Origin of the sequence: Mesorhizobium sp. WSM4884 (genome assembly GCF_029625675.1) — a bacterium.
GTDB lineage: Bacteria > Pseudomonadota > Alphaproteobacteria > Rhizobiales > Rhizobiaceae > Mesorhizobium.
In genome coordinates this window covers 1-41,384 of record NZ_JARTVO010000026.1, presented here as the reverse complement: position 1 = coordinate 41,384, position 41,384 = coordinate 1, and the positions used below count along the sequence as shown (strand labels likewise).

Here is a 41,384-nt window from a genome sequence, read left to right as displayed (position 1 = left end):
GGCGAGGACGCGCTAACGAGGAAACCGTCGGGCTAGTTCATCGTCGGAATGACGAATTCAGCGCCATCCTTGATGCCTTGCCGCGCGCCCGCAGCCGCAACGCGGCGAGGACGCGCTAACGAGGAAACCGTCGGGCTAGTTCATCGTCGGAATGACGAATTCAGCGCCATCCTTGATGCCCGACGGCCAGCGCGAGGTGACCGTCTTGGTCTTGGTATAGAAGCGGAACGCGTCAGGCCCGTGCTGGTTGAGGTCGCCGAAGGACGAGGCCTTCCAGCCGCCGAAGGTGTAATAGGCGATCGGCACCGGGATCGGCACGTTGACGCCGACCATGCCGACCTGGACCCTGGAAGCGAAGTCACGCGCGGCGTCACCGTCGCGGGTGAAGATGGCGACGCCGTTGCCCATCTCGTGGTCGTTGGCGAGCTTGATGGCGTTCTCGTAGGTCGGCGCGCGCACCACGGACAGCACCGGCCCGAAAATCTCTTCCTTGTAGATGCGCATGTCCGGTGTCACGTTGTCGAACAGGCAGCCGCCCATATAGTAGCCGCTCTCGTAGCCCTGCATCTTGAAGCCGCGGCCGTCGACGACGAGCTTGGCGCCTTCCTTGACCCCGAGGTCGACGTAACCCTTCACGCGCTCCAGTGCCTGCGCCGTTACCAGCGGGCCGAAATCGGCGGAAGAATCCGTCGACGGACCGACTTTCAGGCTTTCGACGCGCGGCACCAGCTTCTCCATCAGCCGGTTGGCGGTGTCGTTGCCGACCGGCACGGCCACCGAGATCGCCATGCAGCGCTCGCCGGCCGAGCCGTAGCCGGCGCCGATGAGGGCGTCGACGGTCTGGTCCATGTCGGCGTCGGGCATGATGATCATGTGGTTCTTGGCGCCGCCGAAACATTGCACGCGTTTTCCCGCCGCGCAGCCGCGCGCATAGATGTACTGGGCGATCGGCGTCGAGCCGACGAAGCCGATGGCCTTGATGTCCGGATCGTCGAGGATGGCGTCGACCACTTCCTTGTCGCCGTTGACGACGTTCAGCACGCCTTCCGGCAGGCCGGCCTCGATGAACAGCTCGGCGATGCGGATCGGCACGCCCGGATCGCGCTCCGACGGCTTCAGAATGAAGGCGTTGCCGCAGGCGATCGCCGGCGCGATCTTCCACAGCGGGATCATCGCCGGGAAGTTGAACGGCGTGATGCCGGCGACGACGCCGAGCGGCTGACGCATCGAATAGGTGTCGATGCCGGGGCCGGCGCCGTCGGTGAACTCGCCCTTCATCATGTGCGGCGCGCCGATGCAGACCTCGACCACCTCGAGGCCGCGCTGGATGTCGCCGCGCGCGTCGGCGATCGTCTTGCCGTGCTCGCGCGCCAGGATGTCGGCCAGCTCTTCATAGTCGCGCTGGACCAGCTCGAGAAACTTCATCAGCACGCGCACGCGGCGCTGCGGATTGGTGGCGCCCCACTTGACCTGCGCGGCCTTGGCGTTCTCGACCGCGGCGCGCAGTTCCTGCGCAGAGGCCAGCGCCACCGTGGCGCGCACGGAGCCGTCCATCGGCTGCATGACATCCTGCTTGCGGCCGCTGGTGCCGGCGACGCGCTTGCCGCCGATGAAATGACCGTATTCGATCATGGTTTCTCTCCCTGTTTGGTGATGAGGCATTGTCCGCCTTTGCGGCGGCAATGGCAACGCGAGGAAGATCGCAACCGTTGTGCGCTAAATAGACAGCGACGGGAAGCCGTGCATTAATTGTCGCAAATGGCGGTACGGCCTGGACGCTCAAAGGAGTAAAGGCTTGCGTTCCTTCACACCCCCCTCTGTCCTGCCGGACATCTCCCCCGCGGGGGAGATCGGACGTCACGTCCGCTTTCGCCAATCACCAACGCTCGACGAGAGGCGCCGTCAGGGAAGCTGCCAATCTCCCCCCTTGCGGGGGAGATGTCCGGCAGGACAGAGGGGGGTTGGCGGGAACACGGCGCTCACGACTACCGTGGAGCATCCCGATGAACTGGGATGACGTGCGCATCTTCCTCGCCGTGGCCCGCGCCGGGCAAATCCTCGGCGCGGCAAAACGCCTGGAGCTCAACCATGCCACCGTCTCGCGTCGCATCGCGGCGCTTGAGGAAGCGCTGCGCACGAAGCTTTTCCGCCGCCTGACCACCGGCAGCGAGCTGACACCGGCCGGCGAGCGCTTCCTCGACATTGCCGAACGCATAGAGGGCGACATGATCGCCGCCCGCTCAACCATCGCCGGCGAGGGCGACGACGTCTCCGGCACGGTGCGCATCGGCGCGCCCGACGGTTTCGGTGTCGCTTTCCTCGCCAAGCGCCTGGGCGAGATCACGGCGCTTCATCGCGAGCTTACCATCCAGCTGGTGCCGGTGCCGCGTTCCTTCTCGCTGTCGCGGCGCGAGGCCGATATCGCCATCACCGTCGAGCGGCCGACCGAAGGGCGACTGGTGGCCGGCAAGCTGGTCGACTACACGCTCGGCCTGTTTGCCTCCCGCGCCTATGCCGAGGCGAACGGCCTGCCGAGGACGGCGGCCGATCTCGGCCGGCACACGCTGATTGGCTACGTGCCCGACCTCATCGTCAGCCCTTCTCTCGACTACGCCGCCGAGTTCAGCCCGGACTGGCGCTCGAGCTTCGCCATCTCCTCGGCGCTCGGCCAGGCGGAAGCGGTGCGATCCGGCGCCGGCATCGGCATCCTGCATACCTTCGTCGCCCGCTCGATGCCGGAGCTGGTGCCGGTCGACATCGTCGCGCCCATCCGCCGCGCCTACTGGTTGGTCTATCACGAATCGGTGAGGCCACTGCGCCGGGTCCAGCTCGTCGCCAATTTCATCACCAAGGCCGTGGAGCGGGAAAAGGGACTGTTCGTGTAGTTCCTCGACACGGGGATTTTGAAAGTTGCAGGCTTGTTGGCGGCAAGATTTTCATCGTTCGGTTTCCATAAAAATCAGCGCGAGCGCTGGGGGTTAGCCGAAGCCTCCCCAACCTCGTCATCCCAGGGCGAAGCAGGAGCGCAGCTCCGTCGCGGAGACCTGGGATCCATTCCGTGACCTTGATCGAAGCGTGCAGCGGAGCAGAATTCTGGGTTGCAACGCGTCGAAGTCACGGAATGGATCCTCGGGTCTGCGCTGCGTCGCTACGCTCCTTGCTCCGCCCGTAGATGACGAGGCGACGGACATTCCAACCAATCTCCAAGGCATGCTACCCACCGACGTCCGGAATTGCGCCAAAACAAAGAGATCGAGCGTTTCGCCGTTTCCGTGAAATGGTGAACGCTCTACGCCTTGACGTACCGGTCCGGGCTGAGGTCGAGCGCGTTGATCTCCGGCACCCGGTTGGACATGATGTCGGAAAGCACCTTGGCCGAGCCGCAGGCCATGGTCCAGCCCAGCGTGCCGTGGCCGGTGTTGAGATAGAGGTTGGACAGCTCGCTCTGGCCGACCAGCGGCGGCCCGTCCGGCGTCATCGGCCGCAAGCCGCACCAGAAGGTCGCGGCCTTGAGGTCGCCACTGCCTGGAAACAGGTCTCCCACCGAGTGCTCCAACGTACGGCGGCGCGATTCATGCAGGCGCAGGTCGAAGCCCGAAATCTCCGCCGTGCCGCCTACGCGGATGCGGTCGCCGAGCCTGGTGATCGCCACCTTGTAGGTCTCGTCCATGACGGTCGACACCGGCGCTGCTTCCGCATTCGCGATCGGCACCGTGATCGAATAGCCTTTGACCGGATAGACCGGGATCGGCCGCTTCATCTTGCGCATGAAGGGGGCCGAATAGCTGCCCAGTGCCATCACATAAGCGTCCGCCTGGCGCCAGCCCTTGTCGGTGCTGACGCTGGCAACGCGGTTGCGGTTTCGCACCACGCGCTTGATCGTCGTACCGTAGTCGAAAGTGACGCCGCGCGCGACGCAGAGCTCGGCGAGCTTCTCGGTGAACATCTTGCAGTCGCCGGTTTCGTCGCCGGGCAATCTCAGCCCGCCGACGAATTTTTCCCGCACGCCAGCCAGCGCCGGCTCGGCCGCGATGCAGCCGTCCCGATCGAGGATCTCGTAGGGCACGCCGTATTTCTTCAGCACCTCGACGTCGCCGCCGGTGCCGTCGAGCTGCTTCTGCTTGCGGAACAGCTGCAGCGTGCCCTTGGACCGCTCGTCATAGGTGATGCCGGTCGCGGCGCGCAGCGTCTTCAGCGTGTCGCGGCTGTATTCGGCGACCGGCACCATACGCGACTTGTTGAGCGCATAGCGCTCGGCCGTGCAGTTGCGCAGCATCTTGATGAGCCACGACCACATATGCGGATCGAAGGCCGGCCGCACCACCAGCGGACCGTATTTCATCAGGAGCCATTTGATGGCCTTGACCGGGATGCCGGGCCCGGCCCATGGCGAGGCATAGCCGGGCGACACCTCGCCGGCATTGGCGAAGCTTGTTTCCAGCGCCGGACCGTGCTGCCGGTCGATCACCGTGACTTCGTGGCCGGCCTCGTTAAGGAAGTAGGCGGTGGTGACCCCGATCACGCCGCCGCCCATCACCAGGACTTTCATTCTATGCTCCCTCAAAGCCGACCGAATGCCTGACGGCGTTGGCCCTTTCATCTGTCTGCCGGATTTTGCTGCGTCCGCCAAGTAGCGCGGTCACGCGCCGATGTAGCGGCGGTGAAAGCGCGTCCCCAGGCTGGTCAGCACCTCGTAGCCGATGGTGCCGGCATGTGCGGCCGCGTCGTCGACGCTTTGCGACGGGCCGATGAGCTCGACGAGGTCGCCCTCGCCCAGCCGACCGGCGGGAAGCGCCGAAATGTCAAGGATGATCGAATCCATCGACACCCGTCCGACGAAAGGCAGCCGCACGTCCTCGAACCAGGCGGCCGAAGCGGCACGCCGGTGCCAGCCATCGGCATAGCCGAGCGAGATCGTCGCCAGCCTGAGCGGTCCGCGCGCATGGTAAGTATGGCCGTAGCCGATGCCGGCGCCGTCTTCGACGCTGCGCGTCTGCGCCACCTTCGCCTGCAGCCGCACCACCGGCAGCATCGGGTTGGCCTCGCCCGGCGTCGGGTTGATGCCGTAGAGCGCGGCGCCCGGACGAGCGAGATCGTAGTGGTAGGAGGCCCCGAGGAAAATGCCGGACGAATTGGCGAGCGAGGCGGGCGCCTCGGGCAACATCCCGCGCAGCCGCTCGAACGCCAGCCGTTGCGCTTCGTTGGCCGGATTGCGCGGCTCATCGGCGCAGGCGAGATGGCTCATCACGAACCGGATATCGATGCCGTCGAAAGCATCCTTGGCGAGCGCGGCGACTTCGGCCGGAGGCATGCCGAGCCGCGACATGCCGCTGTCGACCTGGATCGCGGCCGCCAGCTTTCGGCCGGTGGCGCGCGTCGCTTCGCGCCACACCTTCAACTGAGCGGCGCTGTTGATGACGGGATGAAGTCCGGCCGCGAGTGCTTCCGATTCCGAGTCCGGCGGCAGGCCATTCAGGACAAAGATGTCATGTCCTGGCCCAAGCGCCTTGCGCAAGGCGATGCCTTCGCCGAGCAGCGCGACGAAGAAGATGTCGCAGCCTTCCTTCATCAGCGCCGACGCCACCTGCGCGGCGCCGAGACCATAGCCGTCGGCCTTGAGCACACCGGCGCAGCGCACGCCCGCCAGCCGCGCCTTGAGCCGCCGGTAGTTCTCGCGGACGGCGCTGAGATCGATGGTCAGGATCGCGCCGGCGGCTGCCTCGCTTACCATAGAACCGCTAGCGTCATTTGCTGTCGCTAGAATACCGCGCCTGGTGTCGTCGTTCATGGCGACCCCCTCATTGCATCCAGGCAATCATTAGGACGCCGGTATCAGCGCGGCAACAGTAGCCTGTTCTAGCGGACTAGATGCTCGAAAGCCCCTACCACCTGCTCGTAGACCTTGCGCTTGAACGGCACGATGAGGTCCGGCAGCTCCTGCATCGGCCGCCATGCCCATTGATCGAATTCGGCCTTGTGGTCGCCCGGCGGCGGATTGATCCGGATCTCGCTCTCGTCCCCCTCGAAGCGGTAGGCGAACCATTTCTGCGTCTGGCCGCGGTAGCGCCCCTTGAAGGCGACGCCGACCAGATGCGGCGGCAGGTCGTAATTGATCCAGTGCGGCGCCTCGGCCAGCAGCGACACGCTGCGCATGCCGGTTTCCTCGTAGAGCTCCCGCTCCGCCGCGTTGAGCGGCTCCTCGCCATCGTCGATGCCGCCCTGCGGCATCTGCCACAGTTTCGTCGTGCCGGAAAACTCGCTGTCCGGCTCGGCGATGCGATGCCCGACCCAGACCAGCCCGGCGCGGTTGAGGATCATCAGTCCGACGCAGGGACGATAGGGCAACGTCTCGGGATCGATCATTTTCTTGGACATTTCCGGATTCCAGTATCGGCGAGAAGCCGATGACTAGCCTTTTTGCGGGTCTATGGCGACGGCCGAGATCGGCACGATCTCGATGCCGCGCTTCTTTGCCTCGGTGACCCAGGACGTCACCGTGTCGACGGTGACATCGAAGGCCGAGCCGATGCCGACGGCGCTGCCCTTGGCCCGCGCGGTCGCCTCGAGGCTGTCCAGCTTCTTGAGGATCTCGCCGCGGTCCTGCACCGCGTCGATCGCCATGTCGCCTGCCACGAACGGCACGCCGTCCTTCAGCGCCAGGTCGGGCGCCAGGCTCCGCGAGGACGAGCCGTCGTCGACATAGGCAAGGCCGCGCTTGCCGAGCTCGGTCATGAAGGGTCCCATCGCGTTTGCGTCGGCGGAAAACCGCGCGCCCATATAGTTCATGACGCCGGTGTAGTTGGTCGTCCTGGACAGCGCCCAGTGCAGACTCTTCAGGTTCTCGTCCTGGCTTGCCGAGACCGTCAGCGTGTTGCGCCCCGGATTGACGTTAGGATAGTCGAATGGCTCGAGCGGTATCTGCATGACGATCTCATGTCCGCTCTGCCGCGCCGCCTTCATCCAGCGGTCGATGCTGTTGCCCTGCGGCGCGAAGGCCAGCGTCACCTCGGCCGGCAATTTGGCGATCGCCGCCTGCGTTCCCGTCTGCGAGACGGCGAGCCCGCCGATGACGATCGCCACGCGCGCACCGCGCGCGCCGGACCACGGCCGCGCATAGACGTCGAACGGCCGCTTGCCGTCGGCGGAACGGATCGGCAGCGGACCGCTGTCGCTGGCCTCGATCAGCGCCCTGTCCGGGATGTGCGCGACCTTGAGATTCTGCCCGAGCGCCGACGGATCGCGGATGACGATGCCCGCTTTGGGCGGGCCGTCGCCCTCTTCGGTCTGGACGTGGATGATCTGTGGGCCGCCGCTCTTCATCGGCGTGCTCGTGCCGGGGTGCGCCGTCGCCACGTCGGCCGGAGCCGGAGCCGGCTTCGGCGCCGGTGCCGGCGCGGGCGTTGGCGCCGCGGTCACCTTCGGCGTCGAAACGGCCATCTCGTCCGGCTTGCGGAAAGGTTTCTCACGCAATGCGATCGCAGCGGAAATGCCGATCACTCCGAGGACGGCGACCGCCACGCCGAGCATGCCGGCGCTGATGCGGCGCGAAGCAGGGCGCTGAGCCCGGAGCGTCTGTCCGAGCGGGCGTTCGATGTCCTTGCCGATGTCAGCCAAGCCGCATCCCCAAGCTCGTGATCCAGCCGATCGGATCGTCAGCGGTCACGTGCGAAATTCAAAATCCTCGGCGCCCCCGGCGCCCGTTGGCGAACCGACTTGTCCCCGAATCAAACTGCCGGAACCTCGCGGGTCCCGGCAGCATTGCATCGCTTCGGTCGGTCGGCCAGAGGCTTGCCCCGGCCGACACGCCTTTACTGGTTCAAAACGGCCTTGTCCGGGTTCGGCGGGAACGACGGATCGGTCTTCTGGCCGCGCAGCAGCTGCTCGGCATAGATCAGCTGCAGGTCGTCCTTCGGTTCCGGCGGCACATAGGCGGCCGAACCCGAACCGGTGGCGCTCTCGTCGGCGCCCTTGATGTGGCCCTTGAGGTCGGATTCGCCGCGGGTCAGATCCCTGCCCTGCAGGTCCGGCGGCAGCGGCTGCTCGACCTTGACGTCCGGCGTGATGCCCTTGCCCTGGATCGACTTGCCGGACGGCGTGTAATAGAGCGCCGTTGTGAGCCTCAGCGCGCCGTTCTCGCCGAGCGGAATGATGGTCTGCACCGAGCCCTTGCCGAAGGACTGGGTGCCGACGACGGTGGCGCGGCGCAGATCCTGCAGCGCGCCGGCGACGATCTCGGACGCGCTCGCCGAGCCGCCATTGACCAGCACGATCAGCGGCTTGCCGTTGATGTCGTCGTTCTGCTTCGGCTTGGCGTCGAAGCGGGTGACGTCCTTCGGGTCGCGCCCGCGGGTCGAAACGATCTCGCCGCGCTTCAGGAAGGCATCCGACACGCTCACCGCCTGGTCGAGCAGGCCGCCCGGATTGAGGCGCAGGTCGAGCACATAGCCCTTCAGCTTGTCGTTCGGCACCTGCTTCTTGATGTTCTCGATGGCGTTCTCGAGATCGTCATAGGTCTTCTCGGTGAAGGAGGTGATCTTCATGTAGCCGACGTCGTTCTCGACCCGGTACTTCACCGCCTTGACCTTGATGATGTCGCGCACCACCGTCAGCTCGATCGGCTTGTCCGCGCCCTGGCGCAGGATCGTGAGCTTGATCGGCGTGTTGACCGGGCCGCGCATCTTTTCGACGGCGTCATTGAGGGTCAGGCCGCGCACCTCCTCGCCGTCGATCTTGGCGATGTAGTCGCCGGCAAGCACGCCCGCCTTGGCGGCCGGCGTGTCGTCGATCGGCGTGATCACCTTGACGAGATCGTTCTCCATGGTGACCTCGATGCCGAGGCCGCCGAATTCGCCCTTGGTCTGCACGCGCATATCCTGCGCCTGCTCCGCATTCATGTAGGAGGAGTGCGGGTCGAGCGAGGCAAGCATGCCGTTGATGGCGTTCTCGACCAGCGACTTGTCATCCGGCGGCGTAACATATTGCGCGCGCACGCGCTCGAAGATGTCGCCGAAGATCGCCAGTTGCTTATAGGTCTCGGAGCCCGCAGCGTTCGCCGCCGAGCCGGGTGCGCCGTAGACCAGGCTCATTGCCGATGCGCCCATCAGCGCGCCGGCAAACAGAAGCGACAATTTCCGCATCATTTCACGTCCTTCCAGAAAATCGCTCCGCCCACCAAGGGTTCGGATCGACGGGTTTTCCATCCTTGCGGAACTCCACATAGAGCTCCGGCGTCGCATTTCCATTCTGCGAGGCCGAGGTGCTTGCCACCCGGGCCTCTCCCATCGCGCCGATCGGCTCCCCTGCGAGCACCGACTGTCCGGTCGCGACGCTGATTCTGCTCATCCCCGCCAGGACGACATGATACCCATCGCCCGCATTGAGGATCAAGAGTTGACCATAGGAGCGAAACGGCCCCGCATAAAGCACGTTTCCATCCGCCGGCGCGGTGACGATGGCTCCCGATTGTGTCGCAACCATGTCGCCCTGCATCATTGCGCCATTGCCGTCGTCGGCCCCGAAGCGCCTTTTGATCTTGCCGATGACCGGCAGCGCGATCTGGCCCTGCAGCGCCGCGAATGGGGCGGAAGCGGTCAAGCGGTTGCCCTCCGGCACCGGCGGCGTGGCGGGCTCCGTCGTGGACGCCGTCGTGTCGCCATCTGCCGATTTCTGCTCGCCCGCCTTGGCCTGGTCTGCCGCCTTTCGCGCCTTGTCGGCTTCGAGCGAGGCGATGAGGTCCTTGAGGCTGCTGGCCTTGGCTGCCAGCTGCTGCGAGCGCTGCTGCTCGGCGGTCAAAGCCGCTTCGGTATCGGCCTGCAGCCTCTGCTTGGCTTCGAGCAGCATGGTGAGCCGCTTCTTCTCCGCCGTCTGTTCGGTGACCGCGGCGGTGAGCCGCGCCCGCTCGGCCTCGATCGACGCCGTCACCCGGGTCTGCTCCTTGAGGTCGGCCGTCAGCCTGTCGGTCTGCTGGCGCAGTTCCGGCACCACGGCGCCGAGCAGGATGGCGCTGCGCACCGACGACAGCGCGTCCTCCGGCTTGACCAGGATCGCCGGCGGCGGGTTGAGCCCCATGCGCTGCAGCGCGCCAAGCACTTCGGCAAGCACGTCGCGGCGCGCCACCAACGAGTTGTGCAGCTTCTCTTCCTCGGTCTTCAGCCCTTCGAGCTTGGCGCCGATATCCTCGATATCCTGGCCGAGCTTCTGCTCGGTCATGGCCGATTGGATGAGCGCCGCGCTGATCGAGGCATGATCCTTCTTGACCGTCGCGACGTCGGCGGCAAGCTTGGCCAGCCGCTCGGACGACAAGGTGATTTCCTTGGAGACCTGCTCGTATTCGGCTCGGCTCTGGTCGGGATCGGGCGCGACGTCGAGCGTGTTTTCCGCGGCCATGGCCTGCCCGAACGCGATCAGCGCGGCGACAAGTGTCAAGCCGCAGCGGCTGCGCCAGGCGCGCGTTCTCGAATTCCAGCCTTCAGACATCAGGCCTCGAGTCTATCCGCCGCTTCGTTAACGAACCATCAACCATGTTGGAAGCACCCGTATCAACCGTGATGTCGGGTCATTGAGGCGGAAATCCGGAGAACCAAAGCATCATTCCGAAAAGTGGCAACCGGTTTTCGGAAAAGATCATGCTCCAGAAAAAAGGAGTTGGATCAGGATGACGATTCAACGAAACCTCATCCTGATCTAGCTGTCTCCCGATCGCGCTTCCAAGGTCCGTAGATCCTCGGCCAAGCGTACAGGCACGTCCATCCGATCATGCAGGATGCTTATGACGCCGATCCGGTCGCCGGAAAGCTTGCGAAAGAACACGTAGTGACGTCCGTAGTGACTGAAATAGGCGTCCATCTTCAAATCGGCCGGAATCGCCAGATTGCCTGGAAGCTTTCGCCAGAGGGCAGGTACTTCGGAAAGGGTTTGCAAGTGCTGATGCAAGTCAGCGATATAGCGAATAGCCTGGGCTTCGCCCCATTTCTCAACGGTATCGCTCCAGATGTGGTCCTGCGCTGCGTCCGCTGGCGGGTAGAACAGGTACCCTGCCATGCTTAGGGGCGTCGGCCTTGATTGCGCCGAACAACATCCTGGGCCGATACGGCCCGGAATTCGCTCTCCTCGGCCCTCAGACCCGGCTCAAGCTGCCTTTTCAGCCAGTCCCACGCTTCGTTGCGCGTCTGCAGATCACGGCGGATCAGGGCACGGATATATTCGCTGGCGTTTTCATAAAGACCATTCTCGCCAATCTGCTGTTGCAGATGAGCCTGGAGTTGACCACCGACGCGGACATGAATGCTGTTATCTGCGGCCATGAACCGATCCTTTGCTTCCCTCCAAAATTATGGAAGGCGTCGCAAATATTGTCAATGTTTGCTACACCAGCCGAGATTATTCCTGGCAATCCCTCGTCCAGCCCCTCCTCCAGCCCTTTGACCACGACTCACGAGCGGTGATAGGGATGTCCGGACAGGATCGTGGCGATCCGGTAGAGCTGCTCGCCCAGCATGACGCGCACCAGCTGATGCGGCCAGGTCAGCGCTCCGAACGACACCACCAGATCGGCCTCTTCGCGCAAGGATTTGTCATGGCCGTCGGCGCCGCCGATCGCGATGACCAGCGCCTTGCGCCCCGCGTCCCGCAACTGGCCGATGCGCGCCGCCAGATCCCCGGAGGAAAGCGCCTTGCCGCGTTCGTCGAGCAGGATGAGCACGGTGCCCTGCTGCAGCTGACCCTGCAGCTTCTGGCCCTCCTCGCGGCGGCGCTCGTCGGCGCTCTGCCCGCGGCTCTCGGGGATCTCGACGATACCAGCAAATTCCAGCCCGACCGCGGGTCCGCTCTTGGCGAAGCGCTCGAAATAGCGGTCGGCGAGCTCTCTCTCGGGGCCGGTCTTCATCCGGCCCACGGCATGAACGGTGATCTTCATCCTCGCCTCGGCGAGCCTCGATCGGCGCCGGACCGGAACGGTCACGGCACGCGATACGGCTCAGTGCAAGGTCTCTTCCTCGAGGTCCGGCGCCTGCCACATCTTTTCGAGATTGTAGAATTCGCGGACTTCGGGGCGGAAGACGTGGACGATGATGTCGCCCGAATCGATCAGGACCCAGTCGGCGCTGGCCAGCCCCTCGACGCGCGCCATGCCGAGACCGGCATCCTTGAGCGCCTTGAGGAGGTGATCGGCGACAGCCGAGACATGACGGTGCGATCGGCCCGACGCGACGACCATATAGTCGGCGAGGCTCGATTTACCCTGGATGTCGATTGAGACGATGTTTTCGGCCTTGGAGTCTTCCAGACTGGCAAGGACTGTCTTGATGGCGAGGGAGGCAGCATCGTTTCCGCTGATCCCGGCCGGCGAAGGCACGATGTCGGCCTTCTTCCGCAGTGCTGTTCTCAGTGTGTTTCCTTTCCCAATAAGAACAACCAAATCACCCCGCAAATCAGGTGACACCACTTAAATAGGCAGAGTTCCGTTGCAGTTTCAAGACGACCGCCCCGCCGCCGTTGCGTGATGGTCGTCCGGATGGCTCGGCGGCAAGCCGGAAAAGATGGGAACTGATGCTCACGGCACGGGTTATCGGCTCACCGGACAAAGGGGATCCCAACCATGCCAACCGACCCGCAAAGCGCTCTGTTCACCATCCAGGCCGGGCTTGCGCAGCTCTCAACGCTGATCGTCTCCTATTCCTTCTCGGCGATCGGCGCCATCATCCTTCTGATCGTCGGCTACTTCGTCGCCGGCATTGCCGAGCGCTCGATCTTCGCCGGCCTCGGCCACATCCACGGCTTCGACGCCACCTTGCGCCATTTCTTCTCGAAGATCGTCCGCTACGCGATCCTTGCCCTTGTCGTCATCATGGTGCTCGGCCAGTTCGGCGTGCAGACGGCTTCCATCATTGCCGCCATCGGCGCCGTCGGCCTGGCCATCGGGCTGGCTTTGCAGGGCACGCTGCAGAATATCGCCGCCGGCATCATGCTGCTCGCGTTAAGGCCTTTCCGCATTGGCGAACATGTCGAGGTCGGCCCGATCGCCGGCACGATCGAGGAGATCGGCCTGTTCGCCACCACGCTGCGCACGGTCGACGGTGTGTACATATTGGCGCCCAACCAGACGCTGTGGAACCAGCCGGTGCGCAACTTCACCCGCAACGGCGTGCGCCGCACCGATATCACACTCAACATCGGCTCGTGGAACGACATCGACCGCGGGCAGAAGACGCTGCTTGGCATCGCCGGCGCCGAGAAGCGCATCAGGCGAGAGCCCGCGCCGATCGCCTTCGTGGCGAACCTCGGCGAGAGCACGGTTTCGCTGACCCTGCGCTACTGGACGACGGCGGCCGACTATTTCGCCACCCAGGCCGACATGACCAAGCGCGCCAAGCAGGCCTTCGACAATGAGGGCATTTCGATTCCGCTGCCGCCGCCCGAACTGCCGACTGCGGAGGCTCGCAAGCAGTAGAGCAATTCAGTCCTTGGCAGGCATTGTCGGCTCTTCCGGCGCGAAGGCGAGCTCCACCGGCAGGGGCGTCTGCGCCGACATCGGCGCGAAGCTGCCGGTTGCGGCAGCAGGCGTCGGTCGCGCCGCGAACACCCGCCACAGCACGAACAGGCAGAACGCCGAAGCGATGAAGATGCCGACATAGATGAAGGTCTCGGTGCCGAAGACTGCTGAAAGCGCCGTAACGATGCCGGGCACGATGAACCCGGACAGCGACCAGGCAAAGAGCAGCGAGCTCGACAGCGCCAGCAGCTCGTCCTTCCTGGCGCGGTCGGCGGCGTGGGCGCTGGAGAGCGAATAGATCGATTCCGATGCGCCGTCCCAGATGAGATAGATCACCACCAGCGCCATCAGCGCTCCGCCGTCGAAGGCGATGGCGAGCAGGCTCGCCACTACCGCGAGCCCCGCCGCGCCCGACAGCACATAGCGCCGGTCGGTGCGGTCGGAGAGCCAGCCGAGCGGAATCTGGAGGATCAGCGTGCCGACCGGCATCGCCGACAACAGCAGCGCCACATCTGCCTGGCTGTAGCCCTTGGCGGTGGCGTGGATCGGCGCGAAACCGGAAATGATCATCGACAGGCCGCCGACGGCGAGCATGCCGACGACGCCGACCGGCGAGATCTTCCAGGCTTGGCCGAGCGCCACCGAAGCCGCCTGCGGCGCGGGCGGCTGGGCAAGCCGCGTCATGCCTACCGGCAGGATGGACAAAGCGGTGAACGCGATGCCGATCAGCGGCGCGGCCGCCGTATGGATGTCGATCGTGGCAAGCGTCGCATAACCGACGCCCAATCCGCCGATATAAGCGACATAGAACACCGCCATGACCCGGCCGCGTATGGCGTTCGGCAAGGCATCGTTGAGCCAGCTCTGCGCGACGATGAAGAGGCCGCAGATGGCAAACCCGTAGAGCGCCCGCGCCGCGATCCAGAGCAACGGGATCGGCCCGGCCCCGATCGCGACGTTGGAGAGCGCGATCAGCGCCGAAAGCACCATGAACGCGCGGGCATGACCGACCCGGCGCACCAATGGACCGGTCAGGATGCAGCCGGCGAGCCCGCCGGCCGAAAGGCCGGTGACGATCAATCCGGCCCAGGTCGGATCGAAGCCATCGGCGCCGAGCCGCACGGGGATGAAGGCGAACATCAGTCCGTTGCCGATCGCGATCAGCGCCATCGACACGATGACGCTGGCAATGGCGATCAGCGGCGCCGATTGCGCGCCCGGATCGGTCGTGATGCGGCTCTTCTCAAGCATGGCTTTGCAGCATCGCCCGCCCGCAGGCGAAAAGCAGCCGTAAAAGCGACATGGCCAAACTTCCCTTCTCCCCTTGTGGGAGAAGGTGGATTGCCGCGAAGCGGCAAGACGGATGAGGGGTGCTCCATCGGAGTGAGACGCTGGCGTTCGCCGGAACACCCCTCATCCGTCGCCTTCGGCGACACCTTCTCCCACAAGGGGAGAAGGTAAAAGCGCTCAACCCTTCCCCGCATTGCGGATCGCGGTGGAGGAGAGCGACGAGCGCGGGCCGTGGATGAAGGTCCAGGCCGGCGCCCGCATGCGGGCGAGCAGCGGCGCGTCGCCCTCGTCGATGCGGGCGTAGTCGAAGGTCTTGGCGACGACCGACGACAGGAAGGAGAGCGTAGCGCCCGGGCGGTCGATGACCGCGATCGGGAAGGTGAGCACGATCTCGCGCCAGCGCTGCCAGCGATGGAAATCGCGCAAGCTATCCGCGCCCATGATCCAGACGAAGTCGACACCCGGATTGCGCGCCTTGATCAGCGCCAGCGTGTCGGCGGTGTAGCGGACATGATGCGCCGCCTCGAAGGCGGTGACCTTGATTTTCGGATTCCTGGCGATCTTTTCCGACAGCACGATGCGTTGGGCGAGCGGCGCCAGCTCATGTGCGCTTTTCAGCGGATTGCCGGGCGTCACGATCCACCACAGCTGGTCGAGCGCCAGCCTTCTCAGCGCGATCTCGGCGACCAGCGCGTGACCGGCATGTGGCGGGTTGAACGAACCGCCGAACAGGCCGACGGTCAGTCCCCTGCCGGCATGCGGCATGCGAAGGTAGGAGATGGGAACGAGGTGCCCGCCCTTCCCCTTGTGGGGAGGGTCGATACGCGCAGCGGAGCGGGGTGGGGGTATCGTGGAATTCAGCTTCGTACCCCCACCCGGCTCGCGAAGCTCACCACTCTCCCCACAAGGGAGAGGGTAAGACCCGCAGTCAAGGCCTCACCTGTCCCGACCCGCGCACACGGTATTTGAACGAAGTCAGTTGCTCTACGCCGACCGGTCCGCGCGCATGCATCTTGCCGGTGGCGATGCCGATCTCGGCGCCCATGCCGAACTCGCCGCCATCGGCGAACTGCGTCGAGGCGTTGTGCAGGAGGATCGCCGAGTCGATCTCGTTGAAGAATTTTTCGACTGCGTGCGCATCCTCGGCGACGATCGCCTCGGTATGGTGCGAGGAGAAGGTCTCGATATGCTCGATCGCGCCGGCGACGCCGTCGACCAGCTTCACCGCGATGATGGCGTCGAGATACTCCGTCACCCAGTCGGCATCGGTCGCCGGACTGGCATCCGAGAAAGCTTTCATCACCTCGGCGTCGGCATGGATCTCGCAGCCTGCGGCGCGCAGCGCTTCGAGGATGGGCACCAGATGCGTGGATGCCACCGCGCGGTCGACCAGCAGCGTCTCGGCCGCGCCGCATACACCGGTGCGCCGCATCTTGGCATTGACGGCGATCTTGACCGCCATGCCGAGCTCCGCCGAGCGGTCGACATAGAGATGGCAGATGCCTTCGAGATGCGCGAACACCGGCACCCTTGCCTCGTTTTGCACACGCCCGACCAGGCTTTTTCCTCCGCGCGGGATGATGACGTCGAGATTGCCGCCGAGACCTTTGAGCATCTCGCCGACGGCGGCGCGGTCGGTGGTCGGCACCAGCTGGATGGCATCCTGCGGCAGGCCGGCGGCTTTCAGCCCTTCGACCATGCAGGCATGGATCGCCGAGGACGAATTGATCGAATCCGAGCCGCCGCGCAGGATCACCGGATTGCCGGCCTTGAGACAAAGCGCGCCGGCATCGGCGGTCACGTTCGGGCGGCTTTCATAGATGACGCCGACGACGCCGAGCGGCGTGCGCACGCGCTCGATGTGGAGCCCGTTTGGCCGGTCCCATTCGGCGATGACGTCGCCGGCCGGATCCTTGAGCGCGGCGATCTCACGAATGCCGTCGGCCATCGCCTTGATGCGCGACGGCGTCAGCTTCAGCCTATCCATGAAGGACGCTGAAAGCCCGGCTTCCTCGCCGTTAGACATGTCGACGGCGTTGGCCTCGAGGATCGCCTGCTCGTTGCGCAGGATGGCGTCGGCCATGGCGGCCAAGGCGTCATTCTTGGCCTTGGTGGTGGCGACCGCCAGCGGTCGGGCAGCAGCGCGGGCGCGGCGGCCGATATCGGCCATCAGCGCCACCGTGTCTTCCCCGGATTTTTCATGCAGCTTCAGCATGGTTCATCCTCCGCTGGGTCTTCCTTTTATCGCAATTCCGGACGGAAAACCGCGTCACACTTTTCCTGGAATTGCTCTAATCGCTGGCCAATACTTGGTCGCCGGCGACGCTTACCACAAGGTCGTCGCGATGGATCATCGCCGAGCGCGCCTCGTAGCCGAGCACGGTTTCGATCTCGGCCGTCTTCAAACCCGCGATCCTTACGGCATCGGCGGCATCATAGGCAACCAGCCCGCGCGCGATCTCGCGGCCATCGGCCGACAGGATCGCCACCGTGTCGCCGCGCGAGAAATTGCCGCTGACGAGCTTCACGCCGGCCGGCAGCAGCGACTTGCCCGATTTCAGCGCGCCGACCGCGCCGGCATCGACGGTGAGCCGCCCGGCCGGCTCGAGCTGGCCGGCGATCCAGGTCTTGTAGCCCTTCACCGGATTGGCGCTCGGACGGAAGAAGGTCGCGCGCTCGCCGCGCTCGATCGCCATCAGCGGCGACAGCCGCGTGCCGGAGGTGATGATCATCGCCGTGCCGGCGGCATTGGCGATCTTGCCGGCGTCCAGCTTTGTCCGCATGCCGCCGCGCGACAGTTCGGAAGCGGCGGCACCTGCCATCGCCTCGATGTCGGGGGTGATGCGGTCGACCACCGGGATGAACTTGGCTTGCGGGTCCTTGGCCGGCGGCGCCGTGTATAGCCCGTCGATGTCGGAGAGCAGCACCAGAAGATCAGCGCCCATCATGGTCGCCACGCGGGCCGCCAGCCGGTCGTTGTCACCGTAGCGGATTTCCGAGGTCGCCACCGTGTCGTTCTCGTTGATCACCGGCACCGCCTTCATCTTGAGCAAGGTCGAGATCGTCGCGCGCGCATTGAGGTAGCGGCGGCGCTCCTCGGTATCGCCGAGGGTCAGAAGGATCTGCCCCGATTTCAGCCCGTTCTTGCCGAGCGCGTCCGACCAGGCGCCGGCGAGCGCGATCTGACCGACGGCGGCTGCGGCCTGGCTCTCCTCGAGCTTCAGCGCCCTTTTTCCCAAGTCGAGAATGGTGCGACCGAGTGCGATGGCGCCCGACGAGACGACGAGCACCTCCGCGCCGGCTTCGGCGAGCGCAGCGATGTCGTCGGCCAAGGAGGTCAGCCAGTCGCGCTTCAAGCCGCTCGCGCGGTCGACAAGCAGCGCCGAGCCGATCTTCACGGTGATGCGCCGGTATGTTTTCAGCGATTTCATGGGTTTTGCTGCCAGCGCGTATCGACAGGAGCGGGGATGGCGTCGCGGGCCTCGGCCACCACCGCCATCAGGGCGCGCAGAACGGCCTCGACGCCTTCGCCGGTGACGGCCGACAACAGCATCGGCGCGCGGCCGGCAGCGCGCTTCAGCGACGCCGCCTTCTTCTTGCGGGCGTCCGCGTCGAGGATGTCGACCTGGCTGAGCGCGACGATCTCGGCCTTCTCGGCCAGCCCGTGGCCATAGGCTTCGAGCTCGGCGCGCACGACCTTGTACGCCTTGCCGGGATTCTCCTCCAGCGCCGAGACGAGGTGGAGCAGCACGCGCGTGCGCTCGACATGGCCGAGAAAACGGTCGCCGATGCCGACGCCTTCATGCGCGCCCTCAATCAGGCCTGGAATATCGGCCAGCACGAATTCGCGACCGTCAATGCGGGCGACGCCAAGGCCGGGATAGAGCGTCGTGAAAGGGTAGTCGGCGATCTTCGGCTTGGCGGCGGTGACGGCTGCGAGGAAGGTCGACTTGCCGGCATTGGGCAGGCCGACAAGGCCGGCATCCGCGATCAGCTTGAGCCGCAGCCAGATGCTCAATTCCTCGCCCGGCTGGCCCGGATTGGCGCGGCGCGGCGCCTGGTTGGTCGAGGTCTTGAAATGCTGGTTGCCGAAGCCGCCATTGCCACCCTTGGCCAGCAGGAAGCGCTGGCCGACCTCGGTCAGGTCGCAGATCAGCGTCTCGTTGTCCTCGGCAAAGACCTGGGTGCCGGCCGGCACCTTCAGTGTCACGTCGGCGCCCTTGGCGCCGGTCATGTTGCGGCCCATGCCGTGCATGCCGGTCTTGGCCTTGAAATGCTGCTGGTAGCGGTAGTCGATCAGCGTGTTCAGCCCATCGACCGCTTCCGCCCAGACATCGCCGCCGCGGCCGCCGTCGCCGCCGTCCGGGCCGCCGAACTCGATGAATTTCTCGCGCCGGAACGACACCGAACCGGCGCCGCCGTCGCCGGAACGGATGTAAACTTTGGCCTGGTCGAGGAATTTCATCGGATTTTCGAGGTTTCTGCTGATTGCTTTGCGCGATTGCTCTAAACCAAGGCGGGGCCAAGGGCGAGGCTGTTTTGCGACGAAAGCGCTGGCACACGCTTTTGGGCACGCGGTGAACATCCCAGCACTGCCCGATTGGGAATAATTCCGCGCGGCGATCGTTTCCGGTTTTCGCCGCCCCGGGTCAGTGTTGGAGTAGCGGAATGCAGCTCGTCACCTACAACATCCAGTACGGTATCGGCCTCGACGACCAATACGATGTCGGCCGCATCGCCGACGCCGTGCGTGGCGCCGATGTCATCGCCCTGCAGGAGGTGACCCGCAACAACCCGCGCAACGGCGACCGCGACATGGTGGCCGAGATCGGCGAGGCGCTGCCGGACTATTTCGTCGCCTATGGCAGCAATTTCGAGGTCAATATCGGCTCGCGCCTGGATGCCGGCCGCGCCGTCACCCGGACCTTCCAGCTCGGCAACATGGTGCTGTCGAAGACACCCATTCATCTGTCGCGCAATCTCCTCTTGCCGCGCAGCCGCAGCCTGGAGCGGATGAACTTCCAGCGCGGCGCGCTCGAGGCGCTGATCGAGACGCCGCTCGGTTTCATCCGCTTCTACTCCACCCATCTCGACCATCGCAGTCCCGTCGAGCGTCAGGGCCAGATCCGTTTCCTGCGCCAGCGCCTGCTCAACTATGCGCTGGAAGGCGGCGGGCTTTCCGGCATTCCCGAGATCGGATTGCCGGACCTGCCTTATCCGGAGGCCTTCGTCGTCATGGGCGATTTCAACATGCTGCCCGGATCGCCCGAATATGTCGAACTCGCCGGACGCCCGGACCATGAATTCGGCATGCCGCTCACCGCCGACCTCGCCGTCGACGTCGCCCAGCGCCTTGACGTTTCCGATCTCGTCACCTGGATCGACCCCAAGCAGCCCGACGATACCGGCCGCCACAAATGCATCGACTATGTCTTCACCAGCGCCTCGCTCGCGGGCTCGCTGAAGCGCCTGTGGGTCGACCGGCAGGCGCGTGGATCGGATCACCTGCCGGTCTGGGTCGAACTGAGCTGAGCCCAACCGCGGAGGCCCCTCATCGGCCGCTTCGCGGCCACCTTCTCTCGGGAGGAGAAGATGTAGACGCCGGCGCTTCAAACTCCTCTCCCCACGGGAGAGGTCCGGGTGAGGGGCGCTTGCTCAACCTTCTGAAGCAATCATCAAAAGTGCACCCAGTTGCGCAGGCTGGTCCAGGTCTTGCGATCCAGCCGGTAGCGCTCGACCGGCACCTGACCGGCGACGATCGAGTTCAGCATGCCCTGGCCGGCATACTGGAAGCCGCACTTGTGGATGACGCGGCGGGAGGCCGGATTGATGACCCTGGTCGAGGCATGCAGCACCTGGATCGAGGTCTTCTGGAAGGCGAGGTCGACCAGCGCATGCGCAGCCTCCGTCGCATAGCCGCGCTTCCAGTAGGGTTCGCCGATCCAGTAGCCGAGCTCCAGCCCGCGATCGGTGATGTTGAGCCCCGCGCAGCCAACGAAGGTGCCGGTGCCGGCAAGCGTCAGCGCGTAGACGATGCCGGCGCGGCGGGAGGCCGCCATGGCGAGGAAGGCTCTGGCTTCGGCTTCGCCATAGGGATGCGGCATGCGGGCCAGCATTTCCGCGACATGTCGGTTGTCGGCCAAGGCAACGAGTTGCTCGACATCGCTCTCGCGCGGGGCGCGCATGACCAAGCGCTCGGTGGCGAGCACCGGGCAATCGATCGCGTAACTTTCGTCTTCGGTGTCTTCCGCTTCGGCAACCATTTTAGTCCTCCAGGGCAAAGAAAAATGAAAAAGGAGAGATGGAAGCCCATCTCTCCTGATCCTTTTCCTGGCCTGGCCAGACACCGGTTCCCGAGATGGGCGCCGGTGTTATGGTGCGGAACCGGCTACTCCGCTGCTTTGGTAATCGGGTTTACCGACACGTAGGTTCGGCCGTTGGCTTTCTTGTTGAAGGCGACTGCGCCTGCCTCGAGTGCGAAAAGGGTGTGGTCCGTGCCCATGCCAACGTTGGTGCCCGGATGCCATTGCGTGCCGCGCTGACGAATGATGATGTTGCCGGCAACGACTGCTTCGCCGCCGAACTTCTTCACGCCGAGCCGCTTGGAGTGCGAGTCGCGACCGTTGCGCGACGAACCGCCAGCTTTCTTGTGTGCCATCTAACTAACTCCGATGCGCCGTGAGGCGCTTGAATGGTCTTATGAACGCGTTCGCGTTCCGTTTCAAGTGCGTACCGGCGATGATTGTCGCCGGCCCGTCTTAACTTTCTTCGCTCGTCTTACTTCTTCGCCAGTTCCTTGGCCTGCTCGCGCCAGTCCTTGATCTGGTCGGCGCTGAACGGCATGTGCTCGTCGATCTTGGCGACATCCTTGTCGGTGAGCTTGGCGAGCTGCGCGAAGGTGACGATGCCCTGTTCGGCGAGGTCCTTCGCCGCGACCGGGCCGATGCCCTTGATGACCGTGAGGTCGTCCGGCTCGCCCTTCGGCGCCTTGAACAGCGGAGCGGCCTTGGCCTCTTCGCTCGAAGCCTCTGCCTTGGCTTCCTTCTTGGCCTTGGCCTCCTTCGGCGCGGCTTCTGCCTTCGCCCCGGCGGCGACCTCGGCCTTGGCCTCCGGCGCCTTGGCCTCGGCCTTGGCGGCGGCCTTCTTCGACGGCTTGGCGCCGCCCAAGAGGATCTCGGAGATCCTGACGGTGGTCAAAAGCTGCCGGTGGCCGATCCGGCGGCGCGAATTCTGGCGGCGGCGCTTCTTGAAAGCGATGACGGTGCGGTTCTTGCCCTGCTCGACGACTTCCGCCGTGACCATGGCGCCATCGACGAACGGCGCGCCGAACGTCACGTTCTCGCCCTCGCCATGCGCGAGCACCTGGCCGATCTCGACGATCTCGCCGACCTTGGCTTCGACTTTCTCGATCTTCAAGAGATCGTTGGCGGCGACGCGATACTGCTTGCCGCCCGTTTTGATGACTGCGAACATTTTTTGCCTTTCGCTGTTCGGTCGGCCTTGATGAGCCGCCTGAAGCGGTTCGGCCGTCTTTTTGTCAGTCTGCGGGTTCAAAAAACAAGCGGCGCGGAGAAGCCCCCACGCCGAATGCGGGCTGTCCCTAACCGAAGGTTGCGAAAGAGTCAAGGCAAGCGGACCCTGCTCTCGGAGAATGCCGCGAGCCGCATTGCCGGCGAAGATCGTCGTCGCCTCGCCGACGCTTTTCCAAGAAGCGGGAAATCGGTCGAATAAGGCCTTGTAACTGCGGCAGCCAGCCGTTATCTAGTGCGCCGCGCCGACAACGGCCGACCATGACCTCGCGGAGAGGTGGCAGAGTGGTCGAATGCACCGCACTCGAAATGCGGCATACTCGCAAGGGTATCGGGGGTTCGAATCCCTCCCTCTCCGCCATTTAGCTTCCATAAAAATCCTTTCCTTTCAAAAGCTTCCTTGTTGCGCTTGACCAGCACGAAGCGAAACATATCTTAGACTGTGTAACAAACTGTGTAACATTAGAGAAAGATAATGCGACGTTCCGCAGCGCCAAAGCCGCATAAACGTGAAGGCATCTGGTATCTCGTCCGCAGGGTGCCGAAGGAATTCGCGGCGTTTGATCGCCGCTGCCTAGTACGCATTTCCACGGGCGTCGCCGTGGCTGACGATCCCCGCGGTGTACGGGCGCGAGATGCAGTGCAAAGCCTCGGCGCGGGGCTGGAGGCGTATTGGCGTAGACTGCGGGAAGGCCAATCCGCCGAGGCGGGGCTGCGTTTCGAAGCCGCGAGGAAGCGCGCGCGGTCATTTGGATTGGCCTATCGCACTAACGAGGAACTAGCAGCGGGGCCGCTCGACGAACTCATGGCCCGTATCAAGCTGCTCCTCGACAAAAAATCGATCGAGGACGCGCAGGACGTCTCGGCCGTCATGGGTGGGGAGAAGCGGCCAGCGGTCCGCCTGAGCGGTCTTATCAAGGAATTCGAGACGATCGAGCAACAGAACTTGCTGACCATGTCGCCCAACCAAATCAAGAAATGGCGTAACCCCAAAAAGCGCGCAGTTGCCAATCTGGTTGGAGTCATTGGCGACAAGGAGATCGCAAGCCTCACTCGGGACGACGCAATCGCGTTCCGCGAGTGGTGGCAAAAGCGGATCGTTGAGGATGGACTTGATATCGGTACGGCCAACAAGGACATCGGCCATGTTTCGAAAATGCTGCGCGTCGTCGATCTGACTCACCAGCTCAAGCTGGAGCCGGTTTTTCGAAACCTGCGTCTTTCCGGCGCCGTCCCCGGGCAACGCGCTGCGTTCACAGCGGAGTTCATTCAGGAGAAGATACTCGCTGAAGGCGCGCTCGACGGACTCAATGACGAAGCCCGCCATCTAATCTATGTGATTGCCGATACCGGACTCAGGCTTTCTGAAGCGGCAAACCTCACCACCGAAACAATCCACCTCGATCGAGAAATCCCGCATGTGCGGGTGCGCCCCAATGGCCGTCGCTTGAAGACCGGTCATTCAGCCCGTGACATTCCCTTGGTTGGCGGCGCACTTGCAGCCATCAAGCTCCATCCGGACGGCTTTCCTCGTTATCGCGACAAGGCCGCGTCACTTTCAGCGCTCGTCAACAAGGTGCTCGCCAGCAAGGAACTTCTGCCGACTTCCGAGCATAGTCTTTATAGCCTGCGACACACTTTCGAGGACCGGCTGACGGCAGTTGAGGCGCCGGAGAAGGTAATTGCTTCTCTGATGGGCCACAAATGGATCCGGCCCAAATACGGCGCGGGACCTTCGTTAGCGCAAAAGCGCGAGTGGCTCCAAAAAATCGCTTTTACCCCGCCCGGGCGAATGTGATTGCGGCGCCATCCAGGCCTTGAGAACCAACCTCACGGCTCCAGCTGTCCGAGCCATTTAGGTTGAGCGTGGCCAGCACGCGCTGCGCTCGCTCGCGATTTCCGAGCTTCCGCCGCATTTGTTCGACCTCGTATTCCAGCCTTTCGAAGGTCGGTATATAGGCATCTCCATGCCGGATGACCAAGTAGGCGGCAACAGCTAGACACCATTCTAGCTCCGTGGCCGATGGATCGGAAAAAGGGGCGACGCCATACCAAGACGAGCAACGCCTCTCGAGGGCTTCCGAACTAGGCAAACGGCCAGCATGTGGCATGGGAAAGAAACCTATGCCTGATCGACGAACCTAAAGTGCTCACGAAGCTTGACCGGTACGCGGGCCATCGGAGGGTTCTGCCTAAAACCGCCAAAAATTTTGAAACACCCATTCATCCGGCTCGAATTCAAAGGGATCGGCGATTTTTGGGTTATGGCTTGCAAGCATAGTTCAGCCCAGACAAGAACGCCTGATATCTTGTCGTGCACTGTCACCCTGCCAAATATGGTGCCGGCGACAACGGCAGTTTGGCGAGCAGAAGAATTCCCGAGACTGAGACGTTCTACGGCTTGGCCCATGTTCGCGCTCCTCCTCGATTGGAGACAGGATGGGCCATATGGAAGCGAATAAAAGGAGGTTGGTGACGAGTCTCGGTAGTGGAGTAGAAACGGGTGGAAAAGCTTGCGCTATTCGCCATCGGCGCCGCTAAGCGCATTTGAGAGAAGGGGCAGCGATCGCCAAGAGATGACGTCCGATCGCAAGCCGGCTAGAAATGCGACAGTGACGCGCCTTTTTTGGCACGACCTTAGCACCCGATCGGGCCTCAGCTGGTCGTCGTTGCGCAGCCGATCGGGTGCGATTTTTATAAAGCTCTCTTGGCTTTAGCTTTGAGAGCCCGTCATCGAGACAAATGCAAGGGAACGGTCCGCCCCCTGGGGACATTCGACATGCCGTGGCAGCTTCCTATGGTGAGCCAGCGCATTCCGATACACGTTTTCCGCGCTCTACCGTTGCTCCAGCACCTGTGCTGAGGCTGAGCGCTTGATCAGGACCCGACCGCTGCTGTTGCGGGATGGTGACTGGGTTGAGGTCGCGAAGACCTTGACCGCGGGTACGTTGTTCATCCCGATGAGCGCTGAGCCGAGAAGCAGCCAAGAACGCTTCCCGTAATCGAATCCTACGGGAACCGCGAAACCAGCGTCCAAAGGACGCAATTCTCCGACGTCGTTCACTCAAGCTCATCTCGCAACTTGAACGCTTGTATGAAGCCGCTGCATGTGCGCCGGTGGACCGGATTGCTGCTATCCAAACCACGTGCTCAGTTTCGCCCCCGTAATAACTCTACCGTCCGAAACGGCTTTCGCGCGTCAGGTCCACCCCACATGAAAGTTCCGCGAGCAGCACGGACGGAGAGGCCGGTCACAACTCCTTCGCGTGCTCTTTTACTACCGAATCAAGTGCCAAATGGAGAGGCACTGCCTTAGAGAACAGGAAGCCCTGCGCGGTTCTGCAGCCAAGCTTGTACAGAGTTTGCCGATCTGCCTCTGTTTCAACGCCCTCGGCCATGACCTCGATCCCGAGCGTCCTACCAAGATCAATCACCGCTTTGACAAGCAGCCGATTCTCCCGGGACTTGGCTAAGCCGCGAACGAAGCCCTGATCTATTTTCACCTTCCTGATCCGACTGTCCTTGAGCGATGCCAACGTCGAAAAACCGGTGCCGAAGTCATCGAGCGCGATAGAAATGCCAGCATGTGAAAGCCGGGCGAGCTTTTCATCCACTCTGTCCGGATCCACTGGGGCTTCTTCGGTAATCTCGATGTCGAACATCGTTGCAGGGAGGTCTTTTGCCGCCAGACCATTAAGAATCATCTCGTCAATATCGCCAGCTTCCAACTCGCACGGTGAAACATTCATCGCCACACGAACATCACGACGGTCAGCTTTGACCAAGCCCTCGATAAGAGCGCAACAGTCGGCGAATACCGTTTGAGTTAGCAGCTGAAGCATTCCAGTTTCGCGTGCCGCTGTCATGATCTCGGGCGGAGAAATGGGACCGTGAAGCGGGTGAGACCATCTTAGCAAGGCTTCAAAACTGACGACGGCTTCAGTTTCGAGTCTTACGATTGGCTGAAACCAAGCGACCAAGCTTCTCATCGTTATCGCCGAATGAAGATCGCGTTCGATTGACTGGCGGCGTTGCAACTCCCGGGCTAGCTCGGCATCGAACAGACAAAATTCATTCCTGCCGCGGCGCTTAGCTGTGTAAAGGGCGATGTCGGCCCGCAACAACATTTCCGTTAGTCCGGGGTTTTCAGCCAAGTAGATTCCTATAGACGCTCCAATGCGGACTGATGCGATCCCAGGATAGGGGCGAGCAAGCTTGGCTATGAGATTGGACGCGAGATTGGTGGGAGAAGGAGAATTCTTTCGCGAAGAAAAAACCAGCACGAATTCATCCCCACCGATGCGGGCGAGCGTTGAGCCCTCCGGTGCTTCTTCCTCTATTCGGCGGGCGATCCTGGCAAGCAGCTCGTCACCCGTTCTGTGACCGTAGGTATCGTTGACAGATTTGAACCCGTCCAGATCAATCAGCATGGCCACAAAGGGTCCATCGGTGTTCTCAAACTGATCGATTGCATGTTCGAGGCCCCGCCTGTTGAGGAGCGCGGTAAGATGGTCCTCCCTGGAATTGCGCTCCATTTCCGCGGCAAGCCGCTCGGCTTGATGTCTCAGGCGGCTCGCGTCACGGAAGCGCGCTTGTCCAACGAACGAGGATCGAACCAGGCCGCCCTCGAAAAGCAGGACGGCAAAAGCCAGAATGTAGTTTTCCGGGGCTCCCTTCGTCAGCAAACATGCGGCGGCAATGAGGAGTGGCGGTGTGATGAAGCATATCGCTGCCGCAGCATATGAGCTGCCGTACGTGACCGCGCCAGCTGAAATGCCCGCCAGAATTATTAGATGCAGCGATGCTTGAGACGTCGTGTATCCAGCCGTTAGGACGGCAAGGAATGACCAGGTGAATCCCGCCAGAAGAGCAAGCCTGCCAAACCAGCGAAGCCGCAGCCAAACCCGTGTCAGATCATCCTGGACTCCGGGTTCCTTCAGCTGATGACGGGCGAGTGCAAGGCGGGCGGCATTTATCGCATTAACGACCGAAAACCAGGCCGCGCCAGCAAGACCGTTCCCGGAAAGGGCCTGCACGGTCAAAATCAGCCCGGACAGCACAATGCTTATCGGCATTGAGACGAAAAGGCCTGCCCTCAGATCAGCGAGCTGGTCCTGAAGGATTCTCGCCTCCAGCGGATCTTCTTTTTCCAAGGCTGGACGGGTCAGCTTGCTTACTCCTGCTTGTCCGCAGCCTATGCAGCCCCCCTGAAGGACGGGTTAATTCTTCAATCGGAGATCAGCGTCGGGGAGCAGGATTACTCCGGTGCATCATGCACTCTCTCATCGCTCGCCCAGCACGCGCAAAAATGCGACTGCTGGTGCAGTATCACCGCTGGAGCTCCGCCGAAATCCCATGCCGGACAAGGGGAACATGTTGGGCAAAGCGAAGCCCCAGATGCCTTGCAAGCCGTGCCGCCAGGTGGTCTCTGGAGTAGAGTCCAACCAATATGTTCGTTGCATGGTAGAGCGGCGCCGCCGACAGGCGCAGCCGCCTTTCGTATATATGCAGCATGTCGGGGTCGCCAACATTGCGGCCGTCGCGGCACGCAGTCATGATTCCACGGGCGAGTTGCTTCTGGCTGCTGAGACCGATGTTGAATCCGTGAGCGGTCACCGGGTGCATGCCGATGGCAGCGTCGCCGATGAGTGCGGCGCTCGGCGCCCGGAATTTGTGCGCCCAGGTCGTGACCAGCGGATAGGTGTGGCGCTTGCTTGCCAAGGTCATTTTTCCAAGGCGCCCTCGACACCGTTTCGTCAACTCCGACAGGAACAAATCATCATCGAAGGCAAGCAGTCTATAGGCCTCGTTTGAGCGCAATGTGAGCAGCAGCGACGACATGCCCTCCGCGAGGGGCAATATCGCTATCGTCTGATGGTGATCGAACCATTCGATGGCGATCTGGTGGTGGGCGCGCTCGTGCCTCACTCGGCAAATCAGCATCGAGTGGCCAAGCCGGTTGATATCGGCGCCGATGCCTAGCAGATCACGCGTGGCGGACAAACGCGAATCCGCGGCAACAACCAGCCGAGCAGTTAAACGCGCGCCATTAGAGAGCGTTACGACTGCTCCTTCTTGGCTGTTTGTTGCATCGACGACCGAGTGGCCGCACAACAGCCGGGCGCGATCCTGCAAGCGGACGATTTTGAACAGCGCCTCGCGGATCCGGCAATTTGGAACCAAAACCCCCAGCGGTTCTCCAGAGTTGCTGGGAGGATCGAAACGAAGAGCGAATGCGCTCGAGCCGTTGAGCACGCGCGCGCCTTGAAGTGCTGATTTGTCCGAAGCCGGGATGACATCCCAGGCGCCGAGCTCGCGAAGGGTTCTGATCGAAGCGTTGGTCAGCGCGATTTCGCGACCATCGAAAGCCGGATTCGCCAGACTATCGAATGTGTTCTGTTCAACAACTGCCACCTTGAGTTCGCTTTGGGCAAGCGACGCAGCGAACGAAAGGCCGACCGGGCCGGCTCCAACGACAACGATGTCAAAATTATCGTCAGAGCCCATCAGCGTGCCGCCATCCGGTCGCCTATCCTCGTGTAACGGTGGAACTGAGCCGAGTGACATGAGCTCCGTGCCCGCCGCATTGCCTAAAGGCGCTGGGCCGGGAGATTCGCATCGATCGGCAACGAAGCACTCAAAGCGCTCAGAGGTGGATGCGGCTAACCGATCCCGCCCTTTCGCCGCGCAGCCGCGCAGATCGCCGCCAGCAAGCGAGACACTCGCGACGCTGGTCAGCGACGGCCGCGCCGCATCGATCGCCACATTCCACCTGGAACCCTTGCGCATACTACTCACGCTCCACGACGTCGAAGCGGGCTCTCTTGCGAGGGTGAGGGTATCGAACGTAGCGCTCTCTCTCGTCATCCCAGCCAAGGTAGCGGAAACTTTTATCCACGACCGCGCATATCTCATCAAGAACCTGCTGCATGGCTTCGATGTCGATGTCCTTGCAATTCAGTCGCCGATAGAGCAAAGCCCACGCGGCGACATAGTCGTCGAAATAGCGCGCGTCACTCGAACCAATGATCAACTTCGGACGGTTGATCGATTTCGAAAACGCACGTCCCAACCCCGATGATGCTCCGCAGCACGTTGACATCACGAGGATCTTCGGCGCTGGATGCGAGCCCTGGAACATTTTTACGAAGTCAGCCCAAAGAAGGCCACTTCGCCCACTGGACGAAGCGATCCCGTCACCATTGCCGTGCCCGGCGATGTGAAGCACGTCGCACTCCGCCTCCATCGCTCGTACTACAGCCTCACCAAATTTCGTTCGGTTCAACGCCATTTGGAGCTCCGCGCGGATGTTGACAGCCTTTAACAAGTGCTGCACGATCGGTCCCTCTTGCCTGTCGGCGAAGTAGTCATTTGCATTGTGGCAGTCGATGATGTGTACGGTGTTCATGGTACTCCAGCCGCTTGTTCGTTCATCGTCGTGACGAGCGGACACCACGCGCGCGGAACCGCGTGACGTGCGCTGGGTTCCGGTACCGTCGCATAGCCTCAAGGCGCGGGCCGGGAATCGGGATGGATCGGCAACGACGCACACAACCCATCAAAGGCGAAAGCTGTTGATCGGCCCCCTGTCCGCGCAAGCCACGCGGATGGTCAGCCAGCAAGCGAGATACACACGACGCCGGTCAGCTAATGGCTGCGCCGTAAGCACAAGGCATGGCCGACCACACGACAGAAAACCCAGAACCGTGAAGGTGCTGATAATGACGACCAATCTTTCCGTAAGTCATGCATTTCTCCGTCGAAGACTGGTCAATAGACCACGCCGATGAGTATGACCCTGATCTGGATCAGCCAGACATGACCAATCGGCACTGGCGGTTCACGGTCAGGTGATCGACCGTGACGTTCCACTTTGGAACCCGTGCGCACATTGCCAAGCTCTCGTCCGGCCACGCGAGGTACTCTCGTGGCATCACACGCCTCATACTGGGTGCAATGGGAGGCAGTCCTTCGCACGACAGAGGCTTTTCACAAATGTAGTGTGCAGCTTAGGTCAAGATGGTCATGGAGCATGGAGCATGGAGCATGGAGCATGGAGCATGGACAGCTTGTTCCCGACCGAGCCGGCTCGACTGACGAGCGCGATCCGCGCATCTTATGCACAGCGGATTGAAATCAGCGTTCCGGTTTGTCGTCCCGATCAATTAGTATCCGCTCGGCGGCTCCGTCGAGATCTTCGTATTGACCGCTTCGCAATGCCCAGACGAAGCCGGACACACCCAGTGCACCCAGAAAAAGGGCCACTGGTATGAGATAGAGCAACGTCGTCACGAGGATTATGCCGAATAGCTGACTGCGGAGCGTCCGACTTTTTGAATAACTTGCAGCGTCGCATTCGCCCCGAAGCCGTGCAAGCGCAATGCGTTTCCAATAACAAGCACCGATGAGGCAGACATGGCAATCGCCGCTAACAAAGGCGTGGCGTGGCCCAGGATGGCGATCGGCACGGCGACGGCATTGTAGACGATCGCAATCGCGATGTTCTGGCGGATCAGGTGTCCCGCCTTGCGCGAGACGTCCAGCGCGAGAGGCACTGCCAGAAGGCTTTCGCGCAGGAATACGAAGTCGGCGGCATTGCGGCCAATGTCGGCGGCGGTGGCCGGAGCGATCGAGACATGCGCCGCGCTCAGCGCCGGCGTGTCGTTGAGGCCGTCGCCAACCATCAGAACCTTGTGTCCGTCTTTCGCCAGGGTCTCGATGCGCTCGACCTTGCCCGACGGCAGCAGGCACGGAACGAAGTCCTCGACACCCAGCATTCTTGCAACTTCACCGCAGGCACCTGCGGTATCGCCCGACAGCATTTGCATCGACACCCCAGTATCGTTCAATCGCTTGATCGCCGCCGCCGCGTCGGCGCGCAGCGCATCCTCGAAATCGAAGGTCGCGACAATGAACCCGTCTTTTGTCAGCACCGTTCCGCCATAGCCATGGTTGCCTTCACCACCGGTCCGGGCCTTCCATCCAGCCCATCCGCGTCGACCCAGCCGCCAGATGCTTCCGGCGACAGTGGCTTCGATCCCGAACCCCGGATGCTCTGTGACGGCATCGAATTTGTGTTGCCCGCCAGGAGCGGCAAAGCCGGTTATGGCCTTTGAAAACGGGTGACGCGAGTGCGCGGCCATGTCTGCCGCGATTGCCAGCATGGCCGGATCGATCGACGATGCATTGAGGAGCCGGGGTTGTCCGAGCGTGAGCGTTCCGGTCTTGTCGAACACTGCGTTATCAATCGTCGCCAGGCGCTCCATGGCCGAACCGTCCTTGACCATGATGCCGTTCTCGAACAGACGCCGCGCGGCGACCACCTGAACGATCGGTACGGCGAGGCCGAGCGCGCACGGGCAGGTGATGATCAGAACGGCAATGGCGATCGTCATCGCCCGGTGCCAGTCGCCCGTCGCCGCCATCCAACCCAGGAATGTCACGAAGGCGGTGAGATGAACCACGGGCGCGTAGAGTGCCGACACGCGATCAGCGATGCGGCGATAGTGCGCGCGACCGCCCTCTGCGGCTTCCATCAGCCGAACCATTTCGGCGAGGAACGAATCCTTCGCGGCGGCGGTCGCCTCGATCGTCAGCGGGCCGGTAAGATTGAGCACGCCGGCCTGCACGGCTTCGCCCGGCGCCACGTTTTTCGGCGCGCTTTCGCCTGAGGCCAGCGAGCAGTCGAGATCAGACGCTCCGTGGATGATCTTGCCGTCGACGGGGATCCTTTCACCGGCCGCGATCAGCAGCTGCATCCCCGGTTCGATCTCGCCAACCGGCAGATAGTCGCGCGCGCCATCGCCGCGCAGCACCATGGCGCCGCGTGCGGCCAGCTGCGACAGGCCTTTCACCGCGGTGCGGGCACGTTCGCGCATCACGTGATCCAGCGTCCTGCCGATCAAAAGGAAAAAAAGCAGCGAAACCGACGCGTCGAAATAGGCGTGGTCGCCATGGTTGATCGTCTCATAGAGGCTCATGGCGTAAGCGAGCGACACTCCGACCGCGATCGGCACGTCCATGTTCATGCGGCCGTGGCGCAGTGCATTCCAGGCCGAGCGGAAGAAGATGCCGCCGGCGAAGGCGAGCGCTGGGATGGCGATCAATGCGGAGACCCAGTGAAACAGGTCGCGGGTAGCCCCTTCGGCCCCGGACCAGACAGAGACCGAAAGCAGCATGATATTGCCCGCCGCGAACCCGGCAACCGCGACGGCGCGGATCAACTCCGAAAGCGTCCTGTCCTTTTCATCAATCTCGGGGGCGAAGAGATGCGCCTGGTAGCCGAGCCGTCCAAGCGCGGCGACGAACGGTGGAACCTCGTCGCCACGCCAGCGGACCGAGACCCGTTTCGTCGACAGGTTGACGCGGGCGCTCTCGACGCGATCGAGCGTTCCCAACGCCGTCTCGATCGTCTGGATACAAGCTGCGCAATGAACGCTCGGCACCGAAAGATCGGTTTGGCGGAGATCATCTCCAAGCGATCGGCTCGCCAGCCTGATCTCTTGACTAGACGGCAGGACCGACGTGGTGCTGCCCAGATCAAGCGCCATTTCGGCGCCCGGTGCACAACAACTCATTTCAGCGCTCCATGGGAAATCATGATCCTGCGGACTTCGCGGTAGGGCTCGGCCAGACCGGCGTCAGCGTCGACTTCGACGATCCAGACGCCATCCTTCGGCATGTGCTGGGCTGCGAATTCCTGGCCGGAGGCGAGGGCGAGGTTGACCGCCTTGTCCTCTTTCTCGTAGGCGGGATGGCGAAACAGCACCTTGACGCCATGCAAGGCAATCGGCTTGCCGACGGCGTCGGTAAGGCTATAGCGGACCTCGCCCCATGCGATGGTCAGCTTGCCGGTCCAGCCGAGCGCTGCCTGCGCCCGCCCCTCCTCGGCCTTCTTGTTGAACTGCTGGCTCGCCACATAGGTGTTTTCGACGACAAGGCCGGTCCAGCTCGTGTTGGCGAGCGTTGCCATCGTCAGATTGACCGCGATGACCACCCCGAAAAAGGCTAGGATGATGGCCAGCATGTGCCTGCCGGTGAATACGCGGGGTTTTTCAGCGTTAGCGGTCATCTGGCAGTCTCCGGCGCGTTGAAGGTGGCGGTGTATTCGTCCGCCTCGAAGCTCGCCTTGTCCTCGACACGGAACTTGAAGGTCTGCGCTGTGCCCTGGATTTGATCCGCCGGCTGGCGCACGAAGACCTTCAGCATTTTCAGGCGGTCGGGTTCGACCGGAATGGCAAAAGAACGGCCTTCCGGGATGTCGTCGCCGACCACGCTCATCTCGGCGCCCTGCAAGCCTTGAATCGCGACAACGATCGTCCTTGGCTCGGGGATCATGTTGAGCAGCTTGACGGTGTAGCCGTTGCGGATCGAGCCGTCGGACAGCGTGACAAATTGCGGATTGCGATCATGCAGCACGTTGACTTCGAGCCGATCGCGCGTCAGCAGCGAATAGAGCAGACCCAGGCCGATCAGCGACCAGATACCCATGTAGACGTAGGTGCGTGGCCGAAAGATCTTGCGGATATGGAAATGCGCCACCTTGTCGGAGAACAGGCCATCAGCGGTCCTGACCTGCGACGGGTTGACTGAACTGGAGCCGCCCGCGGTCGCCAGCATCATGTTGGCGTTGTAGTCGGACAGTGTCGCATAGGAGATCAGCCCGCGCTCCTTGCCGAGCTTGTCCATGACCCCGTCGCAGGCGTCTATGCACAGCGCGCAGGTGATGCATTCCATCTGCTGGCCATCGCGGATGTCGATCCCCATCGGGCAGACCGCGACGCAGGCATTGCAGTCGACGCAGTCACCGACCGGCAGCCCTGCGGCAAGGACCTTCTTGGCGTGGCGAGAACGCGGTTCGCCGCGCCAGTCATTGTAGGTGACGGTGAGAGAACTTTCGTCGAGCATCGCTGCCTGGATGCGCGGCCATGGGCACATGTAGGTGCAGACCTGCTCGCGCATCAGACCGCCGAACGTGTAGGTGGTAGCCGTCAGCACGGCGACAGTGATGTAGGCGACGGGTGGCGCGGTGCCGGTGAAGAGTTCGCCAACCAGCGTCGGCGCATCGGCAAAATAGAAAATCCAGGCGCCGCCGGTCGCCGCACCGATGACCAGCCAGACGGCGTGCTTCGATAAGCGCAGCATCAGCTTGCGGGCGGTCCAGGGGCCTGCATCGAGTTTCATGCGAGCGTTACGGTCGCCCTCTATCGCACGTTCGACGACGAGGAACAGATCGACCCACACCGTCTGAGGGCATGCATAGCCGCACCAGGCACGGCCGACAGTCGAGGTGATCAGGAAAAGACCGACGCCCGCCATGACCAGGAGGCCGGCCACATAGAAGAATTCCTGGGGCCATATCTCGATGAAGAAGAAGTAGAAGCGCCGGTTCGCGAGATCGAGCAGGACTGCCTGGTCCGGGGCAAATGGACCGCGAGCCCAAGGCAGCCACGCAGCCAGGTAATAGATGCCAAGTGTGATCGTCATCACCAGCCATTTGAAGCGACGAAAGTTGCCCGAGGCGCGCTTCGGAAAGATCTTTTGACGCGCGGCATAAAGCGGCTTGCGGGTTTTGGCGGAATTGACAGTTTCTGTTTCGAGCCCTGTCAACTGCGTCTTGTCACGCATGTGCAACTCCACTTTCCCAGCCAATGTCAGGGGCACCTGTCGTAAAGCCTCGCCGTAGGATAGCCTTGCCGGGTTGTGCAGATCGCATTAGGGATGGTGTCGAGGCCCGGCTCACGCCGGGCCTCGTCCGCTTGGCAGGGGGGACCGAAGAATAGGACCTTCCATTCCTATTCTCCGCCGCCAAGCGAATGGACATAAACTGCAAGTTCCTTGACCTTGATCTCGCCGAGACGGCCAACCCAGGCCGGCATGACGCCCTGTTTTGGCGCACGGACCTGTGCGGCGATGGCTGTCTCACCGGATCCATAGAGCCAGATCGCATCGGTCAGGTCGGGGGCGCCGAATTCCCTGTTGCCTTTTGCATTGTCGCCGTGACAGGCCACGCAATTCTCGGCAAAGACCTTGGCGCCGGGTTGGATCAGACTTGCATCGCGGACCTTGCCGGAAAGGCTGGCCACGTAGGCGCTGACTTGTGCGATCTGGTCGGCGGTAATGATGTCGCCGAAGGCCGGCATTTCCGACAGGCGCGTGTCCGGATCGGATGCGAAGCGGATGCCGTGCGTAATCGTCTGCTGGATCTGCTCGGCCTTGCCGCCCCACAGCCAGTCGTCGTCGTTGAGATTGGGAAAGCCCTTGGAACCCTGGGCGCCGGAGCCATGACATTGTACGCAATTGACCTTGAAAGCGGCGCCACCGGCGGCGATTGCGAATTCGCGCAGGCCGTCGTCCGCGGCGATTTCCGAGACGCTCTTGGACTCCACCGCCGAGATATATTTGCCCTTGGCGGCCTCAGCCGCGGTCAGCTCGTTCCTGACCTCGTTGCGGCTGGAATAGCCGAGCACACCCGTTGTCGCCGAGTGCAACAGAGGCCATGCTGGATAGGCAATGGTGTAGCCTATCGCCCAGACAATGGTGACGTAAAAAGTGATAACCCACCATCTGGGAAGCGGGTTGTTCAGCTCCCGGATACCATCCCATTCGTGGCCGGTGGTCGAGACGCCAGAGATTTCATCGATATGCTCGTCGCTCATGATCACTCGTCCTCGAGCGGAATGCGGGCCGCTTCGTCGGCCAGCCTTCGGCTGCCGGGGCGTAGGGCAAAGGCGATGCACCCCACGAAGAACAGCGCCATCGCAACCAGGCCCCAGCTGTCGGCAAACGCCCGCATCAAATTGTAGGTCATCAGCGTTCTCCTCAGCGGTAGCCGGCGGCTTCGTCGTAATTTTTGAAGTCGACCAGTGTGCCAAGCATCTGCAGGTAGGCGAGCAGGGCATCCATTTCGGTGACCTGTTGCGGGTTGCCGTCGAAGTCGCCGATCTTGGCTTTTGGGTAACGCGCCTCAAGGCCTGATGTGTCGGCATTGGGATCGGCCTGCGCCGCCAGATCCGCATTGGCGTGGGCGATCATGTCATCGGTGTAAGGGACGGCTACAAGCCTGTTGGCGACCAGATGCGTCGAGAAATCCTTCACGTCGATCGGCGTGTCTTTCAGGAACCCATAGCTCGGCATGATCGATTCCGGCACCACCGAGCGCGGGTCGGTAAGATGCGCGACATGCCATGCATTCGAGTAGCGGTCGCCAACTCTGGCGAGATCCGGCCCGGTGCGCTTCGATCCCCACTGGAAGGGGTGATCGTACATGGACTCGGCAGCCAGGCTGTAGTGGCCATAGCGCTCAACTTCGTCGCGGAACGGCCTGATCATCTGGCTATGACAGAGGTAGCAGCCCTCGCGCATATAGATGTTGCGCCCGACAAGTTCGAGCGGCGAATAGGGGCGCATGCCTTCCACCTTCTCGATCGTGTTGTCGAGATAGAAGAGAGGCGCGATCTCGACGATGCCGCCGACCGTCACCACGAGCAGCGAGCCAACGAGAAGAAGCGTGGCGTTCTTCTCGATGATTGCGTGTTTGTCCATCAAGCCCATTACCTGGCTCCTGATCGCGCAGGTCGGATGGCGACGGGGCTCGGCATCGGCTCCTCCTCGCGCTGGTGGCCGAGGATGGTCCTGGTGATGTTCCAGGCCATGATCAGGGCGCCGGAGAGGTACATGGCGCCGCCGATGGCGCGCAGGACATAGTAGGGGTGCATGGCGGCGACGGTTTCGGCGAAGGAGTAGACCAGGAAGCCCTGCTCGCCATATTCGCGCCACATCAGGCCCTGCATGATGCCGGACACCCACATCACCGCGGCGTAGACGACGATCCCGAGTGTCGCCAGCCAGAAGTGCCAGGTGACGAGCCTCAGCGAGTAGAGCCGTTGACGGTTCCAGAGCTTCGGGACCATGTAGTAGATCGCGCCGAACGAGATCATGCCGACCCAGCCGAGCGCACCCGAATGGACGTGCCCGATGGTCCAGTCGGTATAATGCGACAGCGAATTGACCGCCCGGATCGCCATGATGGGGCCTTCGAAGGTCGACATGCCATAGAAGGCGACGGCCATCACCATCATGCGGATGATCGGATCGGTGCGCAGCTTGTCCCAGGCGCCGGACAGCGTCATCAGGCCGTTGATCATGCCGCCCCAGGACGGCATCCACAGCATGATCGAGAACACCATGCCGAGCGTCTGCGCCCAATCGGGCAAGGCGGTGTAGTGCAGGTGATGCGGCCCGGCCCAGATGTAGAGAAAGATGATAGCCCAGAAATGGACGATCGACAGCCGGTACGAATAGACTGGCCGGTTCGCCTGCTTGGGCACGAAATAATACATCATGCCGAGGAAGCCGGCGGTGAGAAAGAAGCCGACCGCGTTGTGGCCGTACCACCATTGCGTCAAGGCGTCCTGGACCCCTGAAAAGGCGGAGTAGCTCTTGGAGCCCGGGAACGAGACTGGTATGGACAGGTTGTTGACCACATGCAGCATCGCGATGGTCACGATGAACGACAGGTAGAACCAGTTGGCCACGTAGATATGCGGTTCCTTGCGCTTCAGGATCGTGCCAAGGAACAGAATGAGGTAGGCGACCCAGACGATGGTCAGCCAGACATCCACATACCATTCGGGTTCGGCGTACTCGCGGCCCTCGGTGATGCCGAGCAGGTAGCCGGTCGCGGCCATGACGATGAACAGCTGGTAGCCCCAGAAGACGAACCAGGCGAGATCACGGCCGAAGAGGCGCGCGCGGCAGGTGCGCTGCACGACATACAGAGACGTGCAAAGCAGCGCGTTGCCGCCGAAGGCGAAAACGACACCGGATGTGTGCAACGGCCGCAAACGACCGAAATTGAACCAGGGCTGGATGTTGAGATCGGGGTAGGCGAGCTGCAGCGCGATCACCACGCCGACCAGCATGCCGACGACACCCCAGAACACGGTGGCGATCGCGCCGTAGCGGATCGGACCATCCATGTAAGCGGATGGGTCAATCGGAGCTGCTGGCCTGAACTCCGTGTTGCGCAACAGGATCGCAGTGAAACCAGCCACTGCGAAGAACAACACCCACATGTGTCGGCGGAAAGGTTCATCCACGCCGAAGCCGGCGGCCACCAGGGCCGCAAAAGCGAACACGCTTAGAAGGACGATCTCTGTGCCGAATTTCATTGCAGATCCCGATCTCGAATCTGGTGGATGCCAAATCCGCAGCGCACTAATCGCGCAGCCGCCGCCCCCTCGCCCTGATCTATGTCAGGCCGCACGATTTTGTGCGGCGCAATCAGCAGGTGGCGAATGAACGAGGAACGCAGCGCGGGCTCACTCCCTCATGGAAGGCGTTCCCTGGGTTGGGCGGGCGCAGACGCGATCGCTGAGGCGAAAGCTGAGGCTCTGCGCGCGTTGGATGCTATTGCCGATGCCCTGCCAAACGTTGTTCGGATCCCATTGGAAACGAACGCGATCGTTCCGCCGAGCCGTGGCAGATTAAGGACCATGCTTCGCCGGTATGTGCCGAAACACACCTGGCGATTGGTCACGTTCCTATCAAAGCCCGAAAGCTGTTTGTCTCGACAACCGTGACGCCGCTTCGTCGAAGGCGCGGCGACATCGCATTAAAAGGCAAACACGGCCCGCCCCGGAGTCATGCGACATGGCCTCGCCGCTTAGGGCCGCTCGCGTCCGCCGCCACAGCGCTTCTCCAGACGGCTTATGCTGTCCACCGTCACATGGCGTGCGTTCTCAATCCGAATCACCCCGTCAGCCCGCAATCGCGTCAGTTGGCGGCTCACGGTCTCGCTGGTGATTCCAAGGAAATCAGACATTTCGGCACGCGTCAGCGGCAGATCGAAGGAGGCCGACCCGGAAGCCGCATCGAGACTGGAATCGATATTCCGGGCCATCATGAGGAGAAAAGTCGCCACCTTTTCCGGAGCTGTCTTGCGCCCCAGCGTCACCATCCACTCGCGCGCCTCATCGAGTTCATTCAGCGTCTGTTTGAGCAGGCGATGCTCGAATTCCCGTGACGCCTTCATCATCCGTTCGACGGCCGCTCGCGGAAACGAACACAGCGTGACTGCTGTTGCCGCTTCCGCATTGATCGAGCTTTCCTCCTTGAAAGGACGTCCCAGAAAATCCGGTGCAAACTGGAGACCGACGATCTGCTGGCGCCCATCCGACAGGCTCTTTGATAGCTTTACCACGCCTGAAAGCACGTTGGAGTAGCTGTCGACGTTCTGTGCCTCGCCGGTCAACTCCATTCCTGACTCGATCCGGCGACGCGAGCAAGTCTTGGCGAGCCCAACCAAATTGTCTGGATCGAGCGCACCGCAGACACCGCGACGCCGTGCCTCGCAAGGGAAGCAAAGAACAGGAATGCCGGAACTATGAATGTCTTGCCGAAAGGTCATGCGTTCGCCTTACCCGATCCTAACTGCCGGCAGGATACCCATCCAGGGTAGAGAAATCCTGCGGCGGTTTGTCCATGAGCGCGGCTGATCGAGATCAGGGTCTGCTTCAGCGATGCGTGCAGTGTTCCGGCGGGCAACACGGTGAACGCGAGATGCAATCGGAAATAGCTGTCAAACTCAGCGAGAACGTCCCACGCTACACCAGCTATCCGACGGCGCCGCATTTCCATTCGGGGATCGATGCTGCCATTTACCGTGGCTGGTTGGAGACGCTGGAAAGCGGCGACGAAATCTCGCTGTACCTGCACATTCCTTACTGCGACAAGCTCTGCTGGTTCTGCGCCTGCCACACCAAGCAGACGCACCAATATGAGCCGGTGGCCGCTTATCTGCGCTCGCTGAATGCCGAAATCGTCACGATTGCCGGTCTGGTGAGCGGCAAGGCACATGTCCGTGCAATCCACTTCGGTGGCGGTTCGCCAACTATTCTGAGGCCCGATGATATGGTTGCTCTTGGAGCGGCCTTGCGGGACAGCTTCGACCTTCTCCCGGATGCTACGGTCAGCATCGAAATCGAAACCAACGACATGGACAAGGCGCGCCTTGATGCACTTGCTCAAATCGGCGTAACGCGGGCGAGCCTCGGCGTGCAGGATTTCGATCCGCAAGTGCAAAAAGCAATTAATCGTGAGCAGAGTTTTTTGCAGACCAAGGCAGTCGTCGACGGGGTTCGTTCGCGGGGCGTCGAATCGGTCAATCTGGACCTGCTCTACGGGCTCCCGAATCAGACACGCGAGACGATCTGTTCCACGGTGGCGCAGGCACTGACCTTGGAGCCAGACCGGATGGCCCTGTTCGGCTACGCACATGTGCCCTGGTTCAAGAAGCATCAGACGATGATCGACGAGGCATGGCTGCCGAGTCCCACTGAGCGTTTCGCCCAATCTCAACTCGCGGCGCGGGCAATTGTCGCCAAGGGATATGAGGCAATAGGACTCGATCATTTCGCGAAGCCCGACGATGCGCTGGCCATAGCGGCCCGCGCAGGGGTTTTGCATCGCAATTTTCAGGGCTACACTGAGGATCGCTGCCCGACACTGATCGGACTTGGCCCTTCGTCCATCGGTCGTTTTCGCCAAGGCTACGTGCAGAACATGGCTTCGACTGCCGGGTACGGGCGCATGGTTGCGGATGGCGGGTTGGCTGCCGTCCGCGGCGTTGCCCTTTCCGACGACGATCGCGTCCGTGGCTGGATCATCGAGCGGCTGATGTGTGATTTTGCCTTCTCGGCAGTCGACCTGGTGGAGCGGTTCGGCAAAGCCGGCGAGCAGCTCCTTCATCGCTCGAGGTCCATCGCACTCCACGATCCTGCCCGAGCGCTTGAATTCGATGGTGACAGTTTCCTCGTACGGACTGAAAGTCGCCCCTTCATTCGAACCATCGCGGCCAAGTTCGATACATATTTCAAAGGGGGAACGGCGAGGCACTCGGTGGCGGTCTGAGCAAAGCACAGTGCGCTCGCCGTTTGGTCGATCGGCGAACCAGCTGCGTTCGTTTTGACCGCTCATAGGCGACTACCGCATCAAATCGTCGACCGTGAACAATCCGAGCCCTAAGCGGCGACCGGCTTCGGCCGGATTTGAAGCAGGGCAATCAAGAGCGACAA

Annotated in this window: 36 protein-coding genes and 1 tRNA gene; 6 read left to right on the top strand and 31 right to left on the bottom strand. The window is 62.5% G+C overall.

Annotated features, from left to right (window positions below):
• Nucleotides 1-135: 135 nt before the first annotated feature.
• Entirely contained in the window at nucleotides 136-1,632 is a 1,497-nt protein-coding gene (locus tag P9236_RS27495) for a CoA-acylating methylmalonate-semialdehyde dehydrogenase (protein ID WP_278077762.1), read from the bottom strand.
• A 371-nt stretch (nucleotides 1,633-2,003) separates the two neighbouring features.
• On the opposite strand from P9236_RS27495, the gene P9236_RS27490 reads away from it, so the two are divergent.
• Entirely contained in the window at nucleotides 2,004-2,885 is an 882-nt protein-coding gene (locus P9236_RS27490) for a LysR family transcriptional regulator (RefSeq protein ID WP_278077761.1), read from the top strand.
• 404 nt (nucleotides 2,886-3,289) lie between these two features.
• Here the strand turns inward: P9236_RS27490 and P9236_RS27485 are convergent, their stop codons facing one another.
• The 10 genes from P9236_RS27485 to rsfS all read right to left on the bottom strand — a co-directional run bounded on the left by P9236_RS27485 (nucleotide 3,290) and on the right by rsfS (nucleotide 12,352).
• The gene (locus P9236_RS27485) at nucleotides 3,290-4,549 is read right to left on the bottom strand and encodes a D-amino acid dehydrogenase (protein ID WP_278077760.1); all 1,260 of its coding nucleotides are present in this window, start codon (nucleotides 4,547-4,549) and stop codon (nucleotides 3,290-3,292) included.
• A 90-nt stretch (nucleotides 4,550-4,639) separates the two neighbouring features.
• On the bottom strand, nucleotides 4,640-5,788 hold the full coding sequence (gene alr / locus P9236_RS27480) for an alanine racemase (protein WP_278077759.1): 1,149 nt from the start codon (nucleotides 5,786-5,788) through the stop codon (nucleotides 4,640-4,642).
• 68 nt (nucleotides 5,789-5,856) lie between these two features.
• Entirely contained in the window at nucleotides 5,857-6,375 is a 519-nt protein-coding gene (locus tag P9236_RS27475) for an RNA pyrophosphohydrolase (RefSeq protein WP_278077758.1), read from the bottom strand.
• Between the two features lie 33 nt (nucleotides 6,376-6,408).
• On the bottom strand, nucleotides 6,409-7,614 hold the full coding sequence (locus tag P9236_RS27470) for a divergent polysaccharide deacetylase family protein (protein ID WP_278077757.1): 1,206 nt from the start codon (nucleotides 7,612-7,614) through the stop codon (nucleotides 6,409-6,411).
• A gap of 194 nt (nucleotides 7,615-7,808) precedes the next feature.
• Nucleotides 7,809-9,140 carry a S41 family peptidase gene (locus P9236_RS27465; protein ID WP_278077756.1) on the bottom strand — a complete coding sequence of 444 codons (1,332 nt, stop codon included), beginning with the start codon at nucleotides 9,138-9,140 and terminating at the stop codon, nucleotides 7,809-7,811.
• A gap of 1 nt (nucleotide 9,141) precedes the next feature.
• Nucleotides 9,142-10,476 carry a murein hydrolase activator EnvC gene (locus P9236_RS27460; protein WP_278077755.1) on the bottom strand — a complete coding sequence of 445 codons (1,335 nt, stop codon included), beginning with the start codon at nucleotides 10,474-10,476 and terminating at the stop codon, nucleotides 9,142-9,144.
• A 207-nt stretch (nucleotides 10,477-10,683) separates the two neighbouring features.
• Entirely contained in the window at nucleotides 10,684-11,040 is a 357-nt protein-coding gene (locus P9236_RS27455; RefSeq protein ID WP_278077754.1) for a type II toxin-antitoxin system RelE/ParE family toxin, read from the bottom strand.
• Nucleotides 11,041-11,042: 2 nt separating this feature from the next.
• Entirely contained in the window at nucleotides 11,043-11,303 is a 261-nt protein-coding gene (locus P9236_RS27450) for a transcriptional regulator (protein WP_278077753.1), read from the bottom strand.
• A 128-nt stretch (nucleotides 11,304-11,431) separates the two neighbouring features.
• Entirely contained in the window at nucleotides 11,432-11,914 is a 483-nt protein-coding gene (gene rlmH / locus P9236_RS27445) for a 23S rRNA (pseudouridine(1915)-N(3))-methyltransferase RlmH (protein WP_278077752.1), read from the bottom strand.
• Between the two features lie 60 nt (nucleotides 11,915-11,974).
• A complete protein-coding gene (gene rsfS, locus P9236_RS27440; protein ID WP_278077751.1) occupies nucleotides 11,975-12,352 on the bottom strand; it encodes a ribosome silencing factor in 378 nt (125 codons plus the stop codon).
• 243 nt (nucleotides 12,353-12,595) lie between these two features.
• On the opposite strand from rsfS, the gene P9236_RS27435 reads away from it, so the two are divergent.
• Complete coding sequence (locus P9236_RS27435; protein ID WP_278077750.1) at nucleotides 12,596-13,447, top strand: mechanosensitive ion channel domain-containing protein; 852 nt, start codon at nucleotides 12,596-12,598, stop codon at nucleotides 13,445-13,447.
• A 6-nt stretch (nucleotides 13,448-13,453) separates the two neighbouring features.
• On the opposite strand, the gene P9236_RS27430 is transcribed toward P9236_RS27435, so the two are convergent.
• The 5 genes from P9236_RS27430 to obgE form a co-directional block, all read right to left on the bottom strand.
• On the bottom strand, nucleotides 13,454-14,740 hold the full coding sequence (locus tag P9236_RS27430; protein ID WP_278077749.1) for an MFS transporter: 1,287 nt from the start codon (nucleotides 14,738-14,740) through the stop codon (nucleotides 13,454-13,456).
• Between the two features lie 216 nt (nucleotides 14,741-14,956).
• Nucleotides 14,957-15,544 carry a nicotinate-nucleotide adenylyltransferase gene (locus P9236_RS27425; protein WP_278077748.1) on the bottom strand — a complete coding sequence of 196 codons (588 nt, stop codon included), beginning with the start codon at nucleotides 15,542-15,544 and terminating at the stop codon, nucleotides 14,957-14,959.
• A gap of 163 nt (nucleotides 15,545-15,707) precedes the next feature.
• Entirely contained in the window at nucleotides 15,708-16,994 is a 1,287-nt protein-coding gene (locus P9236_RS27420; protein WP_278077747.1) for a glutamate-5-semialdehyde dehydrogenase, read from the bottom strand.
• Between the two features lie 76 nt (nucleotides 16,995-17,070).
• Nucleotides 17,071-18,210: a glutamate 5-kinase gene (gene proB, locus P9236_RS27415; protein WP_278077746.1), complete on the bottom strand. Its 1,140-nt coding sequence runs from the start codon at nucleotides 18,208-18,210 to the stop codon at nucleotides 17,071-17,073.
• Nucleotides 18,207-19,244 (bottom strand): GTPase ObgE, encoded by a 1,038-nt coding sequence (obgE, locus tag P9236_RS27410; protein WP_278077745.1) that lies wholly within the window; start codon nucleotides 19,242-19,244, stop codon nucleotides 18,207-18,209. The genes proB and obgE overlap by 4 nt, the downstream gene beginning before the upstream one ends.
• Before the next feature lie 203 nt (nucleotides 19,245-19,447).
• Between obgE and P9236_RS27405 the strand changes: the two genes are divergently transcribed.
• Nucleotides 19,448-20,311 (top strand): endonuclease/exonuclease/phosphatase family protein, encoded by an 864-nt coding sequence (locus P9236_RS27405; protein WP_278077744.1) that lies wholly within the window; start codon nucleotides 19,448-19,450, stop codon nucleotides 20,309-20,311.
• A gap of 143 nt (nucleotides 20,312-20,454) precedes the next feature.
• On the opposite strand, the gene P9236_RS27400 is transcribed toward P9236_RS27405, so the two are convergent.
• The 3 genes from P9236_RS27400 to rplU form a co-directional block, all read right to left on the bottom strand.
• Nucleotides 20,455-21,042, bottom strand: coding sequence for a GNAT family protein (locus P9236_RS27400; RefSeq protein ID WP_278077743.1), 588 nt, complete (start codon nucleotides 21,040-21,042; stop codon nucleotides 20,455-20,457).
• Nucleotides 21,043-21,167: 125 nt separating this feature from the next.
• Nucleotides 21,168-21,437 (bottom strand): 50S ribosomal protein L27, encoded by a 270-nt coding sequence (rpmA, locus tag P9236_RS27395; protein WP_059189273.1) that lies wholly within the window; start codon nucleotides 21,435-21,437, stop codon nucleotides 21,168-21,170.
• Between the two features lie 119 nt (nucleotides 21,438-21,556).
• Nucleotides 21,557-22,252, bottom strand: a complete 696-nt coding sequence (rplU, locus tag P9236_RS27390) for a 50S ribosomal protein L21 (RefSeq protein ID WP_278077742.1) — start codon at nucleotides 22,250-22,252, stop codon at nucleotides 21,557-21,559.
• Nucleotides 22,253-22,579: 327 nt separating this feature from the next.
• Here rplU and P9236_RS27385 point away from each other — a divergent pair.
• Nucleotides 22,580-22,669, top strand: a tRNA-Ser gene (locus tag P9236_RS27385).
• A gap of 114 nt (nucleotides 22,670-22,783) precedes the next feature.
• Nucleotides 22,784-24,106 carry an integrase gene (locus tag P9236_RS27380; protein ID WP_063169217.1) on the top strand — a complete coding sequence of 441 codons (1,323 nt, stop codon included), beginning with the start codon at nucleotides 22,784-22,786 and terminating at the stop codon, nucleotides 24,104-24,106.
• Between the two features lie 1,453 nt (nucleotides 24,107-25,559).
• On the opposite strand, the gene P9236_RS27375 is transcribed toward P9236_RS27380, so the two are convergent.
• The 12 genes from P9236_RS27375 to P9236_RS27320 form a co-directional block, all read right to left on the bottom strand.
• A complete protein-coding gene (locus P9236_RS27375) occupies nucleotides 25,560-27,461 on the bottom strand; it encodes an EAL domain-containing protein (RefSeq protein ID WP_082826564.1) in 1,902 nt (633 codons plus the stop codon).
• Nucleotides 27,462-27,636: 175 nt separating this feature from the next.
• Complete coding sequence (ubiM, locus tag P9236_RS27370) at nucleotides 27,637-28,818, bottom strand: 5-demethoxyubiquinol-8 5-hydroxylase UbiM (RefSeq protein ID WP_024502870.1); 1,182 nt, start codon at nucleotides 28,816-28,818, stop codon at nucleotides 27,637-27,639.
• 280 nt (nucleotides 28,819-29,098) lie between these two features.
• Entirely contained in the window at nucleotides 29,099-29,716 is a 618-nt protein-coding gene (locus P9236_RS27365) for a hypothetical protein (RefSeq protein ID WP_063169219.1), read from the bottom strand.
• Nucleotides 29,717-30,444: 728 nt separating this feature from the next.
• Nucleotides 30,445-30,600: a cbb3-type cytochrome oxidase assembly protein CcoS gene (ccoS, locus tag P9236_RS27360; protein WP_081714250.1), complete on the bottom strand. Its 156-nt coding sequence runs from the start codon at nucleotides 30,598-30,600 to the stop codon at nucleotides 30,445-30,447.
• Nucleotides 30,601-30,605: 5 nt separating this feature from the next.
• A complete protein-coding gene (locus P9236_RS27355) occupies nucleotides 30,606-32,885 on the bottom strand; it encodes a cation-translocating P-type ATPase (RefSeq protein ID WP_063169220.1) in 2,280 nt (759 codons plus the stop codon).
• A complete protein-coding gene (locus tag P9236_RS27350; protein WP_063169221.1) occupies nucleotides 32,882-33,379 on the bottom strand; it encodes a FixH family protein in 498 nt (165 codons plus the stop codon). Before P9236_RS27350 ends, P9236_RS27355 begins: the two co-directional genes overlap by 4 nt.
• The gene (gene ccoG / locus P9236_RS27345; RefSeq protein ID WP_063169222.1) at nucleotides 33,376-34,935 is read right to left on the bottom strand and encodes a cytochrome c oxidase accessory protein CcoG; all 1,560 of its coding nucleotides are present in this window, start codon (nucleotides 34,933-34,935) and stop codon (nucleotides 33,376-33,378) included. The genes P9236_RS27350 and ccoG overlap by 4 nt, the downstream gene beginning before the upstream one ends.
• Nucleotides 34,936-35,102: 167 nt before the next feature.
• Nucleotides 35,103-35,966 carry a cytochrome-c oxidase, cbb3-type subunit III gene (gene ccoP, locus P9236_RS27340; protein ID WP_063169223.1) on the bottom strand — a complete coding sequence of 288 codons (864 nt, stop codon included), beginning with the start codon at nucleotides 35,964-35,966 and terminating at the stop codon, nucleotides 35,103-35,105.
• A gap of 2 nt (nucleotides 35,967-35,968) precedes the next feature.
• Nucleotides 35,969-36,118: a cbb3-type cytochrome c oxidase subunit 3 gene (locus tag P9236_RS27335; RefSeq protein WP_024502864.1), complete on the bottom strand. Its 150-nt coding sequence runs from the start codon at nucleotides 36,116-36,118 to the stop codon at nucleotides 35,969-35,971.
• A gap of 11 nt (nucleotides 36,119-36,129) precedes the next feature.
• The gene (ccoO, locus tag P9236_RS27330) at nucleotides 36,130-36,861 is read right to left on the bottom strand and encodes a cytochrome-c oxidase, cbb3-type subunit II (protein ID WP_063169224.1); all 732 of its coding nucleotides are present in this window, start codon (nucleotides 36,859-36,861) and stop codon (nucleotides 36,130-36,132) included.
• On the bottom strand, nucleotides 36,861-38,480 hold the full coding sequence (gene ccoN / locus P9236_RS27325; protein WP_063169225.1) for a cytochrome-c oxidase, cbb3-type subunit I: 1,620 nt from the start codon (nucleotides 38,478-38,480) through the stop codon (nucleotides 36,861-36,863). The genes ccoO and ccoN overlap by 1 nt, the downstream gene beginning before the upstream one ends.
• Nucleotides 38,481-38,974: 494 nt before the next feature.
• Nucleotides 38,975-39,718: a Crp/Fnr family transcriptional regulator gene (locus P9236_RS27320; RefSeq protein ID WP_024502861.1), complete on the bottom strand. Its 744-nt coding sequence runs from the start codon at nucleotides 39,716-39,718 to the stop codon at nucleotides 38,975-38,977.
• A gap of 152 nt (nucleotides 39,719-39,870) precedes the next feature.
• Here P9236_RS27320 and hemN point away from each other — a divergent pair, with 152 nt between their 5' ends.
• Nucleotides 39,871-41,220 carry an oxygen-independent coproporphyrinogen III oxidase gene (gene hemN / locus P9236_RS27315; protein ID WP_063169226.1) on the top strand — a complete coding sequence of 450 codons (1,350 nt, stop codon included), beginning with the start codon at nucleotides 39,871-39,873 and terminating at the stop codon, nucleotides 41,218-41,220.
• Nucleotides 41,221-41,384: the final 164 nt, after the last annotated feature.

Coding starts and splice junctions, on each gene's coding strand:
- P9236_RS27495 (WP_278077762.1), bottom strand. CDS start 1,632: ATGATCGAATACGGTCATTTCATCGGCGGCAAGCGCGTCGCCGGCACC.
- P9236_RS27490 (WP_278077761.1), top strand. CDS start 2,004: ATGAACTGGGATGACGTGCGCATCTTCCTCGCCGTGGCCCGCGCCGGG.
- P9236_RS27485 (WP_278077760.1), bottom strand. CDS start 4,549: ATGAAAGTCCTGGTGATGGGCGGCGGCGTGATCGGGGTCACCACCGCC.
- alr (WP_278077759.1), bottom strand. CDS start 5,788: ATGAACGACGACACCAGGCGCGGTATTCTAGCGACAGCAAATGACGCT.
- P9236_RS27475 (WP_278077758.1), bottom strand. CDS start 6,375: ATGTCCAAGAAAATGATCGATCCCGAGACGTTGCCCTATCGTCCCTGC.
- P9236_RS27465 (WP_278077756.1), bottom strand. CDS start 9,140: ATGATGCGGAAATTGTCGCTTCTGTTTGCCGGCGCGCTGATGGGCGCA.
- P9236_RS27460 (WP_278077755.1), bottom strand. CDS start 10,476: ATGTCTGAAGGCTGGAATTCGAGAACGCGCGCCTGGCGCAGCCGCTGC.
- P9236_RS27455 (WP_278077754.1), bottom strand. CDS start 11,040: ATGGCAGGGTACCTGTTCTACCCGCCAGCGGACGCAGCGCAGGACCAC.
- P9236_RS27450 (WP_278077753.1), bottom strand. CDS start 11,303: ATGGCCGCAGATAACAGCATTCATGTCCGCGTCGGTGGTCAACTCCAG.
- rlmH (WP_278077752.1), bottom strand. CDS start 11,914: ATGAAGATCACCGTTCATGCCGTGGGCCGGATGAAGACCGGCCCCGAG.
- P9236_RS27435 (WP_278077750.1), top strand. CDS start 12,596: ATGCCAACCGACCCGCAAAGCGCTCTGTTCACCATCCAGGCCGGGCTT.
- P9236_RS27430 (WP_278077749.1), bottom strand. CDS start 14,740: ATGCTTGAGAAGAGCCGCATCACGACCGATCCGGGCGCGCAATCGGCG.
- P9236_RS27425 (WP_278077748.1), bottom strand. CDS start 15,544: ATGCCGCATGCCGGCAGGGGACTGACCGTCGGCCTGTTCGGCGGTTCG.
- P9236_RS27420 (WP_278077747.1), bottom strand. CDS start 16,994: ATGCTGAAGCTGCATGAAAAATCCGGGGAAGACACGGTGGCGCTGATG.
- proB (WP_278077746.1), bottom strand. CDS start 18,210: ATGAAATCGCTGAAAACATACCGGCGCATCACCGTGAAGATCGGCTCG.
- obgE (WP_278077745.1), bottom strand. CDS start 19,244: ATGAAATTCCTCGACCAGGCCAAAGTTTACATCCGTTCCGGCGACGGC.
- P9236_RS27405 (WP_278077744.1), top strand. CDS start 19,448: ATGCAGCTCGTCACCTACAACATCCAGTACGGTATCGGCCTCGACGAC.
- P9236_RS27400 (WP_278077743.1), bottom strand. CDS start 21,042: ATGGTTGCCGAAGCGGAAGACACCGAAGACGAAAGTTACGCGATCGAT.
- rpmA (WP_059189273.1), bottom strand. CDS start 21,437: ATGGCACACAAGAAAGCTGGCGGTTCGTCGCGCAACGGTCGCGACTCG.
- rplU (WP_278077742.1), bottom strand. CDS start 22,252: ATGTTCGCAGTCATCAAAACGGGCGGCAAGCAGTATCGCGTCGCCGCC.
- P9236_RS27380 (WP_063169217.1), top strand. CDS start 22,784: ATGCGACGTTCCGCAGCGCCAAAGCCGCATAAACGTGAAGGCATCTGG.
- P9236_RS27365 (WP_063169219.1), bottom strand. CDS start 29,716: ATGAACACCGTACACATCATCGACTGCCACAATGCAAATGACTACTTC.
- P9236_RS27355 (WP_063169220.1), bottom strand. CDS start 32,885: ATGAGTTGTTGTGCACCGGGCGCCGAAATGGCGCTTGATCTGGGCAGC.
- P9236_RS27350 (WP_063169221.1), bottom strand. CDS start 33,379: ATGACCGCTAACGCTGAAAAACCCCGCGTATTCACCGGCAGGCACATG.
- ccoG (WP_063169222.1), bottom strand. CDS start 34,935: ATGCGTGACAAGACGCAGTTGACAGGGCTCGAAACAGAAACTGTCAAT.
- ccoP (WP_063169223.1), bottom strand. CDS start 35,966: ATGAGCGACGAGCATATCGATGAAATCTCTGGCGTCTCGACCACCGGC.
- P9236_RS27335 (WP_024502864.1), bottom strand. CDS start 36,118: ATGACCTACAATTTGATGCGGGCGTTTGCCGACAGCTGGGGCCTGGTT.
- ccoO (WP_063169224.1), bottom strand. CDS start 36,861: ATGGGCTTGATGGACAAACACGCAATCATCGAGAAGAACGCCACGCTT.
- ccoN (WP_063169225.1), bottom strand. CDS start 38,480: ATGAAATTCGGCACAGAGATCGTCCTTCTAAGCGTGTTCGCTTTTGCG.
- P9236_RS27320 (WP_024502861.1), bottom strand. CDS start 39,718: ATGACCTTTCGGCAAGACATTCATAGTTCCGGCATTCCTGTTCTTTGC.
- hemN (WP_063169226.1), top strand. CDS start 39,871: ATGCAATCGGAAATAGCTGTCAAACTCAGCGAGAACGTCCCACGCTAC.